We start from the raw sequence: 56,535 nt of genomic DNA on the forward strand, positions 1-56,535 counted from the left end.
CCCCCGCGGGACCCGCCCCCCCCCCCCCCCCGCCCCCCCCCCCGGGCCCCCCCCCCCCCCCCGCGCCCCCCGCCCCCCGCCCCCCCGCCCCGCCCCCCCCCCCCCCCCCCCGGGGGGGGGGGGGGCCGCCCCCCCCCCCCCCCGCCCGTCTCCTGAGCTGGGCCCGGGATGAGACGCCTACGAAACCACCGCGGGATCGGCCGGCTTGGAGACCCGTTCGGCGTTGTCGTCGTCGCCCACGGCGATACCGCGCCGCTTGGAGATGTAGACCGCGCCGACGATCACGGCCAGCGACAGGACCGCGACCACGATCCGTACGCCGAGGCTCTTGTCGCTGCCGTAGGAGAACTTGATGACCGCGGGCGCGATGAGCAGCGACACCAGGTTCATCACCTTCAGCAGCGGGTTGATCGCGGGGCCGGCGGTGTCCTTGAAGGGATCGCCCACCGTGTCCCCGATCACCGTGGCCGCGTGGGCCTCGCTGCCCTTGCCTCCGTGGTTGCCGTCCTCGACCAGCTTCTTGGCGTTGTCCCAGGCGCCACCGGAGTTGGCGAGGAACACCGCCATCAGCGTGCCCGCGCCGATCGCGCCCGCGAGATAGGAGCCGAGCGCACCGACACCGAGCGTGAACCCGATGAAGATGGGCGCCATGACGGCGAGCAGCCCGGGTGTGGCGAGCTCGCGCAGGGCGTCCTTGGTGCAGATGTCGACGACCTTGCCGTACTCCGGCTTCTCGCTGAAGTCCATGATCCCGGGCTTCTCACGGAACTGCCGGCGCACCTCGTAGACCACCGAACCCGCCGACCGGGACACCGCGTTGATCGCCAGCCCCGAGAACAGGAAGACGACCGCCGCGCCGGCGATGAGACCGACCAGGTTGTTGGGCTGCGAGATGTCCATGATCAGGGTCATCGGCGCACCCGAACCGGTCAGCTTCTCCCCGACGTCACGCGCGCCGTTGGTGATGGCGTCCCGGTACGACCCGAAGAGCGCCGAGGCCGCGAGGACGGCGGTGGCGATGGCGATGCCCTTGGTGATGGCCTTGGTGGTGTTGCCCACCGCGTCCAGGTTGGTGAGCACCTGGGCGCCCGCGCCCTCGACGTCGCCGGACATCTCGGCGATGCCCTGGGCGTTGTCGGAGACCGGGCCGAAGGTGTCCATGGCGACGATCACGCCGACCGTGGTGAGCAGCCCGGTGCCGGCCAGCGCCACCGCGAACAGAGCCAGCATGATCGACGTACCGCCGAGCAGGAAGGCCCCGTACACGCCGAGGCCGATCAGCAGGGCGGTGTAGACCGCGGACTCCAGGCCCACGGAGACACCGGCGAGGACGACGGTGGCCGGACCGGTGAGCGAGGTCTTGCCGATGTCTCTGACCGGACGCCGGTTGGTCTCGGTGAAGTAGCCGGTCAGCTGCTGGATCACGGCGGCCAGCAGGATGCCGATCCCCACCGCGACCAGGGCGAGGATCCGCGGGTCGCCGTCCTTGCCCCTGATCGCCGCGTCGGTGACACCGGTGAGTCCGGCGTACGACGACGGCAGATAGACGAAGACGGCGGCCGCGACCAGGGCGAGCGAGATCACCGCGGAGATGAAGAAACCGCGGTTGATCGCGCTCATACCGCTGCGGTCGGCGCGGCGCGGCGCCACCGCGAAGATCCCGATCATGGCGGTGATCACACCGATGGCCGGCACGAGCAGCGGGAAGGCGAGCCCGTCGTTGCCGAAGGCCGCCTTGCCGAGGATGAGCGCCGCGACCAGCGTGACGGCGTACGACTCGAAGAGGTCGGCCGCCATGCCCGCGCAGTCGCCGACGTTGTCGCCCACGTTGTCGGCGATGGTCGCGGCATTGCGAGGATCGTCCTCCGGAATGCCCTGCTCGACCTTGCCGACCAGGTCGGCGCCGACGTCGGCGGCCTTGGTGAAGATGCCGCCGCCCACACGCATGAACATCGCGATCAGCGCGGCACCGAGGCCGAAGCCCTCCAGCACCTTCGGCGCGTCGGCCGCGTACACCAGCACGACACAGGAGGCGCCGAGCAGGCCGAGCCCCACCGTGAACATGCCGACGACGCCGCCGGTGCGAAAAGCGATCTTCATTGCCTTGTGCGAGACGGCGGTGAGATCCTTTTCCGGCTCACCTTCCGCAGGGGTCGCTTCACGGGCCGCCGCGGCGACACGTACATTGCTGCGCACGGCGAGCCACATGCCGATATAGCCGGTGGCCGCCGAGAAGGCGGCCCCGATCAGGAAGAACACCGATCGTCCGGCGCGCTGATTCCAGTCGTCCGCGGGCAGCAGCATGAGCAGGAAGAACACGATCACGGCGAATACGCCGAGCGTGCGCAACTGGCGGCCCAGATAGGCGTTCGCGCCTTCCTGGACCGCTTCAGCGATCTTCTTCATGCTGCTGGTGCCCTCGCCCGCCGCGAGCACCTGGCGCACCAGGACGCCTGCGACCACGAGCGCGGCCAGCGCGACGGCCGCGATGACCGCCACGATGATCCGATTGTCGTTGGTCAGCACTGCAGCTGCGAAGGTTGTGGGGTGGCCCAACTGATGAGGGGTAGAAAGCCCCGCCATTCGTCCTCCTTGACGCTTGGGCTGAGCTCAAGATGTGGACGGATTGTAGGTAGCGGAACCTGATCAAAACAGAGCGCGGCAAACCGAATTGCCCTTCACCTGCTCTTCAGCAAATGATCGACGTCACGCCACGGAACCCGAAAGAGGTAATGGTTCAAAACCATTGACCCTCGATCAATGCTTGATCAAATGATCTGCCGACCGGTCGTGAATTCATTCACGAATTCAATGTACCTGGTGGAAGCGGTCGTGCAACAAGAAGGGCCCTGCCGAAGCAGGGCCCTCGTGTGGTGCGCCGAACGGGTGAGGTGCCGAACGGGTGAGGTGCGCGTCAGGGAAGCGTCGCGACCGGCGATGTGGTCGGCCAGGTCATCTTGATCAACCCGCCGTGCTCCCCTGCCGACACCTTCACGTCGTCGACGAGTCCGCTGATGACCGCGAGGCCCATCTCGTCCTCCTCGGCCTCCGCCTCGTCCACCGCGCCAGGGGCGTCCCCGGCGTGGTACGGCGCGTGCCGGGCCTCGTCGCCGACCTCGATGGAGAACTGCTTCTCCTCCTCGGTCAGCATCACCTTCACCGGTGCCGAGATCCCGCCGTTGCGATGCAGCCCCACAGCCCGGGAACAGGCCTCGCCGACGGCGAGTCTGACCTCGTCGAGGACGGCCTCGTCCACTCCGGCCCTGCGCGCCACCGCTGCCGCCACCAGACGGGCGGTCCTGACGTGCTCGGGCAGCGCGCTGAAGCGGAGTTCGACGGTGGCCATGCATCCCCCTCGGAGCTACGGGCGTGCTGTAGGAGGACCGGGCCGCCGAAATGCCCGGCCCCCCGTTTGGACTCTTACGCCCCGGTCACCGGCCCGGGGCCGGTGGTCAGTCTGTCGCCGCCACCGCTTCGTCCACCGAGGTGTGGATCGGGAACACCTTGGTGAGACCGGTGATACGGAAGATCTTGAGAATGCGCTCCTGGTTGCACACCAGGCGCAGCGAGCCCTCGTGGGCACGCACGCGCTTCAGGCCGCCGACCAGCACGCCGAGCCCGGTGGAGTCGAGGAAGTCCACGCCCTCCATGTCGACGACGAGGTGGAAATTCCCGTCGTTCACCAGCTCGACCAGCTGCTCGCGCAGCTTGGGCGCGGTATATACGTCGATTTCGCCACCGACCTCGACGACCGTACGATCGCCGACGGTACGGGTCGACAGGGACAGGTCCACGGATCCTCCAGCACCTTGCTATCGAGCGGTCGCCCCTCGGGACACCTCGGCTTGAAGCCCCCGGGACGGTTCGCCAGCCGCGATGGCATTCAATCACTTACCGGCAGGCGTGCACGACGCCTTGGTCCCATTGTCCTGCACGCCGGTGACAGACTCGGTGCCGATGGCCAAGAATCACCGATCCGATCGATCCCCGGCTGCCCCCGCAACCCGCCTGGCGCCGGGCGCGGTTCTCGACCGGCTCGCCGCGGGGCAGAGCCGGGCTGCGCGCATCACTCATACGGAGCACTTGCCCCCGCGCGCGGGGCGCCATGCCGTCTGGCCCGACCGGATTCGGCCGGAGGTGATCGCGGCGGTCCAGGCGTGCGGGATCGAGCACCCGTGGGCGCACCAGGCGCGCGCCGCGGAACACGCCCTGGACGGCGACTCCGTCGTCGTCGCCACCGGCACCGCGTCCGGCAAGTCGCTGGCCTACCTCGTCCCGGTGCTCTCGACGTTGCTGGACGGTTCCGAGGCGGCCAACGGCCGCGGCGCCACCGCCCTGTACCTGGCCCCCACCAAGGCCCTCGCGGCCGACCAGTGCCGAGCGGTGAAGGAACTCGCCCGGCCGCTGGGCAAGGCCGTACGCCCCGCGGTGTACGACGGCGACACCCCGCCCGAGGAACGCGAGTGGATCCGCCAGTACGCCAACCACGTCCTGACCAACCCCGACATGCTGCACCGCGGGATCCTGCCCTCCCACCCGCGCTGGTCCTCCTTCCTGCGGGCCCTGAAGTACGTGGTCGTCGACGAGTGCCACACCTACCGGGGCGTCTTCGGCTCCCACGTCGCCCAGGTGCTGCGCCGCCTTCGCCGGCTGTGCGCGCGCTACGGCGCCTCCCCGGTCTTCCTGCTGGCCTCGGCGACCGCCGCGGAGCCCGCCGTGGCCGCCCGCCGCCTCACCGGAGTGCCCGTGGTGGAGGTGGCCGATGACGCCTCGCCCCGCGGTGAACTGGTGTTCGCCCTCTGGGAGCCCCCGCTGACCGAGCTGCGGGGCGAACGGGGCGCGCCCGTCCGGCGCACCGCCACCGCCGAGACGGCGGATCTGCTGACCGACCTCACCCTTCAGGGCGTGCGCTCGGTCGCCTTCGTACGGTCCCGGCGCGGCGCCGAACTGATCTCGGTGATCGCCCAGGAGCGGCTGGCCGAGATCGACCGGCCGCTGTCCCGGCGCGTCGCGGCCTACCGGGGCGGCTACCTGCCCGAGGAGCGCCGCGCCCTGGAACGCGCCCTGCACTCCGGCGAGCTCCTGGGCCTGGCCGCCACGACCGCCCTGGAGCTGGGCGTGGACGTGTCCGGCCTGGACGCCGTGCTGATCGCCGGATACCCGGGCACCCGCGCCTCCCTGTGGCAGCAGGCGGGCCGCGCGGGGCGCTCCGGTCAGGGCGCCCTGGCGGTGCTGGTCGCCCGCGACGACCCGCTGGACACGTTCCTCGTCCACCATCCCGAGGCCCTGTTCGACCAGCCGGTCGAGTCCACGGTCCTCGACCCCGACAACCCCTACGTCCTCGCGCCGCACCTGTGCGCGGCCGCCGCCGAGCTGCCGCTCACCGAGGAGGACACCGAACTGTTCGGCCCGGCCTGCGCGGAGCTGCTGCCGCAGCTGGAGGCCGCGAAGCTGCTGCGCCGCCGGACGAAGGCCTGGCACTGGACCCGCCGGGAGCGGGCCGCGGACCTCACCGACATCCGCGGCGAGGGCGGACGGCCGGTGCAGATCGTCGAGGCCGGCACCGGCCGGCTGCTCGGCACGGTCGACGCGGGCGCCGCACACACGACGGTGCACGAGGGCGCCGTCCATCTGCACCAGGGCCGTACGTACCTGGTGCGCTCCCTCGACCTGGACGACTCGGTCGCCCTCGTCGAGGAGGCCGCCCCGCCGTACACGACGGTCGCCCGCGACACGACGGCGATCTCCGTCCTGGAGACGGACGTCGAGGTGCCCTGGGGCGACGGCCGCCTGTGCTACGGCTCCGTCGAGGTCACCAACCAGGTGGTCTCCTTCCTGCGCAGACGTGTCATCACGGGTGAAGTGCTCGGCGAGACGAAACTCGACCTCCCTCCTCGTACGCTGCGCACCCGCGCGGTGTGGTGGACGGTCACCGACGACCAGCTGGACGCGGCCCGGATCAACCCGGAGATCCTCGGTGGCGCCCTCCACGCCGCGGAGCACGCGTCGATCGGCATGCTGCCCCTGTTCGCGACCTGCGACCGCTGGGACATCGGCGGCGTGTCCGTCCCACTGCACCCCGACACGCTGCTGCCCACGGTCTTCGTCTACGACGGCCATCCGGGCGGCGCGGGCTTCGCCGAACGCGCCTTCCACACCGCGCGCGCCTGGCTCTCCGCCACCCGCGAGGCCATCGCCTCCTGCGAGTGCGACTCCGGCTGCCCGTCCTGCATCCAGTCCCCCAAGTGCGGCAACGGCAACGACCCGCTGCACAAGAGGGGGGCCGTGCGCCTGCTGACGGTGCTGCTGAAGGCTGCCCCGGAGGAGAAGGAGGCGGAGACGGAGAGGGAGGCGAAGGCAGAGGTGCAGGCCGAGACGGAGAGGGAGGCGGAGGCTTAGCCCACGCGAGTGAAAGGCCCGGGGGCCACGGGCCCTGTGTGGGCCGTGGGCCCTGCTGTGGATCCCGCGGACGCCGTAGACCCTGCCGTGCCTGGCGTGGATCCCGCGGGGGCCGTAGACCCTGCCATGGGCCCTCCGGACCCCACGGGCCCAACTGTGGGCTCCCCGGGCCCCACCGCCCCTGCCACGGGCTCCCCGGGCCCCGCCGGTCCCACCGGAGCGTCCGCCGGGGCAGCCGGTCCCGCTCTCGCCCTCACCTCCGCGGTGAAGAGTCCCCGGTCCACCGCCGCCGTGACGTCCGAGGTGTCGCCCACGACGGCGCACCGGACGAGCCGGGTGGCCTGTGCCCGGGCCACCTCGTCCGCCCGGGCGCAGGCGGCGGCACCGCCCTCGGCCCAGTGGCCCGCCGCCGCCAGGGCCGCGAGATCGGCGGCTCCGGCCGCGCGGTGCCGGTCGACCACCGCCTGCCCCAGAACGAGCCCGATACCGAACACCACGCAGAGCAGGGCGATCGCCCCGACGCTCCACACGGTGGCGGAGCCGCGGTCGGACAGACGGCGTCCGCCACGTCCGCCACCGATGAGCCCGCGTAAGCCGCGGAGGGCCGGATTGCGGCACCTCATCTCCCCGTCCTCCGCCTCATGTCCCCGTCCCTCGCCTCATGTCCCCGTCCCCCGCTCTGCGCGCGCCCCGAGCGTGTCCTCCGCCTCCGCCACGGCCTCCTCCCTCAGCCGGAAGGGCAGCACCCCCAGCCCCGGCGGGTCGGCCACGACGACCACGTGCACGCGGTCTCCCCTGCGGGTCACCGTGACCTCCGCCCCGTGCGGTGCCACGTCCCGGGTCACTCGGGTGACCGCGCCGTCCGGGTCCTGGCGGGCGGCGGCCCGGGCCCCTGCCCGGGCCGCGTCCACGCACTGGATCTGCGCGAGCACGACCAGCAGGACCCAGACCAGCGTCGTCACCACCAGCACCAGCACGGGCAGGACCATGGCCGCCTCCGCCGTCACGAACCCCGCGTCGGCGCCATGCCGTTCGGCCCGGTGTGCCCATGCCCGTTCACATCCGCGCACTGAGCGCTCGCTTCACGATGTCCTGCAACTCCGTCTTGACCTGGCCGCTCGTCACCACCTCGTACAGCAGCACCGCGAACGCCACCGCCGCGATGATCCCCATCGCGTACTCGGACGTCACCATTCCCGCGTCCCTGCGCGCCAGGGCACGCAGCCGTGCCAGCGCCTTTCCGTACATTTCAACCCCCGTAAGGTCTCGGCCTGTTGGTCGGCCGCGTCTGTTGGTCGGCCGTGCCTGTTGGTCGGCCGTGCCTGTTGGTCGGCTGTTGCCTGTCGATCGTCGACCCGCTGCTCCCGCATCCGTTCCGTCAGTGCCCTCAGCCACCACCTCCGCTCAGTACTCCGCCCGCGAGGCCGATCAGCACGGGCAGCACGCCCACCGCGACGAAGGCGGGCAGGAAGCACAGCCCCACCGGCGCGGTGACCAGCACGGCCGCGCGGCGTGCCCGGGCCGTCGCGGTGCGCGCCCGGTCGGCGCGGACGTCGGCCGCGAGCCGAGCCACCGGTCCGGCGGCGGGAAGGCCCGACTCGTCGGCCCGCTCCAGCAGCCGCGCCAGGGCCGCGGCCCCCGGTATCGAGGCGAGTCCGTGCCAGGCGTCGGCCGGCTGTCCGCCGAGCCGCACCTGGGCGGCACCCCGGGCCAGTGCGTCCCCGACGGGGCCGCCCAGGGCCTCCCCGACGGCCTGGGCGGCGATCACCGGACCGGCACCGGCCGCGATGCAGGCCGCCAGCAGATCCGACGCGAGCGGGAGTTGACGGGCGGCTTCGGCCGCGTCGGACTCCGCTTCGGGGCGGCCTGCCGTCCGCCGCCGCCACTGCCACATCCCGGCCGCCCCGGCCAGCCCGAGCGCGAGCCCGGTGAGCCCGCCGGCCAGCACCCACCCGGCCCCGGCCACACCCACCGCCGGCAGCCACCGCCGCAGGGCACCGGCAGCCAGGAGCCGTGAGTGCGAGCGCCATGCCTCCACCGCCGAACGCTCCGGCCCCAGCAGCGCGGCCATCCGCCGCCGCGCGCGCCGCTCCCGGCTCACCGCCTCCAGCCATCTCACCGACAGCCACAGGAGCACCGCCGCCCCCGCGGCCATCCCCAACCTGTGGACAACGACACCCGCGCTCACATCGCCTCCGCCCCTCGCACGATCCGCAGGGCCCACCACAGCCCCGCGCCCTCCAGCACGCCACCGATGACCAGGCAGCCCAGTCCCGCTCCCGTGTGCAGCAGCACGCGCAAGGGATCGGCTCCCATGGCCGTGCCCAGCAGGAGTCCGAGGGCCGGCAGGCCGGCGAGCATCACGGCCGTGGCCCTGGCCCCGGACAACTGGGCCCGTAGATCGGCGCGTTGGTCGCGCTCCACCCGCAGTGCGCTTTCGAGCCGGTCCAGTCCGGCCGCCAGGCCCGCGCCCTGGTCCACCGCCACCCGCCAGCAGGCCGCGAGGCCGCGCAGGCCCTCGGCGCCCGGCTGCCGGGCCGCCCCGGCGAGCGCCGCGGACACGTCCCCGCCGAACCGGGCCGCCGCCAGCACCGCCGCCTGGGCGTCGCCGAGCCCACCCGAGTCCCGCGCGGCGCACAACAGCGCCTCGCCCGGCTGCCGCCCGGCCCGCACCTCTCCGGCGAGTGCCCCGCACAGGGCGATCACGGCGTCCGCCCGCTGCTCCTGCCGTCGGCGCGCCGCCCGGGCCAGCCGGGTGCGTCGCAGCAGCGGCACCCCCACCGCCCCCGCGACGACCGGCAGCACCGAGGCACCCAGCACCGCGAGCACCATCCCGGCGGCCGGCGCCCACCACTCGGCGCGCAACCCCCCTCGAACCTGGGCCAGTCCGCGAAGGACCCGGCCCGAGAGCGGCGGCCCCGTGCCTTGCGGCCCGCCGCCGGCGAGCAGCGACCGCGCCCGCCGTGCCGCGGAGTACCGGCCGCCCAGCAGCCACACGGCCGCCCCGGCACACACCGCGCCCGCGACCACGCAGGCCGGGCCCGAGAACCCGTCATCCATCGCGGTCGTCGCCCCCTCTCCCGCTCTCCGTCCGGAGCAGCCCCCGCAGCCGCTCCCACCCCCGTTCCGCCACGAACGCCTCCTCGCCCCAGCGCAGCGCCGGCACGGTCCGCACCAGTCCCGACGCGTCCCGCTCCAGCACCCGCACCTCGGCGATCCGCCGCCGTCCGGAGCGGTCCCGCACGAGGTGCAGCACGACCGACAGCGCGGCCGCCAACTGGCTGTGCAGCGCCGCCCGGTCGAGCCCGCCGGCGGTGCCCAGCGCCTCCAGCCGGGCGGGGACGTCCGCCGCCGCGTTGGCGTGGACCGTGCCGCATCCGCCCTCGTGGCCGGTGTTCAGCGCGGCCAGCAGATGGACCACCTCGCCGCCGCGCACCTCGCCCACGACCAGCCGGTCCGGCCGCATCCGCAGCGCCTGCCGCACCAGGTCCTCGAGGGTGACCAGGCCCGCGCCCTCCTGGTTGGCGGGCCTGGTCTCCAGGCGGACGACGTGCGGATGGTCGGGTCGCAGCTCCGCGGAGTCCTCGGCGAGGACGATCCGCTCGCCGGGCCCGGCCAGCCCGAGCAGCGCGCTGAGCAGCGTGGTCTTGCCGGTTCCGGTCCCCCCGCTGATGAGGAAGGACAGCCGGGACTCGATCAGTGCCCGCAGCACGCGGTCCCCGCCGGGCGGCACCGTGCCCGCCGCGACCAGTTCCTCCAGCGTGAACGCGCGCGGTCGTACGACCCGCAGAGACAGGCAGGTGCAGCCGACGGCGACGGGAGGCAGCACCGCGTGCAGCCGGGTGCCGTCGGGCAGCCGGGCGTCGACCCACGGCCGGGCGTCGTCCAGCCGGCGGCCGGCCACGGCGGCCAGGCGCTGCGCGAGGCGCCGTACGGCCGCCGCGTCGGGGAAGGCGACGGCGGCCCGCTCCAGTCCGCCGCCCCGGTCCACCCACACCCGGTCCGGGGCCGACACGAGGACGTCGGTCACCGACGGATCGGCCAGCAACGGCTCCAGCGGACCGCTGCCGATCAGCTCGGAACGCAACTGCTCGGCCGCGCCCAGCACTTCGGCGTCCCCGAGCACACGGCCCTGTTCGCGCAGGGCCTGCGCGACCCGCGCGGGTGTCGGCTCGGCCCCGCTCTCGGCGAGCCACCGCCGTACGCCGTCCAGCAACTCCGCCGGCATCCGGGACCCGTTGGCAGGCGCGGGCTCGCGGAGCACATCCGCCGGGGCCGTCCGCGGGTCCGTTCGCAGGTGTTCGGCAACCGTCCTCATGCGGCGGCCGCCTCGATCAGCGCCCGCTCCCAGAAGGCGGTGCAGAAACGGGCGAGCGGTCCGCGCGCCGTCGCGCCGGGCGGGGTCCGGCCCTCGCAGGAGCGCCGCAGCGCGGACTCCACGGGCACCTCGCCCGCCAGCGGCAGACCGAGCAGCCGGGCGACCTCGCGGTCGTCGAGCCCGGGCGCGTACGGCCCCCGGACCGCCACCCGCAGATCGCGCAGGACCATGCCGACCGCGGACGCCACCCGTGCCGCGGCCGCCACGGCTCGCAGCTCGGCGGGGACCACGAGCAGGCCGAGGTCGATCTGGGCGAGGGCCTCGGCGACCCCCTCGTCGACCCGGCGGGGCAGGTCGACCACCACGGCGCCGCCGCGTCGCCGGGCGGCGGCCAGCACCGCCCGGACGGCCTGCGGCGGTACGGCCACGCAGTCGCCGCGGTCCCAGCTGAGCACGCGCAGCGAGTGCAGTTCGGGCAGCGACTCCTCCAGGGCGCCGCCGCCGACTCTCCCGCGCGAGGCGGCGAACGCCGGCCAGCGCAGCCCCTCGGCCGTCTCCCCGCCCAGCAGGACGTCGAGGCCGCCACCCAGCGGATCGGCGTCCACGAGCAGGGTGCGCAGGCTCTCCCGCGCGGCGGTGACGGCGAGCGCGCAGGCCAGCGTGGACGCGCCAGCCCCGCCGCGGCCGCCGATGACGCCCACGGTGAGCGCGGGACGGCCGACGCCCTCGGCGACGTCGGCGATGCGGTCGACGAGCCACTGCTCGCCGTCGGGCAGCACCAGCACGTGATCGGCGCCGATCTCGATGGCGCGCCGCCAGATCCCGGAGTCGTCCTGGTCGCAGCCGACCAGCACCACTCCGCGCCGGCGCGCCGCTCCGCGCACCCGCCGGGCGGCGTCGTCACCGACCAGCACCAGCGGCGCCGCCTCCCAGCCGCCTCTGCGCTCGGGAAGGCCGTGGTGGACCTCGGGTGTGGCGCCGGCCGCGGCGCACAGGCGCAGCAGGTCGTCGAGGAGCCCGGCGTCCTCGGTGACGATCAGCGGTCTGCCCTGGAGCCCTCCGGCATCGGGCGGTGGATCGTGTGTGACGGTTCCGGCCACGGGTCGAACCCCCTTCGCTGCTTCTTGCGCGCGGCCCGTGCGGCCCCGCGAATCCCGAACATGAGAAGAACCGGCGACCGGCCTTCCTATGGGCGGCCGATACGAACCGGCCGCACGCGCCCGGACAATCGGAACCGGCCATGAACTCGCCGGAAGCGGTGCGCGTCGGAATCACGGTGCAGTGATCCGGGAAATCGTGTGGATCTTGGTCAAAAACTGTGGACAACTCGATGGCTGTGAATATCGCCATCACCCGTACCGGTGACCCCTGTACTGGTTCCCGTACGACTTCCACAGAGCAGCGTTGCGACTACACAACGTGACGGATCATGGAAATCCCTTGAACCCGCGCGATGCGGCCGATCCGGCTCGGCAATCGCGGACAGAAGGGGAGAAACCCACCCGGACATGCGACGACCCCCGCCGGGGGGGAGAGCGGGGGTCGTCTCCACGGCCGACTCGGGGGGGGAGGAGTCGGACCGGGTTGGCACGGTCGCGAACGATCCGTGACTTCCATGGTGTACCCGAGAGCCCTCTCAGGCAAACCCACGCGCCCACCTTACGCCGAATGGGCTGCCCCTATGCTCAGGGGCGTGGAAAACCACTCCTTGCCCCGCACGGCGGCCTTCTTCGATCTGGACAAGACGGTCATTGCGAAGTCGAGCACGCTCACCTTCAGCAAGTCCTTCTACCAAGGCGGACTGATCAACCGCAGGGCCGTCTTGCGAACGGCGTACGCCCAGTTCGTCTTCCTCGCCGGCGGCGCCGACCACGACCAGATGGAGCGCATGCGCGAGTATCTGTCCGCACTGTGCCGCGGCTGGAACGTGCGGCAGGTCAAGGAGATCGTCGCCGAGACGCTGCACGACCTGATCGACCCGATCATCTACGACGAGGCCGCGTCCCTCATCGAGGAGCACCACACCGCCGGCCGCGACGTGGTCATCGTGTCCACGTCGGGCGCGGAGGTGGTCGAGCCGATCGGCGAACTGCTCGGCGCGGACCGCGTGGTGGCCACCCGGATGGTGGTGGGGGAGGACGGCTGCTTCACCGGCGAGGTGGAGTACTACGCCTACGGCCCGACCAAGGCTGAGGCGATCCGCGAGCTGGCCGAGTCCGAGGGGTACGACCTCAGCCGCTGCTACGCCTACAGCGACTCGGTGACCGACCTGCCGATGCTGGAGTCGGTCGGGCATCCGCACGCCGTGAACCCGGACCGGGCACTGCGCCGGGAGGCCGTCGCGCGCGCGTGGCCGATCCTCGACTTCCACCGGCCGGTGCGGCTCAAGCAACGGCTGCCCGCGTTCTCCGTACCGCCGCGGCCGGCCCTGGTCGCGGCGGCGGCCATAGGCGCGGCGGCGGCCACCGCGGGGCTCGTCTGGTACACGAGCCGGCGCCGGAACTCGCTCGCCTGATCCGCCGCCCGGCCGCCGGAAAATCCCGCGCGGCACTCGCGTGCCCGTTTAGTTCCTGTTTGAACCCGAAAGTAAAGAAGTGCAACCAGGGGTTCCGCTTGCCCCTCGCTTGCAGTACAAAGGATTCGACGGCCCGAGAGACCAAAGGACATCCGAAAGGATCACCTTTAAAGCTCAATTGGCCCCACGGACCGAGCATGAACACCGAGCACCCACGCGACGTCGACCCGTCGATTACGGGCCAGCCGCACCAGGTGACGGGCAAAGATCCCGACCTGATGGGCGACATATCGAGGACGCTTGGTAACTCGGCGGTCATGCCAGCGGCGGTACGAGTTCTCGTACCGCCGCAACCCTGTTTCCGAGTCCGTCACGCCGCCCCGCGCTGGAGCGCCTCGCACACCGCCGTGGACTCGCGCGCACCCAGCTCAACCGCCCTTGCGCAGTGGGCGATCCAGGCCGCCATGCCCTCCGGGGTGCCGGAGACATAGCCGTCGAGGGCGGCCAGGTAGGCCGCGCGGCCCAGTTCGGCGTGGCCGACCTCGGCAGGGCAGACCGACTTGGGGTCGAGACCGCTGCCGATCAGGACGATGCGCTCGGCCGTCCGGGCGACCAGCCCGTTGTGGGAGACGAAGGGGCGCAGCGCCAGGAGTTCGCCGTGCACCACGGCCGCCGTCACCAGGGCGGGCGCGGAGCTGCCGGCGATGATCAGTTCCGACAGACCCTCCAGGCGTCCGGAGACCTCTGCGGCGCTCGGCGGCGGCAGCTCGATCAGCGGCTCACCGACGTCCTCGCCCTCCTGACGCGGCCGTCCGACCGCCCCCTCCTGGCTAGCAGCGGCCACGAGATGCAGCCGGGCCAGCACCCGCAGGGGCGACTGCCGCCAGATGGACAGCAGTTGGCCGGCCTCGGCCGTCAGCCTCAGGGCGGCGCCCACCACCCGCGCCTCGTCGTCGCCGCTGAAGTCGGAGCGCCGGCGCACCTCCTCCAGGGCCCAGTCCGCACCGGACAGCGCCGCGGAGCCGCGCGCGCCGCGCAGCGCCGCCTCGGAGGTGACCTCGTTGCTCCTGCGCCGCATGACCCGGTGCCCGTACACGCGGTCCACGGCCTTGCGTACGGACTCCACGGACCCGGCCACACCGGGCAGCGCGCCCAGGGCCGCAAGGGGGTCCTCCCTGCTCGCGCTCGTTCGAGAGCTTGGGGGAGGATCGGCGGCCGCTCCTGTCGTACTCATGAGTACGACCCTACGGGCCCGAACACCCCGCCCCACGAAGGAGTGGTCTTCTTCACGCACATCACCACCCTGGGCAACCATGCCGCTACGCTTCGTGAACATGAAAATTGCTTTCGTCGGGAAGGGCGGGAGCGGCAAGACCACTCTGTCCTCCCTGTTCATCCGCCATCTCGCGGCCACCGGCGCGCCCGTCGTCGCGATCGACGCCGACATCAACCAGCACCTGGGGGCCGCGCTCGGCCTGGAGGAGCCGCAGGCCGCCGCGCTGCCCGCGATGGGCGACCGGCTGCCGCTGATCAAGGACTACCTGCGCGGCACCAACCCGCGCATCACCTCCACCGAGACGATGATCAAGACGACCCCGCCGGGCGAGGGCTCGCGTCTGCTGCGCCTGTGCGAGGACAACCCGCTCTACGACGCCTGCGCGCACCCGGTGGAACTCGACGGCGGTGCCGCGCGTCTGATGGTCACCGGCCCCTTCACGGACGCCGACCTGGGGGTCGCCTGCTACCACTCCAAGACCGGGGCGGTGGAGCTGTTCCTGAACCACCTGGTGGACAGCCGCGACGAGTACGCCGTGGTCGACATGACGGCGGGCTCGGACTCCTTCGCCTCCGGGATGTTCACCCGCTTCGACATCACGTTCCTCGTCGCCGAGCCGACCCGGAAGGGGGTCTCCGTCTACCGCCAGTACAAGGAGTACGCCCGCGACTACGGGGTCGTCCTGCGCGTCGTCGGCAACAAGGTGCAGGGACAGGACGACCTCGACTTCCTGCGCGCCGAGGTCGGGGACGACCTGCTCGTGACGGTCGGGCACTCCGACTGGGTGCGCGCCATGGAGAAGGGCCGGCCGCCCCGGTTCGAGTTCCTGGAGGACGCCGACCGCCGCGCGCTGCGCCTGCTCCAGGTCGCCGCCGACGCCACGTACGAGCTGCGCGACTGGGATCGCTACACCCGCCAGATGGTGCACTTCCACCTGAAGAACGCCGCCTCGTGGGGAAACGAGCGGACCGGGACCGACCTCGCGGCGCAGATCGACCCCGGCTTCGTCCTCGGCGAGGGCGTCACCGCCCCGGCGTGAGCACCGCTACGGCTCGGGCGCCCCGGGCACGCCCTTGGGGGCCGGGGCCGGGCGGCTCGGCAGGAAGGACGCCCAGCCCCGCGCCGGAGCCTCGCCGACCTTGAGGGTCCGCAGCTCGGCGAGGGCCCGCGGGTCCTGGGCGTCCAGCCAGTCGGCCAGCTGATGGAAGGAGACACAGCGCACGTCGGGCTTGTTGCACACCTCCTTCACGACGTCCTCGACGGCGCGCATGTAGGTGCCGCCGTTCCAGGACTCGAAGTGGTTGCCGATCACCAGCGGGGCGCGGTTGCCGTCGTATGCCCGGTAGAAGCCCTTGAGCAGGCCGTCGCGCATCTGTTTGCCCCAGTAGTCGAACTTGGCGGGGTCGCCCTGGGTCTGCGTGCCGGACTGGTTGACCATGAAGTCGTAGTCCATGGCCAGTTGCTCGAAAGGCTGCCCGGGAAAGGGCACCAGCTGCATCGACAGGTCCCACAGGCCGTCCCTCTTCCTGGGCCACACCTGGTTGTTGACACCGCTGCTGTCGTAGCGGAAGCCCAGTTGGCTCGCCGCCTTGACGAAGTTCTTCTGGCCCTCCAGGCACGGGGTGCGGCCGCCGATGAGTTCCTTTTCGTAGTCGAAGGGCAGCGAAGCCGCGTTCTTCATGCCGGTGTTGGACTTCCAGGTCTTCACGAACTGCTTGGCCTGGGCGATCTCGCTCTTCCACTCGTCGACCGACCACGTTCCGACTCCGCCGTCGGGGCCGCAGAAGTGACCGTTGAAATGCGTGCCGATCTCATTGCCCTCCAGCCACGCCAGACGCGCCTGCCCGACCGTGTCGGCGACGCCCTGCGCGTCACTGAAGCCGATCTCGGAGCTGCCCGGGGCGTGCTGCGGCGGGCGGTACAGGTCCCGCTTCCCCCGCGGGAGCAGGTGCACGCCGCTGAGGAAGTAGGTCATGGTCGCGTTGTTGGCCTTGGCGACCTCGCGGAAGCGGGAGAACAGCTTCTGGCTGTCCTCCCCCGCCCCGTCCCAGGAGAACACGACGAACTGCGGTGGCCTCTCACCGGCCTTGAGCCGCTCCGGCCTGGGCAGGTGCGGCTGCGCCCCGGTGTACGCGGTGGACCCGTCGCCGATCAGGCGGACGATGCCCCCGGGCAGTTGCGGGCCCTTCCGAGGGGCGCCGGGCGCACCCCGCCTCGGCGCCTCGGGGCCGCTCGCGCAACCGGCGAGCGACGAGGCGCAGACCGTGGCGACGGCGATGCCCACGGCGATCCTCTGATTGGTGGCCATGTTCCGCGCACCTTCTTCCTTCTCTCGTCCGACGCCGAGACGGCGTGTGCTGGTGACGTGCCGGACGGGCCGACAGCGCCGTCAAGATCGCATGGACCGGAAAAGGAATTAGTATGACAAGCCGATAAAAAGCCCACTTCACTCAACGAGGTGATTTGCTGCCCCATTCGAGTTGACAATCGAGGTGTGGCCTTTACGTGGCATTACGATCGCTTTACTCAGCATTGATCCGCCGTTCCCATCAAGTCCCGCTGAGTCAGCCGAAAGTCGAGTCAGCCGAGAGTTCCGCGACCGTGCCACCCCGAGGAGACGGGAAACATGCCGGCCTGCGTCCCCGCCCACACCGCGAAGTCCGCCCGCACAGAGCGTTCCCACCCACCCCACAGCCCGCCCCGGCGACCGCGCCGCTTCCACCTCGCGGGCGCCGACCTGTCGGCCTCCGTCGCGGTCTTCCTGATCGCCCTGCCCCTCTCCCTCGGTATCGCCCTGGCCACCGGCGCCCCGCTGCGGGCCGGCCTCGTGGCCGCCGCGGTGGGCGGACTCGTCGCCGGACGGCTCGGCGGCTCACCGCTTCAGGTAAGCGGCCCGGCCGCCGGACTCACCGTCGTCACCGCCGATCTGATCCAGCGCTACGGATGGCGTACGACCTGCGCCGTCACCGTTCTCGCCGGTCTCGCCCAACTCGCCCTCGGCTGCCTGCGCGTGGCCCGCGGCGCGCTCGCCGTCAGCCCCGCCGTCGTGCACGGCATGCTCGCCGGGATCGGGGTGACCATCGCCGTCGCCCAGGTGCACATCGTCCTCGGCGGCAGCCCGCAGAGCTCCGTGCTCGACAATCTCCGTGCCCTGCCCGCCCAGTTGGCCGGCCTCGACCCGGCGGCCCTCGCCGTGAGCGCGCTGACCCTGACGGTGCTGCTGACCTGGCCGCGCCTGCCCGGGCGGGCGGGGCGCCTGCTGGGCAAGGTGCCGGCCGCGCTCGTCGCCGTCGCCGGGGCCACCGCCGTCGCCTCCCTCACCGGGCTGGTGCTGCCCAGGGTCGATCTGCCGTCCTGGCGCAGCCACGCCCTGGCCGGACTGCCCGAGGGTCCGGTGCTCGGGCTCGTCGCCGCGGTGCTCGGCACCACGCTGGTGTGCAGTGTGCAGTCGCTGCTCGGCGCGGTCGCCGTGGACAAACTGGTCGCGGGCCGCGCCGGAACGGCCACCCGGGTCGGCCGCTCGGACCTGGACCGGGAACTGCTCGGCCAGGGCGCCGCCAACGTCGTCTCCGGCGCGCTCGGCGGCCTGCCGGTCGCCGGGGTGGCCGTGCGCAGTACGGCGAATGTGCGCGCGGGCGCCGTGAGCCGGAACTCCACGATGCTGCACGGCGTTCTCGTGGTGATCGCCGCGCTGCTGATGGTCCCGGTGCTGGAGTTCGTCCCGCTCGCCTCGCTCGCCGCCCTGGTGATGGCCGTCGGCATCCAGATGGTGTCCCCGCACCACATCCGCACGGTGACCCGCCACCAGGAGGTGCCGGTGTACGCCGCCACCGCCCTCGGCGTGGCGGCCCTCGGCGTCCTCCAGGGCGTGGCGCTCGGCATCGCCGTGGCCGTCGCCGTCGCCCTGCGCCGCCTCACCCGCACCCGCATCACGCACGAAGAGCGGAAGGGAGTCCATCACGTACATGTACGAGGGCAGTTGACGTTCCTCGCGGTGCCACGGCTCAGCCGGGCCCTGCACCTCGTGCCGCCGGGAGCCGACGTGGTCGTCCGGCTGGACGGCTCGTTCATGGATCACGCGGCGTACGAGTCACTTCAGGACTGGCAGCGGACGCACACCGCGCAGGGCGGCTCGGTCGAACTCACCGGCCGTCGTGCCGGGGCCCGCATCGCCGAGCCCGCCGCGCCGGACGGCGTCCGGTGCCGCTGCCGACCCTGGACGCCCTGGCGCAACCACCAGTGCGGGAGCGCGGCACCGGCACCCGGCGACCGCGGTCACCGGCTGGCGCACGGCATCCGCGCGTTCCAGCACAGCACCGCGCCCCGGCTGCGCGAGGAACTGGCGCGGCTGGCGCGGGAGGGGCAGCGCCCGTCCCAACTCTTCCTCACCTGCGCCGACTCGCGGCTGGTCACGTCGATGATCACTTCCAGTGGTCCCGGCGACCTCTTCGTCGTGCGGAACGTGGGCAACCTCGTGCCGCCGCCCGGCCAGGGCGAGGACGACTCGGTGGCGGCGGCCGTGGAGTACGCGGTGGACGTGCTCGGGGTCCGCTCCATCACGGTGTGCGGCCACTCCGGCTGCGGGGCCATGCAGGCACTCCTCGCCTCGGGCCCTGACCTCGCCTCAGACTCCGGCTCCGGCTCCGGCTCCGGCTCCGGCTCCGGACAGATCCGTACGCCGCTCGGACGGTGGCTGCGGCACGGGTTGCCCAGTCTGGAGCGGATGGCGGACGACGGCCGCCGCGACCCCCGGCCGGCCGGCCGGCCGCCCGCCGACGCGGTCGAGCGGCTCTGCCTCACCAACGTGGTACAGCAGTTGGAGCACCTGCGCGCCCACGACTCGGTAGCCCGCGCCCTGCGGGAGGGGACGCTGGAACTGCACGGGATGTACTTTCATGTGGGCGAGGCCGAGGCGTACCTGCTCACGGGGGCGGACGGCAAGGAGACCTTCACCCGGGTCTCAACGACGGAGACTCCGCAGGCGGCGGCGCCACCCCTCACATTGAGCGACACATCGGACACTACGAGCGAGAAAGCGTTCCAGGAGTGAACCTCCAGGGATCGTCGTGCGTGACCCGTGGATGAGCGGGTGTCAGGATGGGAGGGGTTGACCGACACCCCGGGGCCCTCGGAGAATCGGGCGTATTGATTGGTCTAAACCACTGGGACGGTGTGCGACGATGGCAGACAACGAGCGTTCTTCACTCTCCAACCTCCTGAAGGAGGAGCGACGTTTCGCGCCGCCCGCCGACCTGGCTGCGAACGCCAACGTCACGGCGGACGCGTACGAGCAGGCCAAGGCCGACAGGCTGGGATTCTGGGCCGAGCAGGCCCGCCGGCTGACCTGGGCCGTGGAGCCGACCGAGACGCTCGACTGGTCGAACCCGCCGTTCGCCAAGTGGTTCAAGGACGGCACGCTCAACGTGGCGTACAACTGCGTCGACCGGCACGTGGAGGCCGGGCACGGCGACCGCGTCGCGATCCACTTCGAGGGTGAGCCCGGCGACCACCGTGCCCTCACCTACGCCGAGCTCAAGGACGAGGTGTCCAGGGCCGCGAACGCACTGCTCGAACTCGGCGTCCGGAAGGGCGACCGGGTCGCGATCTACATGCCGATGATCCCGGAGACCGCGGTCGCGATGCTGGCCTGCGCCAGGATCGGTGCCACGCACTCGGTGGTCTTCGGCGGCTTCTCCGCGGACGCGCTCGCCACCCGTATCCAGGACGCCGACGCCAGGGTCGTCATCACCTCCGACGGCGGTTACCGGCGCGGCAAGCCGTCCGCGCTCAAGCCGGCCGTCGACGAGGCGGTCGAGCGCGTGGACAACGTCGACCACGTGGTCGTGGTCCGCCGCACCGGCCAGGAGGTCGCCTGGACCGAGGGCCGGGACCTGTGGTGGCACGAGATCGTCGACGGGCAGTCCGCCGAGCACACGCCGGAGGCGTTCGAGGCGGAGCACCCGCTGTTCATCCTCTACACCTCGGGCACGACGGGGAAGCCGAAGGGCATCCTGCACACCTCCGGCGGCTACCTCACGCAGGTGGCGTACACACACTGGGCGGTCTTCGACCTCAAGCCGGAGACCGACGTGTTCTGGTGCACCGCCGACGTCGGCTGGGTCACCGGGCATTCGTACATCGTGTACGGGCCGCTGGCCAACGGCGCGACGCAGGTGATGTACGAGGGCACGCCGGACACCCCGCACCAGGGCCGCTTCTGGGAGATCGTGCAGAAGTACGGCGTGACGATCCTCTACACGGCGCCGACCGCGATCCGTACGTTCATGAAGTGGGGCGACGACATCCCCGCGAAGTTCGACCTGTCCTCCCTGCGGATCCTCGGCTCGGTCGGTGAGCCGATCAACCCGGAGGCGTGGATCTGGTACCGCAAGAACATCGGCGGCGACCGCACCCCGGTCGTCGACACCTGGTGGCAGACCGAGACCGGCGGAATCATGATCTCCCCGCTGCCGGGTGTGACCGCCGCCAAGCCCGGCTCGGCCCAGCGGCCGCTGCCCGGCATCTCCGCCACCGTGGTGGACGACGAGGCGAACGAGGTGTCCAACGGCGGCGGTGGCTACCTGGTGCTCACCGAGCCGTGGCCGTCGATGCTGCGCACCATCTGGGGCGACGACCAGCGCTTCATCGACACCTACTGGTCGCGTTTCGAGGGCCGGTACTTCGCCGGTGACGGCGCCAAGAAGGACGACGACGGCGACATCTGGCTGCTCGGCCGCGTCGACGACGTGATGCTCGTGTCCGGCCACAACATCTCCACCACCGAGGTCGAGTCCGCCCTCGTCTCCCACCCGTCGGTCGCCGAGGCGGCCGTGGTCGGCGCCGCGGACGAGACGACCGGACAGGCGATCGTCGCGTTCGTGATCCTGCGCGGCGCGGTCACCGAGACCGAGACCCTGGTCGGCGAGTTGCGCAACCACGTCGGCTCGACGCTCGGCCCGATCGCCAAGCCCAAGCGGATCCTGCCGGTGGCGGAGCTGCCGAAGACCCGCTCCGGGAAGATCATGCGGCGCCTGCTGCGCGACGTGGCGGAGAACCGGCAGCTCGGAGACGTCACGACGCTGACCGACTCCACCGTCATGGACCTCATCCAGGCCAAGCTCCCCACGTCGCCCGGCGAGGACTGAGCGGGGAACGCCCAGAAGACGGGCGAGGACTGAGTACGGCGTCAAGGGGCACCCGACGGGACAGCCGGGTGCCCCTTTCGCATCCCCGCATCCCCGGGAAGGCGCCGGACCCACTCGGCCGCCTTGGGTAAAGTAGGCGGACACCACAACAGAAAAAGACCCTCAGGTGCGCCGGGAAGTCTGGTCGGCATGTGTTCCGTCATGCCCACCGACCGGAGGTTCCCGTGGCCGCGCCCCGCACCGACACCCCAGCCCGCAAGTTCCTGGGACGCCTGTCCCTGCCCGAGCGGAACTTCGTGGCGGACGCGCTGCGCACCGAGACCGTCGGTGGTGTGATCCTCCTCCTCGCCGCGGTCGCCGCCCTGCTCTGGGCGAACATCCCCGGCCTGCGCGGCAGCTACGAGAGCGTCGGGCACTTCCACCTCGGCCCCGCCTCCCTCGGCCTGAACCTCTCCGTGGAGCACTGGGCCGCCGACGGACTGCTCGCCGTCTTCTTCTTCGTCGCCGGGATCGAGCTCAAGCGCGAACTCGTCGCCGGAGACCTCAAGGACGGCAGAGCCGCGATCCTGCCGGTGATCGCCGCGCTGTGCGGCATGGCGGCACCGGCCGTCGTCTACGCCCTGACCAACCTCGTCTCGGACGGCTCGCTCGGCGGCTGGGCGGTGCCGACCGCGACGGACATCGCCTTCGCGCTCGCCGTGCTCGCGGTCATCGGCACCTCGCTGCCCAGCGCCCTGCGCGCCTTCCTGCTGACGCTCGCCGTCGTCGACGACCTGTTCGCGATCCTGATCATCGCCGTCTTCTTCACCGGAAACCTGAACTTCGCCGCTCTCGGCGGCGCGGCGGCCGGTCTCGTCGTCTTCTGGCTGCTGCTGCGCAAGGGCGTGCGCGGCTGGTACGTGTACATGCCGCTCGCCCTGGTCATCTGGGCGCTGATGTACAACAGCGGCGTCCACGCCACCATCGCGGGCGTCGCGATGGGCCTGATGCTGCGCTGCGCCCCCCACGAGGGCGAGAGGACCTCCCCCGGCGAACGCGTCGAACACCTCGTACGGCCCCTTTCCGCCGGCCTGGCGGTGCCGCTGTTCGCCCTGTTCAGCGCGGGCGTCTCCATCTCGGGCGGGGCGCTGGCCAACGTGTTCACCCGGCCCGAGACACTCGGCGTCGTCCTCGGACTGGTCGTCGGCAAGGCGGTCGGCATCTTCGGCGGGACCTGGCTCACCGCCCGCTTCACCAAGGCGTCGCTCAGCGAGGACCTCGCCTGGGCCGACCTGTTCGCCGTGGCGACGCTCGCCGGGATCGGCTTCACCGTCTCCCTGCTCATCGGCGAACTGGCCTTCACCGGCGACGCGGCGCTCACCGACGAGGTCAAGGCCTCCGTCCTCGTCGGCTCCCTGATCGCGACGATTCTGGCGACCGTCCTGCTGAAGATCCGCAACGCCCGCTACCGGAGGCTGTGCGATTCCGAGGAGCGGGACGACGACCTCGACGGCATCCCGGACGTCTACGAGCAGGACGACCCCGCCTACCACCTGCGCATGGCCGAGATTCACGAGCGGAAGGCCGCCGAGCACCGACGGCTCGCCGAGGCGAAGACCGCCGAACAGGACGGGCTTGCCGAAGTGCCGGGCAGGGCAGGCGAGCAGGACGGCGGTCCGGCATGATCTGACGGGACGGTACAAATGACAGGAGCGTTCCCAGTCGGGCAGAAGTCAGGCAGTGACAGCAGCCGGACAGAGGCCGAACGGAACGCAGTCCGAAGTCAGGCAGGAGAGGAAGACCGCGATGAGCGCACCCGACGGCAGCCCGGTCGGCACCGAACGCAGCATCGGCCAGCTGTTCGCCTCGGCGACCACCGAGATGTCGGCGCTGGTGCACGACGAGATCGCACTGGCCAAGGCCCAGCTGAAGCGGGACTTCAGGCGCGGCGCGACCAGCGGCGGCGTGTTCAGCCTGGCCGGTGCGCTGCTGCTGTTCTCCCTGCCGATGCTCAACTTCGCGCTGGCGTACGGCATTCGCACCTGGAGCAACTGGAACCTCGCCCTCTGCTTCCTGCTGTCCTTCGCAGCCAATTTCCTGATCGCCGGCGTACTGGCGCTGATCGGTGTGCTCCTCGCGAAGAAGGCGAAGAAGAGCCAGGGCCCGCAGAAGGTCGCCGCGTCCATGAAGGCGACGGCCGGGGTCCTCCAGAAGGCCAAGCCGCACCCGCGCCCGGAGCCCGCCGCCCTGGAGGACCGCTCCCCCGCGGCCATCGAGGCTGTGGCACGCTCGACCTCATGACGGAGCCCGCCACCCCTTCGACGCAATCGACCCCGGTCGTCCGGATCGACCTGCCCGGCGGCAGGAAGGTGACGCACCGGGACGTCGCGGCCAACGGCGCCCGTTTCCACATCGCCGAGCTCGGCGACGGACCGCTGGTCCTGCTGCTGCACGGCTTCCCGCAGTTCTGGTGGACGTGGCGGCACCAGCTGGTCGCCCTCGCCGACGCGGGCTTCCGGGCCGTCGCGATGGACCTGCGCGGTGTGGGCGGCAGCGACCGTACGCCCCGCGGTTACGACCCGGCCAACCTCGCCCTCGACATCACCGGCGTGGTCCGCTCGCTCGGCGAGCCGGACGCCGCGCTGGTCGGCCACGACCTCGGCGGCTACCTGGCGTGGACGGCGGCCGCGATGCGCCCCAAGCTGGTACGGCGGCTCGCGGTCGCCTCGATGCCGCACCCCAGGCGCTGGCGTTCGGCGATGCTCGGGGACGTCCGGCAGACGGCGGCGAGTTCGTACATCTGGGGGTTCCAGCGGCCCTGGATCCCCGAGCGGCAGCTCACCGCCGACAACGGCGCCCTGGTGGCCCGGCTCGTACGGGACTGGTCGGGGCCGCGGCTGCCGGACGACGAGGCGGTGGAGACGTACCGCCGCGCCATGTGCATCCCCTCGACGGCGCACTGCTCCGTCGAGCCGTACCGCTGGCTGGTGCGCTCCCTGGCCCGGCCCGACGGCATCCAGTTCTACCGGCGGATGAAGCGGCCCGTGCGCGTGCCGACGCTGCATCTGCACGGCTCCCTCGACCCCGTCCAGCGCACCCGCAGCGCGGCCGGCTCGGGCGAGTACGTCGAAGCCCCCTACCGCTGGCGCCTCTTCGACGGCCTCGGCCACTTCCCGCATGAAGAGGACCCGGTGGCGTTCTCGACGGAGCTGGTCAACTGGCTGAAAGACCCCGAGCCGGATCGGTGACCCGGCCGATGCGCCCGGTATCCGAACGTGAACAGCTGTCCTGCGAACTGCCAATTGCCCGGCGCATAGGCCAATTGGGGAGTCCGCGGGCGGTTATCGACCTTGGGGCGGGGGCAGACGTCCCGGTATGGGCTGGACGCACGACTACAACGACGTAGCACGCACCCGCCGTTCGGTGAGCGGTCCCAACTCCCATCAGCGCGGAACTCCGCAGCTGACGGACACGGACCCACGGGTGGGCATTCCCCGCATCCTGCGCCGCCGAGCGCGCTGGGTCTCAGTACGCCTGCGTCACAGCCGCGGCTGACCCGGCACCGGCGGGCGCGCCCTACAACGCACAGTTGTCGCTGCCCACCTGCTGGTTCGCGGTACGACCCTGTGCGATGTCCTGCTGGATCTCGTCGACCGTGAGCGCGTAGCCGGTGTCGGCGTCGTCGAGGGACTTGGCGAACACCACGCCGTACACCCTGCCGTCGGTCGTGAGCAGCGGCCCGCCGGAGTTGCCCTGACGCACGGTCGTGTACAGCGAGTAGACGTCACGGCGCACGGTGCCGCGGTGGTAGATGTCCGGGCCGCTGGCCGTGATGCGCCCGCGTACACGCGCGGCACGGACGTCGTACGACCCGTTCTCCGGGAAGCCGGCGACGATCGCGCCGTCGCCGCTGCGCGCGTCCGTGCCGGTGAACTTCAGGACCGGCGCCTTCAGGTCCGGCACGTCCAGCACGGCGATGTCGCGGTGCCAGTCGTACAGGACGACCTTGGCGTCGTACTTCCTTCCCTCGCCGCCTATCTGGACGGTGGGTTCGTCGACCCCGCCCACGACGTGCGCGTTGGTCATGACGCGGCGGTTCCCGAAGACGAAGCCGCTGCCCTCCAGCACCTTGCCGCAACTGCGCGCGGTGCCCATGACCTTGACGACGGACTGCTTGGCGCGCAGGGCCACGGCGCTGTTCGCCAGCGCCGGATCCGGGGGCTGTACGTCGGTGATGGGCTCGTTGGCGAACGGGCTGAAGACCTGAGGGAAGCCGTTCTGCGCGAGGACGGAGGTGAAGTCCGCGAACCAGGTGTCGGCCTGGGCGGGCAGCACCTCGGAGACCCCGAGCAGCACCCGGGAGTTGCGCACCTCCTTGCCCAGCGTCGGTATCGTCGTGCCGCCGAGGGCCGAGCCGATCAGCCAGGCGACCAGCAGCATGGCGGCGACGTTGACCAGGGCGCCGCCGGTCGCGTCCAGGGCGCGGGCCGGGGACCAGGTGATGTAGACGCGCAGCTTGCTGCCGAGGTGGGTGGTCAGGGCCTGGCCGACCGAGGCGCAGACGATCACGACGATGACCGCGACGACGGCCGCGGTGGTGCTGACCGGTGTGTTGTCCGTCATCGCGTCCCAGATGACCGGGAGCGTGTACACGGCGAGGAGTCCGCCGCCGAGGAAGCCGATCACCGACAGGATGCCGACGACGAATCCCTGGCGGTAGCCCACGACCGCGAACCACGCGGCGGCGATCAGCAGCAAAATGTCCAGCACGTTCACCGCGTCGAGCCTCGCCTCATCATGTTCCGATCACCCCAGGTCGGCCTGTGTCCTCCTGGAGTTCCGCCCCCCGGCAGCACCGACGCGGTGCCCACCCTGTCACGACCGCCAGTCGAGCGGGACCTGCTTGCCGCGGTCCCAGGGCCGCTCCCAGCCCGCGTAGTGGAGCAGGCGGTCGATGATCCCGGCGGTGAAGCCCCACACGAGGGCCGATTCGACCAGGAATGCCGGACCCTGGTGGCCGCTGGGGTGGACGGTCGTGGCCCGGTTGTCGGGGTTCGTGAGATCCGCCACGGGCACGGTGAACACGCGTGCGGTCTCCGCCGGGTCGACGACACCGACCGGGCTGGGCTCGCGCCACCAGCCGAGTACGGGTGTGACGACGAAGCCGCTGACCGGGATGTACAGCCGGGGCAGCGCGCCGAACAGCTGGACGCCGCCCGGCTCGAGCCCGGTCTCCTCCTCGGCCTCGCGCAGCGCGGCCCGCAGCGGGCCCTCGCCCTGCGGGTCGCCGTCCTCGGGGTCGAGCGCCCCGCCGGGGAACGCCGGCTGGCCGGCGTGCGAGCGCAGGGACCCGGCCCGCTCCATGAGCAGCAGCTCGGGTCCGCGCTCGGCCTCGCCGAAGAGGATCAGGACGGCGGACTGGCGCCCCGCGCCGTCCTCCGGCGGCAGGAAGCGGCTCAGCTGGATTGGCCGGACCGTCTCGGCCACGCGCACGACCGGCCCGAGCCAGCCGGGCAGCCCCTCCGTGCTGAGCGCCACCGAGCCGCCCTGCGTCCCGCTCGCCTCACTCGCCCGCGTCATCGCCACCCCCGTTCCCCTCGCCGTCCTGCCGTGTCCAACGCCCGATGGCACCGAGATCGTTCCGCCGGTGTCATCCGGCCCCCAGCGGCGGTGCCGGCTTACCGCCCGCGTCCAGGTAGGACTTCGGCGGCTTGAGGCGCTGGCCCGGGAAGCCGCCCTTCTCGTACTTCAGCAGCTTCCCCGCCTTCTCCGGGTCCGTCTCGCCCTCGCCGTAGGCCGGGCAGAGCGGGGCGATCGGGCAGGCACCGCACGCGGGCTTGCGGGCGTGGCAGATACGGCGGCCGTGGAAGATCACGTGGTGCGAGAGCATCGTCCAGTCGCTCTTGGGGAAGAGCGCGGCGACGGCGGCCTCGATCTTGTCGGGGTCGGTCTCCTCGGTCCACTGCCAGCGCCGAACCAGCCGCTGGAAGTGCGTGTCCACGGTCAGTCCGGGCCGTCCGAAGGCGTTGCCGAGGACCACGAAGGCGGTCTTGCGGCCGACGCCGGGGAGCTTGACGAGATCCTCCAGCCGCCCGGGGACCTCGCCTCCGAACTCCTCCGCCAGCGCCTTGGACAGGCCTATCACCGACTTGGTCTTGGCCCGGAAGAAGCCGGTGGGCCGCAGGATCTCCTCGACCTCCTCGGGGTTCGCCGCGGCGAGGTCCTCGGGGGTGGGGTACCTGGCGAACAGCGCGGGCGTGGTCTGGTTGACCCTCAGGTCCGTCGTCTGGGCCGACAGGACCGTGGCGACCAGGAGCTGGAAGGGGTTCTCGAAGTCCAGCTCGGGGTGGGCGTAGGGGTACACCTCGGCGAGCTCGCGGTTGATACGGCGGGCCCGGCGGACCAGGGCCGTGCGCGACTCGTTCTTCGGCGGTTTCGGGGCGAGCGTCTTCGCCGGCGCGACCTTCTTGACGGCGGCGCCGGCCTTCTTCGGCGCGACCGTCACCTTCTTCGGGGCCACGGCCTTCTTGGCGGGGGCCGTCTTCTTCTGAGGCGCTGCCTTCTTCACGGGTGCCTTTTTCGCCGTTTTTGCCATGTTCGTTCCATCGTCGGGCCCTTGTTCGCCCACAGCGGAATCCTCACGTACAACCACCCGCCCAGCCCCCTCGGCCTGCGCTCTCACCGGCGATTTGGACACCCGGCCAGCCTAAAGCCCAGCACCGACATCCGCTCCGGACCCCGGAGATCGGACCCCGATTGGCCCCCTGCCGCGTAAACGGGCACACCTGTGCGGCATCCTTGTGACAGATCACACTGTTTGGACCGTCCGGCAAAATGGGGAACACGGACCCCTGGCACACGGGGGAGCAAGATCCTCTGAGCAGGTCGACAAGGAGAGAACTCGTGGACGACGTTCTGCGGCGCAATCCGCTCTTCGCGGCGCTCGACGACGAGCAGGCCGCGGAGCTCCGCGCCTCCATGACGGAGGTGACACTCGCACGAGGCGACTCGTTGTTCCACGAGGGCGACCCGGGCGACCGGCTCTACGTGGTCACCGAGGGCAAGGTCAAGCTGCACCGCACGTCCCCGGACGGCCGCGAGAACATGCTGGCCGTCGTGGGCCCCGGCGAGCTCATCGGCGAGCTGTCGCTGTTCGACCCGGGCCCGCGCACCGCGACCGCGACCGCGCTGACCGAGGTCAAGATGCTGGCGCTCGGCCACGGCGACCTCCAGCCCTGGCTGAACGTGCGGCCCGAGGTGGCCGGCGCCCTGCTGCGCGCCGTGGCCCGGCGCCTGCGCAAGACCAACGACCAGATGTCGGACCTGGTCTTCTCCGACGTCCCGGGCCGTGTCGCCCGTGCGCTGCTGGACCTCTCCCGCCGCTTCGGCGTGCAGTCCGAGGAGGGCATCCACGTGGTGCACGACCTCACCCAGGAGGAGCTGGCCCAGCTGGTCGGCGCCTCCCGCGAGACCGTGAACAAGGCCCTGGCCGACTTCGCCCAGCGCGGCTGGCTCCGCCTGGAGGCCCGCGCGGTGATCCTGCTGGACGTGGAGCGCCTGGCGAAGCGCTCGCGCTGACCCGTCCGCGGTCCTGTGGGCCCCGTTCCCGGCCGGGACGGGGCCCTCGTCGTCGGCGGCGGGACGGGGCTCGTCGTCGGCCGTCAGATGAGGCCGTGCTCCCGGAGGTACTCCAGCTGGGCGCGCACCGAGAGCTCGGCCGCGGGCCACAGGGAGCGGTCCACGTCGGCGTACACGTGCGCGACGACCTGGGACGGGGTCCGGTGGCCGGACTCGACGGCCGTCTCGACCTGGGCGAGCCGGTGGGCCCGGTGGGCGAGGTAGAACTCGACGGCGCCCTGGGCGTCCTCCAGGACCGGTCCGTGGCCGGGCAGGACCGTGTGGACGCCGTCGTCGACCGTGAGGGACCTGAGCCGCCGCAGCGAGTCCAGGTAGTCGCCCAGACGGCCGTCGGGATGCGCGACGACGGTCGTGCCCCGGCCCAGGATCGTGTCGCCGGTGAGCACGGCGCGGTCGGCCGGCAGGTGGAAGCAGAGGGAGTCGGCGGTGTGCCCGGGGGTCGGTACGACCCTCAGCTCCAGCCCGCCCACCTTGATCACGTCACCCGCGCCCAGGCCCTCGTCGCCCAGCCGCAGGGCCGGATCGAGCGCACGCACGCGCGTGCGGGTCAGCTCGGCGAAGCGGGCGGCGCCCTCGGCGTGGTCGGGGTGGCCGTGCGTCAGCAGGGTCAGCGCGATCCGCTTGCCCGCCTCCTCGGCGGTGGCGACCACCCGGGCCAGGTGACCCGCGTCCAGCGGCCCGGGGTCGACCACCACGGCCAGGTCGGAGTCGGGCTCCGAGACGATCCAGGTGTTGGTGCCGTCCAGGGTCATGGGGGACGCGTTGGGCGCGAGGACGTTGACGGCCCGCGCGGTGGCGGGGCCGGCCAGTACACCGCCCCGGGGCTGACCGGGGAGCGCTGCTGCGTCCGTCATGCGAGAGGGCCTTCCTCGACGTCGGCCGGGCGGGAGCGGCGGCTCACGCGCGGGCCGTGCCGCTCGGGATGTGCTTGGTGAACTCGTCGTGCCCCGGCCAGGTCAGGACCACCTCGTCGTCCACCAGGCGCGCCCGCGCGAGCACGGGGGTCAGATCGCGGGACCGTGCGGCGGTGAGCGCCTCGGCGGGGCTGCCGCAGGGCGCCAGCTGGCGCAGGGTGGCGATGGTGGGCGGCATCATCAGCAGCTCGCCCCGGTCGTACGCGGCCGCCGCCTCCGCGGGCGCGATCCACACCGTGCGGTCGGCCTCCGTGGAGGCGTTCCGGGTGCGCTGGCCCTCGGGCAGCGCGGCCACGAAGAACCAGGTGTCGTAGCGGCGGGACTCGAACTCGGGGGTGATCCAGCGGGTCCAGGCCCCCAGCAGGTCCGAGCGCAGGACCAGGCCCCGGCGGTCCAGGAACTCCGCGAACGACAGCTCACGGGCGACCAGGGCGGCGCGGTCGGCCTCCCAGTCGGCGCCCGTGGTGTCGCCGACGACACTGTCCGCGCCGGGTCCGGCGAGCAGGACGCCGGCCTCCTCGTACGTCTCGCGGACGGCCGCGCAGACGATCGCCTGGGCCGCCTTCTCGTCGACGCCGAGCCGGTCGGCCCACCACGCGCGCGTGGGCCCCGCCCAGCGGACGTGGTGGTCGTCGTCACGGGGATCGACGCCGCCGCCCGGGTACGCGTACGCGCCTCCGGCGAAGGCCATGGAGGCGCGTCTGCGCAGCATGTGCACCGCGGGGCCGGAACCGGTCTCCTTCAGGAGCATGACGGTGGCCGCGCGCTTCGGCGTGACCGGTGTGAGGCTGCCGTCCGCGAGCGCGCGGATACGGTCCGGCCATTCCGGGGGAAACCACTGCCCATTCGCCATGGGCGGAGGCTATCCCGTGGTGAGCGAATGTTCGAGAGGTGGCCGAGGTCAGAGCCGGTTCCGGGCCCGGACTACGGCTCCAGCTCGACCTGGATCTCCACCTCCACGGGCGCGTCCAGCGGCAGCACCGCCACGCCGACCGCGCTGCGCGCGTGCACGCCCTTGTCGCCGAGGACCTCGGCCAGCAGCTCGCTGGCGCCGTTGACGACGCCCGGCTGCCCGGTGAAGTCCGCCGCCGAGGCGACGAAGCCCACGACCTTCACCACGCGCGCGACACGGTCCAGGTCGCCCGCGACGGACTTGACGGCCGCCAGGGCGTTCAGCGCACAGGTGCGCGCGAGCTCCTTGGCCTCCTCCGGCGTGACCTCCAGGCCCACCTTGCCGGTGACCGGGAGCTTGCCGTCCACCATCGGCAGCTGGCCGGCGGTGTAGACGTACACGCCGGACCGCACCGCGGGCTGGTAGGCGGCCAGCGGCGGCACGACCTCCGGCAGCCTCAGACCCAGCTCCGCCAGCCTCGCCTCGACCGCGCTCATGCCTGCTTCTCCCGCTTCAGGTAGGCCACCAGCTGCTCGGGGTTCGGTCCGGGCACGACCTGGACGAGCTCCCAGCCGTCCTCGCCCCAGGTGTCCAGAATCTGCTTCGTGGCATGGACGAGCAGCGGCACGGTTGCGTATTCCCACTTGGTCATGTGGCCGACTGTATCCGCTGCCGCCGGCGGGCCACGGGCCGACCACGACGCCGGTTGTCCACAGCCTCCCGCGTGACCCGAGCGCGGACTGGTTAGTCTCGAATACGTGAGCAGGCTCCAGGTCGTCAGCGGCAAGGGCGGGACCGGAAAGACGACGGTCGCCGCCGCTCTCGCGCTGGCCCTGGCCACGGCGGGGAAGCGGACGCTCCTCGTCGAGGTCGAGGGCCGGCAGGGCATCGCACAGCTCTTCGAGACGGAAGCGCTGCCCTACGAGGAACGGAAGATCGCCGTCGCTCCCGGGGGCGGGGAGGTGTACGCGCTGGCCATCGACCCCGAACTGGCCCTGCTGGACTACCTCCAGATGTTCTACAAACTGGGCGGTGCCGGCCGGGCCCTGAAGAAGCTCGGCGCCATCGACTTCGCCACCACCATCGCGCCCGGACTCAGAGACGTCCTGCTGACCGGCAAGGCGTGCGAGGCGGTGCGGCGCAAGGATCGCGGCGGACAGTTCATCTACGACTACGTCATCATGGACGCACCGCCCACCGGGCGCATCACCCGCTTCCTCAACGTCAACGACGAGGTGGCGGGCCTGGCGAAGATCGGCCCGATACACAATCAGGCCCAGGCGGTGATGCGGGTGCTGAAGTCGCCCGAGACCGCCGTGCACCTGGTGACGCTGCTGGAGGAGATGCCGGTCCAGGAGACCGTCGACGGCATCGCCGAACTGCGCACCGCCCGGCTGCCGGTGGGGCGCATCATCGTGAACATGGAGCGCCCGCAGGTGCTGGACGCGGGCGACCTGGAACTCGTACGGACCGCTTCGCGCACCGCGCTCGCCCGGTCGCTGTCCTCCGCCGGGCTCGGCGGGGCGCGGCGCGGCCAGAACGCCGAGCGGCTGGTGGGTCCGCTGCTGGAACAGGCCGAGGAGTACGCCGAGCGTTACACGCTGGAGGAGGAGCAGCGGTCCGTGCTGAGCGAGCTGGGTCTGCCCCTGCACGAACTGCCGCTGCTCGCCGAGGGCATGGACCTGGCGGGCCTGTACGAACTGGCGACCGAGCTGCGGAAGCAGGGGATGTCATGAGCCCGGACCCGGCACCCGCGCGGGAGACCTCGCGCTCCTCCGCCCCCGCGCACGACGGTGTCCGTCACCTGGCGCCCACGCGCGCGCTCGAGGTCGACCCGTTGCTCGACGACCCGACGACGCGGATCGTGGTGTGCTGCGGCTCGGGCGGGGTCGGCAAGACCACCACCGCGGCGGCTCTCGGCCTGCGCGCCGCCGAGCGCGGCCGCAAGGTGGTCGTCCTGACCATCGACCCGGCCCGCCGGCTCGCCCAGTCCATGGGCATCGACTCCCTGGACAACGTCCCGCGCCGGGTGAAGGGCACCGAGGGCGAGGGCGAGCTGCACGCCATGATGCTCGACATGAAGCGCACCTTCGACGAGGTCGTCGAGGCGCACGCGGACCCCGAGCGGGCGGCCGCGATCCTGGCCAACCCCTTCTACCAGTCGCTCTCCGCCGGCTTCGCGGGCACGCAGGAGTACATGGCGATGGAGAAGCTGGGCCAGCTGCGGGCCCGGGACGAGTGGGACCTCATCGTCGTCGACACCCCGCCGTCCCGCTCGGCCCTCGACTTCCTGGACGCGCCCAAGCGGCTCGGCTCCTTCCTCGACGGCCGCCTGATCCGGCTGCTGACGGCCCCGGCGAAGCTGGGCGGGCGCGCGGGGATGAAGTTCCTGAACGTCGGGATGTCGATGATGACCGGCACGCTCGGCAAGCTGCTGGGCGGTCAACTGCTCAAGGACGTCCAGACGTTCGTGGCCGCGATGGACACGACCTTCGGCGGCTTCCGTACCCGCGCGGACGCGACGTACAAGCTGCTCCAGGCGCCGGGAACCGCGTTCCTGGTGGTCGCGGCCCCGGAGCGGGACGCGCTGCGCGAGGCCGCGTACTTCGTGGAGCGGCTGGCCGCGGAGAAGATGCCGCTGGCCGGTCTGGTGCTCAACCGGGTGCACGGCAGCGGCGCCGGTGAACTGTCGGCCGAGCGGGCGCTCGCCGCCGCGGAAAATCTTGAGGAGTCCCGCATTGTGGATCAGCCGGACGGGAAAGCTGGACTTCGTAACTCTCCCGCAACGTACGGCAGTTCAGACTCTCTCGCTGCTCATCCCGATTCCGGTGCGCCTCCCGCGGACTCCGAGGCGCCCGCCGGCGACGACTTCGAACCGGAGCCGTCCGTCGACCAGGTCACCGCGGGCCTGCTGAGGCTGCATGCCGAGCGCATGCAGCTGCTCTCCCGTGAGCAGCGCACGCGTGACCGCTTCACCGCTCTGCATCCCGAGGTGGCGGTGGCCGAAGTGGCCGCGCTGCCCGGGGATGTGCACGACCTCGTGGGGCTGCGGGACATCGGAAACCGGCTCGCGGAACACCGCCACGAGCTGCCCGAGCCGGGCGCCTGACGCGCGCCCGCCGGGGGCTTCCGCGGTCCCTTCCCGCGGCGGGACAACCGCGGGCACACGGACTCACGAACACACGGACTTACGAACAAGCGGACTCACGAACACACGGACGACCGCGGCCCGCCCAGGAAGGACGACGCCTCAGCCCCGCCGCTCAGCCGACCGCCGCGTAGTCCTCGTACACCTGGTCGTCGGCGAGGGACACCAGTCCCGCGCCCCGCTCGTACTCCATGCGCGCGGTCTCCAGCAGCCGGCGCCAGGAGGTCACGGTCGGCCGCCGGCGCAGCAGTGCGCGGCGCTCACGCTCCGTCATTCCCCCCCAGACGCCGAACTCGACGCGGTTGTCGAGCGCGTCGGCGAGACATTCGGTGCGAACCGGGCATCCGGTGCACACCGCCTTGGCCCTGTTCTGCGCTGCTCCCTGAACGAACAGTTCATCCGGATCGGTAGTGCGACAGGCCGCCTGCGCACTCCAGTCGGTAACCCAGCCCATACCGGCGCCGTCCTCTCCCGAATCGAGGCTCCCCCACGGCGGCAGCGGCATATTCACCGCCGCCAGTTGAGGACGTTACGGAAGGTGGGCACGGCGCAACACCCCCAGCGGGCCCAATCTTGAATGGCCCGATCGGACTATGGGTAAGCGGCAGATCACCCGGGGGAGTGAGCTGGCGACATGCGCGACATTCCCGGCACAGTAGGGCAGTTACGGTGCGCGGCAACGGACACCGGATGACACACAGGGTGAATTCGGGCAGGTATCCCACACGCCTCGACCGCGCGCCCCGACACCATCCGGACCACCCGACCAGAAAAGTCGAACGGAGTCGGAACGTTTCGGAGCCGCCGGACGTATGGATGCGTGGCCGCACCGCTGTGACAGTCGAGAGCAGCTTAGGCCAAGGCATATACGCGTGTCCGGCGAATGAGAACGTAGACCCCTCACGTTGCCGTGCCTCACGCCGCACCAGGGGCCCATGTTCGACAGCCGGGGCGGCGTGCCGCGTCCGGGAGGTCACCCTGTGCGTTGCGGTGTCGCCTGCACGAACGCCCCCGGATGTCACGATCCTGCATTCGAACATTCCGAGGAGCCCCGCTCCGTCGGATCGCACATCACTACGGATTAGGCTGCCCCCATGCCAAAGAAGCGCTCGGGCGGTGGTCTGTCGCCAACGCAGCAGGCCGCCAAGTTCCTCGGTGTCAGTGTGCTCGCGGGAGCCGTGATGGCGGGCATCGCACTGCCCGCGGCCGGTGCGCTGGGCCTGGCCGCCAAGGGGTCGGCCACGGGGTTCGACGACATCCCGGCCAATCTCAAGCGTCCGCCGCTCAGTCAGCGGACCACGATCCTGGACAACAAGGGCGAGCAGATCGCCCAGGTCTACTCCCGCGACCGTACGGTGGTCCAGCTGAAGGACATCTCGCCGTACATGCAGAAGGCGCTCGTCGCGATCGAGGACTCGCGCTTCTACGAGCACGGCGCGATCGACCTGAAGGGCGTACTGCGCGCGCTCAACAAGAACGCGCAGAGCGGCGGGGTCTCCGAGGGCGCCTCCACACTCACTCAGCAGTACGTGAAGAACGTCTTCGTCGAGGAGGCCGGCGACGACCCGACGAAGGTCGCGGAGGCCACGCAGCAGACCATCGGCCGCAAGATCAAGGAACTGAAGTTCGCGATCCAGGTCGAGCAGGACCTGGGCAAGAAGAAGATCCTCGAGAACTACCTGAACATCACGTTCTTCGGCCAGCAGGCCTACGGCGTCGAGGCCGCATCCCAGCGCTACTTCTCCAAGCACGCCAAGGACCTGACCCTGCCCGAGGCGGCACTCCTCGCCGGCATCGTCCAGTCCCCGAGCCGCTACGACCCGGTCAACGACGAGGCCGAGGCCACCAAGCGGCGCAACGTCGTCCTGCAGCGCATGGCCAGTGTCGGCGACATCTCGCAGGCGGAGGCCGACAAGGCCAAGAAGGAGCCGCTGGGCCTGAAGGTCACCCAGCCGCGCAACGGCTGCATCACGGCGGTCAGGGGCGCGGGCTTCTTCTGCGACTACGTGCGCGAAGTGTTCATGAACGACCCGGTGTTCGGTAAGACCCGGACGGACCGGGCGAAGATCTGGAACCGCGGTGGTCTGACGATCCGCACGACGCTCGACCCCCAGGCGCAGGATTCCCTGGAGAAGTCCGTCCACGACCACGTCAACGCAAGCGACGCCGTGGCCACGGCCGCAACCATCGTCGAGCCCGGCACCGGCAAGATCCTCGCCATGGGCCAGTCCCGTCCGTACGGCTTCGGCAAGAACGAGACCCAGATCAACCTCTCGGTGGACAAGGCCATGGGCGGTGGCGCGGGCTACCAGCCCGGTTCCACGTTCAAGCCGATCGTGGCCGCGGCGGCCATCGAGGGCGGCAAGCCCGCGACTCAGGAGTACTCCTCCCCTTACAAGATGCCGTACCCGAGCCCGGTCGCCGCCTGCGACGGCAAGAACTGGGTGAACACGAAGGGCTACGATCTCACCAACGAGAACGAGTCGGAGGTCGGCCCGTACGGCATGAAGGAGGCGACCGCCAAGTCGGTCAACACCTACTACGTGCAGCTGATCAGCGACATCGGCATCTGCCCGGTGAAGAACATGGCCAACAAGATGGGCGTGCAACGCGCGGACGGCACGCCGATCGAGCAGAACCCGTCGATCGCGCTCGGCACCCAGGAGGTGTCGCCGCTGACCATGGCGAGCGGGTACGCCACGTTCGCCTCCCGCGGCACGTACTGCACCCCGATCGCCATCGAGTCGATCACTCAGACCACCGGCAACCAGAAGAAGTCCCTGGCCGTCCCGAAGTCGACCTGCTCTCGGGCGATGTCGGAGACCACCGCCGACACGATCAACACGCTCCTGAAGGGTGTGGTCGAGGACGGTACGGGCACACAGGCCGGCCTCGGCGACCGGGCCAGCGCGGGCAAGACCGGTACGACGGACTTCCGCTTCGCGGCCTGGTTCGTCGGCTACACGCCGAACATGGCGGGCGCGGTCTGGGTCGGCGACCCGGCGCACCAGCGGCGCATGGTCGACATCACCATCGGCGGCACCACCTATGCGAAGGTCTTCGGTGGCCAGGTCCCCGGCCCGATCTGGCGCGACATGATGTCGGGTGCGCTGGCGGGCAAGGACGCCCCGTCCTTCAACCTCGTGAACATCCCGGACCCCGTGAAGGAGCAGGACAAGCACAAGGGCAGGGACCGGGGAGACGAGCACGGGAACGGCGGCGACAACGGGGGGAACAACGGCCGTGGCCCCTTCCCGAACCCGTCCATCACCCTCCCGGAGGGCTTCTTCCAGGGCCAGAACGGCGGACCGCGAGGCAACGGCAACGGAGGAGGCCACGGCTGACGGGCAGGTGGCCTGACGGGAGGGCGGCGGGAGCGCCGTCCTCCGCCTCGGACACAGCGAAGGGGCGCCGGCTGATGGCCGGCGCCCCTTCGTCGTACGTACCCGGGTCCGTCCCCGAGGACCGGCCGGGTCAGCCGGCCAGCAGCTTCTTGACCGCGGCGGCGACACGGCCGCCCTCGGCCTGGCCCGCGACCTTGGGGTTCACGATCTTCATGACCGCGCCCATGGCCCGCGGCCCCTCCGCGCCGGCGGTCTTCGCCTCCTCCACGGCCTGGGCGACGATCCGGTCCAGCTCCTCGTCGGACATCTGCTTGGGCAGGTACGCGGCGAGCAGCTCGCCCTCCGCCTTCTCCCGCTCGGCCGACTCGGGGCGACCACCCTGCGCGAAGGCCTCGGCCGCCTCCCGGCGCTTCTTGGCCTCCTTGGTGATCACCTTGAGGACCTCGTCGTCGGAGAGCTCACGCTTCTCCTTGCCCGCGACCTCCTCCTTGGTGATCGCGGCGAGCGTCAGCCGGAGCGTCGAGGAGCGGAGCTCGTCACGCTCCTTGATCGCGGCGTTGAGGTCATCGTGCAGCTTCGACTTGAGCGTGGTCATGAGTTTGATTGTCGCAGGTACGGCAAGGCTCCCGCGCGCCGATTACGGAGCCAGGCGGTACGCCGACCCCCGGACGGGGCCCGCGCGTTGGCGCCGTGGCGGCCCACGGGCGATTTCCGCCGCACGGCATGGGCCTGAGACGATGGACACATGCGCGCGCGATACGGAGTACCCCTGGGCATCACGGCGGTCGCGGCCGCCGGTCTCCTCTACTCGGCGGGGTTCGAAGCCCGCTCCTTCCGCCTGAGGCGGGTGACGGTCCCGGCCCTGCCCTCCGGCATGCGCCCCCTGCGCGTCCTTCAGGTCTCCGACATCCACATGGTCGGCGGCCAGCGCAAGAAGCAGCGCTGGCTGCGCTCGCTCGCCGGGCTGCGCCCCGACTTCGTGATCAACACGGGCGACAACCTGTCCGACCCGGAAGGCGTGCCGGAGGTCCTCGACGCCCTCGGCCCGCTGATGGAGTTCCCGGGGGCGTACGTCTTCGGCTCCAACGACTACTACGGTCCCAAGCTGCGCAACCCCGCCCGCTACCTGCTGGAGAAGACCAGCGGCCGGCACGGCCTGAACGGCAACGCACCCGCCGTCGGGGTGATCCACAACCCGTGGGAGGACCTGCGGGACGGCTTCGACGCGGCCGGCTGGCTCAACCTAACGAACACGCGCGGCACCCTGAAGCTCGAGGGCCTCTCGGTGGAGCTGACGGGCCTGGACGACCCGCACATCAAGCGGGACCGCTACGCCAGGGTGGCGGGCGGCCCGTCCACCGCGGCGGACTTCTCGATGGGCGTGGTGCACGCCCCGTACCTGCGCGTCCTGGACGCCTTCACGGCCGACGACTACCCCCTGGTCCTGGCCGGCCACACCCACGGCGGCCAGCTCTGCATCCCCTTCTACGGCGCCCTGGTCACCAACTGCGACCTGGACACCGACCGGGTGAAGGGCCTGTCCACCCACACCTCCGAGGGCCGCACGTCCTACCTGCACGTCTCCGCCGGCTGCGGCACCAACCGCTACACCCCGGTCCGCTTCGCCTGCCCGCCGGAGGCGACGCTGCTGACGCTGGTGGGGCGGGAGTGACGCGGTAGCGGTACGGGCCCGGGGCGACGGCGGGCGGCGGCCAGCGACGGCTTCTCACCGCACGGCGATCCGTAACCCATTCGGACTACCCGAATCGCCCCCTATGTCCACCCTCCCTACCGTGAGGGCATGGCCGCCGAGACCCCCGAAATACCCGAGGTGCCGGAGATACCTCCTCCGACGCCTTTCATGCCTCGGGACATACCGGAGCTTCCCGCGATCCCGGGCATCGTCAAGCTGATGCCCCCCTCCTTCGTCCCCCCGACCGCCGTCGTGCCGCCCGCCCGCCGCCTCGGGGCGGCGACCTACCGTCTCCTCACGGCCGCGGCGATCATGGCCGCGGTGGCCGTGGAACTGCACCTCGGCTCCCCGGCCCGCGTCCTGAGCGTGTTCGCGATCCAGAGCAACATCCTCCTGGCCCTGGTCCTCTTCCTCTCGGCCCGCAGGGCCCGGACGGCCCGCCAGCCCCTGCCGGCCTCGCTGACCGGAGCGACCGTGCTCTACGCCCTGATCACGGCGCTCGTGCACCACGCGCTCCTGGCCCGCACATCGCCGGCGTTCTCGATCACGGGCGAGCCCGGCACCCACCCGCTCTGGCAGAAGGCCGCCACCGTGATCCTGCTGACGGCCGCCCCCATCGCCGCCCTCCTGGACTGGCTCCTGCTCACCGCGCCCGACCACCTCCACCTGCGCCAGGCCGCACCGTGGCTGCTCTACCCGCTGGCCTACCTGGCGTTCTCCCTCACCCGCGGCGAACTGCTCCCCGCCGACTCCCCCGACCGCTATCTCCACCCCTTCCTGGACGTCTCCCAGCACGGCTACAAGCACGTCCTCGCCAACGCCCTCCTCCTGGGCCTCGCCTCCTACGCCCTGGCCCTCCTCCTCGTAGCCGTCGACCACACCCGCCCGAACCCGATCCGCCGCCGCGCCAAAACCGGATTTCGCCTCTGGCCACCAGTGGGCTAAAGTAAACGTCGTCGCCGCGACAAGCAGCGACATCGGGGTGTGGCGCAGCTTGGCAGCGCGCTTCGTTCGGGACGAAGAGGTCGTGGGTTCAAATCCCGCCACCCCGACACAGGTCAGAGGCCCATTCACGTGATCGTGAATGGGCCTCTGGGCGTTTGTACAGCAGTGGACGGCCGCAGCGTGCGTATGGTCACGCGTCGGGGGATGACACGGTCGGAGGACGGCACGAGCTGCACCGGGAACAGGGGGACGGTGGGCAGGAGACGCTACGTTGCGAGGGGCGTGCCAGGTGGCTACCGGATCTGGGACAACCGAGGACGTCGATGGTGGGGCGATCTCTACGAGTTGTGCCCTGACGATCTCCTTGCCGAGCTCAACGGTCAGGCGGACCAGGCCCGGATCACTGCGCTGATGAAGCGCTACAGGGCGCAGAAGCGGTAGGAGGCGCCGGAGCGTGGACGACGAATGCGCGCACCGCAGCCGCACCATAATCGAGTGGCGGGCGGGCGGCTGGCCGTACCGAGGGGGCCGCTACGAGAGCGGATGAGCTCCCGGGCTCATGAGCGCGATACGCCTGTGGGCGCAGGCACGGCCAGCGGACAGAGCGGTCTCCGTGGCTGTCGGGGGCTGCGATCTGCTGATGTGCGGCGTGCTGCTCCTGATGGCTGTTGGAGTAGTCGGCGCTGAGCCGACTACCCGTGAAGAGGAAACGGCCGCCTGGCACTCTGCCTGCGTACTGTACGCCGGGTGGCTGGCGGTCGGGCTGGTGCTCTTCGCCCTGTTGGGTATGACGCGGTCTCTGCTCACGCATGTGGCGATGATGCTGATCTCGCCCGTCCTCCTGGTCGCGTTGATGATTCTCCCGTCCCTCTGGTGATGCGCGTGCCGTTCCCGTCGCGGCGGGGACCACACTCATCGTTTGAGCTGGGACTCCGCGTTCAGCGGACGCGGCGAAGGCCCGCACCTCGACGTCGGCCGGGTTGCACGCTTCGTGACGGACTGCCACGGAGGTGCGGCTGGGCCCGGGAACAGGGTTCACCTGGCGTGCTCGTGCGGGCCGAGCACGCTGTGCCGGCTCGGCCCGCGAGAGAAATCAGTTCCGGCCGCTGCCGTCCACGATGACCGGGGTGCCGTTGCCCGAGCCGCAGGGCACGGCGTAGACCGGGTTCTCCTTGGCCGCTTCCCGGTACGCGTCGATGCACTGGTTCGTCAGAACCTTGTCGGTCAGGGAGTCGTTGAGGATCCTGTTGGCGCGGGCGATGCCCTCGGCCTCGATCTTGCGGCGCTTGGCCTCCTCCTCCGCCGTGCGGGTTGCCTCAGCGGCCCGCTCGGTGGCCTCCTTCTGCTGGATCTTGCGGTCGATCTGCTTCTGGAGGGCGTCCGAAGGCCTGACGTTGCGCAGGTTCACGGCGGTGATGTCGATACCGCGGGGCGCGAGCCGCTCCTTGATCAACTTGTCGATCTCCGCATTGATCTTTTCTCGGGCCGAGGCGTACCCCTGCTCGCTGGTGTAGCGGGCGAAGACGTTCCGGACGATCTCGCGGCTGTCCGGGAAGACCAGTCGCTGCTGAATGGCGTCCTCGCTCCCCGCCAGCCGGTACAGCTCCCCCGCCTTGTCCGGTATGACCGCCCACTTCACGGTCACCTCCGCGTACATCACACCCCCCTGGGAGGACCGCACCTCGACGACGTCCTTGTCGGAGAGGTTGAGGTCGACCGGACGAGTCGAGAAGGGCGTGACATCGGTGAACGGCCCCTTCAGATGCATCCCGGACGTCATCGGCGCACCCACTCTGCCGAACGTCACCGGCACGCCGACCTCGTAGGCGCTGACGACGTACACAGTGCTGGCGATGCCGCAGAGCACGCTGCCGAGCAGTGCGGCGCCGGCACCCAGCCGAAGCCGGAGCGAGTCTTGGGCACGGGCGACGAAGTACATCACCACGGCGGCGAGAACAAGCAGGCATGACAGTACGAGCACGGTGACTCCCCCCTGAGAGACCTCGAGCGGTACCCCCCGGCACCGCTCGCCAATGGAGGATATGGCATCCGAAGTGCAGGAAGATCAGCGGGCGTTCGCAAGCGGTCGTCGCCTGCCCCCGCCAACGCGGGAAAGGCCCGCCTGCCGGCGGATGCAGGGTGGGCGGCTTGCGACCGAGCCAGTCGGGGCCGAAGCTTGCTGATGTCGGTGATCCGTGGCCGAAGCTAGCAACTGCACGACACCTCGGCCCAGACCGTCTTGCCCACGGGGTCCCTCGGTGTCCAGCCCCAGCGCATGGCCAGGGCGTCCACCAGGAGCAGACCGCGCCCCGACTCTCCGTCGGGGTGGGCCGAAGGGGCGGTCGCCGGTGGGCGTTTGGCCGAGGCGGCGTCCGCCACTTCGACGCGGATCACGTCGGTCTTCGTGCCGAGGGCGAGACTCAGGGCGAAGCCGTGGCCGGGGACCCGGCCGTGTCGTACGGCGTTCGCCGCGAGTTCGCCGACGACGAGCGCGACCGTGCACGACGCGTCCGACGCCGGCGGGTACCCCCACTCCTCCATGCGCTGCCCGGCAAGCCGCCGGGCCAGCCGCGCGCCCCGGGGCGTGGAGGCGAACTGCGCCGTGAAGTGGTGATAGTCGGGCGCTACGCCCTCTCCCGGTGTGGTCGTTCCTGTCAGCACGGCCTGTCCGCCTTCCCGCCAAGTGCACGAGTCATTACGTTCCGTGCCCAAGAGTCGTCCGGCGGCCCTACGCTCGAAAGGTGGCGCAGCCTTACCTTTCGACTCGTAAGGAACGGAAGTAACGCCTTGGCCAACGGAATTGACCCCAGTACGTCCATGGCTGCGCTGTTCGGTTCACGGGTACGCAGACTCCGTACGGCGGCCGGACTGACCCAGGCCGAACTCGGCGCCAGAACGCATGTGGTGAGCTCCCGGATCACGCAGATCGAGCGCCCGTCCGGGGCGAAACCGACGCTGGGGCTGGCCCGCGCGCTCGACGCCGCGCTCGGGGCGGACAACCTGTTGGTCGAGCTGTGGCCGTACGTGTATCGGGAGGCGTTTCCGGACTGGTCCCGGGCGTTCATGACGCACTCGGAGCGGGCGGTGTCCATCAAGGAGTACGCGGCCCACGTGGTGCCCGGCTTGTTGCAGACCGAGGCGTACGCGCGAGCGGTGCTGAGCGTCGGCCGGACGCTGAACAATCAGGAACAGTTGGAAGAGCGGATCACCGCCCGCCTGGAACGGCAGGAACGCCTCAGCGCTCCCGGTCGGCCCGAGTTGTGGGTCATCCTCGACGAAGCGGTACTGAGGCGTCCCGTCGGTGGCCAGGCCGTCATGCGCGAGCAGTTGGAGCGGCTGCTTGAGGTCGCATCGGAATCCCATGTCACCGTGCAGGTATTGCCGTTCGACCAAGGTGAGCACGATGCGATGGGTGGCTCACTGACGGTACTGACCATGCCGGACGAGTCCGAAGTCGCCTACACCGAAGGCGCGCACTACGGCCAGCTCATCGAGGATTCGGCCGAGGTCAGGAGTTTTGCGCTGACCTACGATCGGCTACGGGCAGCAGCTCTGCCCCCGCTCATGTCGCTCGGCATGATCCGATCCGTGATGGAGGGCAACCACCGTGGAGCGAAGGTCCCGTCCCGATCTGAACGGCGCCGCGTGGCGCAAGAGCAGCTACAGCAATCAGGAGGGCGGCAACTGCGTGGAGGTGGCGGACGGGTTCCCCGGCGTCGTGCCCGTCCGTGACAGCAAGGTCCCGCACGGTGCCGCTCTGACCTTCGCGGCCGGCTCCTGGGCCGCCTTCATAGGCCAGTTGAAGGCCGGCCGTCACCGCGTCTGAGCCGACCGGGCCCTGGTCAGTGGCCGTCTTCCGGGTCCGCCGGATCCTTGTCCGCGAGGGTCCGGTGGGCCGCTGACCTCCTTGAAGAACCAGGGAAAGAACTACCCGCCCACCCACCCTCCCGGCCCACGTCACCCGTCCGGGTGACCAGCTTGCGAGGGCGGGATACGGACGGTTACGTTCGCCGCAACAACCGCACACAGACGACGGCCCCCGGCCGGGACGGCAATCCCGATCGAGGGCCTGACCGATCAGGAAGTGAACGCCTTCCCGATGGCTGACCCGCAGTCTAACGCGCGCCTGCGCGCCGACGCCGGTACTCCGACCTCCGGTGTGATCCACGTCCGCACCCGGCTCACGGCCGACTTCACCGTGATCTCCAACGCCCTCGTGCAGCAACGCGGGAGCGCGGTCACGATCGGCGTGGCGGTCTACATCCTCTCCCTGCCCGACGGCTCACCCGTGACCATCGCCGCCCTGTGCGAGCACTTCACCGAGGGCGAGATCCTGATCTCGCGGGCCTTGCGGGAGCTTGAGCGGCTCGGCTACCTGGAGCGCCGCCGCGAGCGCGGACCCGGTGGTCACGTCCGTACGCGGACGTACTTCTACGACGTTCCGTGCGGCGGTCCGGACGGCGACCCGGACGGTCAGCCGCCCCAGCCGCCGAAGCCCCGTCACCCCCGGCCGCAGCCCCCCACGACGGCGGCCGAAGCCGCGCCCGCTTCCGCGGCCACGGAAACCACGGCGCCCCCCGCACCCGCACCGGCCAGGGCGAAGCCACAGGACCAGCCCCGGCTCGCCGACGCCGACCCGCAGGCAGTCGCCGTACTCACCGCACTGCGCCGGGCCGATCCGCGCCTGGTCCTGTCCGAGCAGGAAGCCGCCCGCCTGGCACCGGCCGTCGCCCAGTGGCTCGCAGCGGGCGTCGGGGCGCGCCAGATCATCGAACTGCTGACCACACGACTGCCCGACCGTTTCCTCACTCGTCCCGCAGGCATCCTCGCCTTCCGCCTGCGGCAGACCCCTCTGCCCGCCCCGCCCCCGCTCACGCCGCCCGCGGAGCGTCTCCCGGCCGTCCTGCCCTTCCAGACCTGTGACGGCTGCGAGCGGGCGTTCCGCGCACCGGAGCCCGGACGCTGCCGGGGCTGCCGACCCGCGAACCGCCTCCGCGCGGCCGGCTGAAACCGGGCGGTCATGAGCGGCGGTGGCGGGCCTGCGGGAGTGGCAGGTGTTCGTCAAGTGACGCGGGAGGGAATTGGTGTCCATGGGGCACTGGTGGAGCGGGAGAATTCGGTGGTCAGGAAAGTGCCGCGGGTGTCGAATTCTCCCGTCCGGGGCTTCGGCCGGATTCAGGTGAAGGGTTCGGAAGGGGTACGCATTCGGTAAGCGGTGATGATCTCCGCGTTGCCGCACGGCGGGCTGATCTGCAATATTCACGCTCTCACCACAACCCGGTCGAACATTCGCACCCTCTCCACAAACGACCGGCTCAGGCCCGTACTGGACGGGATCATGAGACCTAATCGCGATCAAAGACCCCGCTGTCGGCCGGCAAATATCCGGACATCACGGGTAGGCGAACAGATCTTTCACGTGGCGCAGCTCACTGAGCAATGTCAAGCGGTTCGACCGGAAAACTCGGTCGGGTTGCCCGGGGCACCGGGAAAGTGGTTCCATCACGGCTGAGCGCGGTGACTGGCAGTCACAATACGGCCCTGTGCCGATATTCCCCCGACGTATTGAGATCGTCGCGCGGGCGCGGCAAGGACAAGAACCAGGAAACGGCGACCGCCCCCTTGTGAACGGGCGGTCCGCGCCGGTCAGGAGGGAGCAACGTGGGTTGCTCGCACGCCGTGGGATGCCCGCTTTTCCCCCTGCTCAGGGCGAGCTTGCAGGGTTGGCGCGACTACTACTGCGACAGTGCGGACCAGTGGCACGACTGTGCCCGCTACCAGTTGTCGCTCACCGGCGAGCGCGTGCCGATCAGCCTGCTGCCCAACGGAGCGATCGCGCGGCACCTCGAAGGCACGTCCGGGGCGAACCGGTCCAGCGCGACCAACCCCACGCAGGCACCCCGGCAGGCTCCGCAGCCGCAGCCCGACGCGTGGTCCCGTCCGGTACCCGCCGGACCGCCTGAGCCGGCGTCACCTGGTCCCGAACAACCGGGGAGCACGGCCTGGTTCGGAGCGGCGCCGCCCCCGGCACCGCACCCGGCACCGGTCCCGTCTCACCAACCGTCACCTCACACACCGACTCCCCACTCCTCGCACCGCGCCGCTCGGCACACGGCGCGGTCGTCCGGCGCGAAGCGCGGTTTGCTGGGTCGGATCGCAGACTGGATGAGAGGTCCGGCATGAACTACTGGCCCTGGTGGGCGGGCGCGGTCGGGCTCGCTCTGGTCACCGTCAACTACACCCTCACCACCGATCGTTCCTTCGGGGTGTCGTCGGCCTGGGACCGTGTGCTGCACTGGCGCAGCGAACGCCGTCTCGAGCAGATGGACGACGAGTTCGCCGACGATCAGGCACTCGCCGAAGCGCTCGCCGCGGCCACCGCTGAGCACTTCGGAACCCTGCCCGGAGCACCGACCTCGTACGCGGAGCCCCAGCCCCCGTACGCGAGCCCTCAGATCTCGCACGCGGACCCGTACGCGGACCCGTACGCGCCGCCGGTGCCGCAGCCGCCGGTGCCGGACGTCGAACCCGCGGCGACAGAGGGTTCCTCCGTCACGAGTCAGCGCCCCGCCCCCCTGGTCACCCAGGCCGCCCTGCTGGTGTCGATCTTCCTGGGCGGGCTGATCGCCTCGCTCGCGTCCGGGCGGTTCGAGCTCCGCTACGACATGGGTCCGGGCTTCCGGGACCTGGTCACCGCCGATCCGATCACCATGGTCGTCCTGTTGTTCCTGGGCGGCGTGCTGGTCGGCTTCGGCACCCGGCTGGCCGGCGGGTGCAGCTCCGGCCACGGACTGAACGGCTGCGGCCGGCTGCGGCCGGTCAGCATCGTCGCGACCGCCGTGTTCTTCGGCACCGCCGTCGGGGTGTCGTTCCTCCTGTGGAAGGTGATCTGATGCGTACCCGGGGCGCGATTCTGCTGGCCAACATCATCACCGGGCTGGCCCTCGGCTTCACCGTCTCCAACATCGGCTTCGGCGACTACGCCGAGCTGAACCGCATGTTCACCTTCCAGGACCTGCGGATGTTCCTGTCCTTCGCGGGCGCCGTCGTGATCATCGTGCTCGCGTTCGCCCTGCTGCGGGTGCGCCGGACCCCCGGGCGCATCCACGCCGGTGTGGTCCCCGGCGCGGTGCTGTTCGGCACGGGGTGGGCGATCTCCGGCGGATGCCCGGCGATCCCGATCACCCAGGTCGCCGGCGGCTATCTGCCCGCCCTGGTGACCATCGCCGGCGTCGCCGTCGGCATCTGGCTGTGCCGCTGGGCCAACGCCCGGTTCTTCCACCTGGACCGCGGCTCCTGCGGGCTGTGACCAGGCCGACCGGCCTGTGCTCATGTCCTGCCGCACCGCGCACCGCGAGGTCCCGCCGTCACTGGGAACGGCGGGACCTCGCGCGGTCTCCGGCGGACGCGAGGATGTTTGCTGCGTTTTGACCTAAATCGCCATCCAATTCCCGCTCCTGGACGTAACCACTGAGAGACAAGTTCCAGCAGGAGGAATTATGGCGATCTTCAACGCACTCTTCCCCACGCTGAACCGGGACTACGGTGAACGCGGCGGTGGCGGCGGACGCGGCGGACGCGGCGGACGCGGCGGACGCGGCGGACGCGGCGGACGCGGCGGACGCGGCGGCGGCTACGGACGTGGCGGCGGCTACGGACGCGGTGGCGGCTACGGACGTGGCGGACGTGGCGGAGGCTACGGACGCGGTGGGCGCTACTAACAGCGACACGGAGCGGAGCGGACCGGTGCCCGAAGGAGCCGGTCCGCTCCGTCGGCATGTCCTGAGGCGTCTGCTGTCCGTGGGCACGGACGCCGACGACGTGGTGGCTGCCGCCCCGCCGCTGCGGCCGCGCGAGATCTTCCGGCGCTTCTGGCCCTACACCAGCGGGCGCCGACGCTGGCTCCTGCCGCTCGTCCTGCTCAGTCTGACGGGGCCCGTCATCGACGCGGCCGAACTGTGGCTCTTCAAGGTCATGGTGGACGAGGTACTCGTCCCGCGGGACCTCCACCCCTTCGTCTGGATCGCGCCGACGTACGTCGGACTCATCGTCGTCGGCGGCATCCTGGGCTTCGCCGACGAAGTGACCTCCGCGTACGTCAGTGAACGCTTCCTGCTCGCCCTGCGCTCCGACGTCTTCCGGCACCTCCAGGGGCTGTCGCTCAGGTTCTTCGAACGGCGGCGGCTGGGGGACGTGCTGTCGCGGATCACGGGGGACGTGGACGCCGTCGAAACGTTCCTGCTCTCGGGTGTGGTGGACGTGCTCTACGACGTGGTCCGGCTGGGCATCTTCCTCGGCCTGCTCTTCTACCTGAGCTGGGACCTCACGCTCATCGCGATCGTCATCGTGCCGCTGTTCCTGGGCGCCGCCGTCCACTTCTCCCGGCTGATCAAGCAGGCGTCGCGCGAGCGCAGGCGCCGCAGCGGCACGCTCAGCGCGGTCGCCGAGGAGTCGCTGGGCAACATGACCCTGGTGCAGGCGTACAACCGGCAGGACTGGGAGCAGCGCCGCTTCGAACGGGAGAACCTGGGCCGTTTCCACGCCGCGATGGCCTCGACGCGGATCGGGGCGGTCTACGAGCCGCTCGTGGAGCTCATCGAGGTGTGCGGCGGCGTCGCCGTCATGGCGCTCGGCACCTGGCAGCTCGCGCAGGGGCACCTCACGCTGGGCGGGCTGCTGGTCTTCCTGGCGCTGATCGGCAAGCTCTACAGCCCGGTCCGTGACCTGTCCCATCTCGGCGCCACCTTCTACTCCGCCTCCGCCTCCGCCGAGCGCATTGCGGAGCTGTTCGACCAGCGGTCCGAGGTCCGGGAGGCCGCGGATGCCCGGCGGATCGGCCGGGCGCGCGGCGAGGTCGAGTTCGACGGCGTGTCCTTCCGCTATCCGGACACGTCCCGCTGGGCGCTGTCCGACGTGTCGTTCCACGTCCACCCCGGCGAGACCCTGGCCCTGGTGGGCGTGAGCGGGGCCGGGAAGTCCACGGTGGCCAAGTTGCAACTGCGGTTCTACGACCCCGACCAGGGCGCTGTCCGCCTCGACGGCACCGATCTGCGGGAACTGGTCGTGTCCGACGTGCGCGACAACGTCGCGGTGGTGCTCCAGGAGACGCTCGTCCTGCACGGCACGGTGCGGGAGAACATCGCCTACGGCCGGCCCGACGCGACCGACGCCGAGATCGTGGAGGCGGCCCGCGCCGCGGACGCCGACGAGTTCATCCGGCTGCTCCCGGAGGGTTACGACACCGTGGTCGGCCAGCGCGGCCAGGCACTGTCCGGCGGGCAGCGCCAGCGGCTGGCCATCGCCCGCGCGATGATCAGGGACGCGCCGGTACTGCTCCTGGACGAGCCCACCACCGGCCTGGACATGCAGTCGAGCCGCCGGATCATGGACCCGCTGCGCCGGCTCATGGCCGGCCGGACGACCGTCGTCATCTCCCACAACCTGCTCACGGTCCGCGACGCCACCCGGATCGTGGTGCTCGATCACGGCCAGGTCGCCGAGTCCGGGACCCACGACGAGCTGTTCGTGCGCGGCGGCACGTACGCCCGGCTGCACAAATTGCACAGCATGGCCTCGTCCGCCGGGCCCCCGTCACAGGGCACGGTCCTGTCATGACCGCCGTCACGCGGACGGCCGTGGAGCCGCCGCTGCCCGCGGGCACCCGCCCGGTCCCCGGCCACCGGATCCTCGGGCACGTGGCCCGCACGGGCCGGCTCGACCCGTACGGCTCCTGGAGCGAGGAACGGGCCTGCCGGTGCGTCATCGAGGTGCCGCGCCCCGACCTCCGGTGTCCGCAGATGGAGGATGCCGCCCGCCGGCCGCGGCGCGCCGGCGCCTGCCGCGCGCGCTCGCCGAGGCTGTCGACGGCTGCCTGAGCCTGGATCCGGCGGACCGGCCCACACTCACTCCCCGAACCGGTCACGGCTCCGGGCACGGTTCCCAGCCGCGGCCCGCCGGGTTGGCCGGCAGTGGCCCGGCCTGACCGGCGCCCCTCAGGAGTTCTCCTCGCCCGTGGCGAAGTGGGCCCTGGCCAGGACGGTCCCGTCGGGGGCGATCACCCGCGCGCCGGCCAGCTTCGCGGGGTCGACGGGGGCCTGGCCGCCCCAGGCGCCGCGGCCGCGGTGCAGGGTGAACTCACCGACGGGGACGGTGGTGCCGTCCTTGCGCACCAGCCGGCAGGTGACCTTGCCCTCGTGGGGAGCGCCGGTCTTGGTGAGGTCGATGTTCATGTAGATCCAGCCCGGGGAGCCGGGGTGGGCGTAGACCTCGCCGGCCGGCTTTCCGGCCGCGTCGGCGGAGGTGAACCCGCCCCACAACATGCCCGACCCGACGGCGGCGGTCGAGGCGGGCCCGGCCACGGTGGACTCGATCGCCGTGCCGACCGCCCAGCCGCCGAAGCCGACGGCGAGGAGTACCGCGCCCGCGGCGGCGGCGACCCGTGGCCGTATCCGGCCGAGCACGCCCGGACGCGGGATGCCCGGCGCCCTGGCGTGCGCACGTCCGTCGTGCGCCGCCCGCTGCGTCAGTGCCTGCGCCACCCGGCTCTCGAACCCGACCGGTGGCTCGCTGCCCGGCAGGAGCCCGATCAGCCGGTCGCCCAGCAGAGTCAGCTGTCCGATGTACTCGCGGCAGTCCGCGCACCTCTCCAGGTGCGCGACGGCACCGGCCCGCTCGCGGCCGGGCAGCACGCCCAGCGCGAGCTCGGCGCCGATCTCGCGAAGCTTCTCGCAGCTGATCTCACTGGCCATGGTCGCCTCACTGGAAGGAGGCGAGGGTGGTGCGCAGCTTCCCCATCGCCGTCCTGACCCGTGTCTTGGCGGTGCCCAGCGGAATGTGCTCCCAGTCGGCGATCTGCTGGGCGGTCATGCCGTAGATGCCGGCCATCACCAGGGCACGGCCCTGTTCGCGCGGCAGCTCGGCCACGGCGGCGCGCAGCCGGGACGACGCCTCGTCGGCCAGCGCGTGCCGCTCGGGGGTGTCGCTGACGACGTCCAGGATCGCGTCGAGGTCCTCCGGCGCCACCGGCTCCTGACGCCGTGACCGTACGGCGTCGATGGCGAGGTTGTGGGCGATGGTGGTCAGCCAGGTGGTGACCGACCCGCGGCGCGAGTCGTAGATCTGCGCGTGCCGCCACGCCCGCTCGAATGTCTGCTGAGAGATGTCCTCCGCCAGTTGGGGGTCACCGGTGACCGCGACGGCGACACCGAAGACCCGGTGCTGAAACCTGCGTACGAAACTGACCGCGAGTTCCGGATCACCGGTCGCCAGCCCGGACAGCAGAGCCTCATCCGGGAGCCGGCCCACTGGGAACCAGATTCTCGACACATCCGTATATACGGACCATCCCCGCGCAGGGATTGCCCGACCGAAACGGAATCCCATGCTCCGATTCTCCCGCGGGACCGCTCTCCGCGCGCTCTGTCGCGGAACGATCTCCGGTAGGAGGACCGCGGTGACCGTGCGCGAGCCGGGGTGGATGGTGGAACCACGCGTCCCGGTACGGCAGTCTCTTCCCTCGTGGGGAGCAGCGTTCCGTATCAGGGTGGTGTGCCGGACGGCACGGGCGCGCACATGGTGGTGTGCGGGGACGACGGGCTCGCGCACCGGTTGGTCGCCGAGTTGCGGGGGGTGTACGGCGAGCACGTGACGCTGATCGTGCCGCCCTCCGAGCGCACGGTGCGGCCGCCGGTGGTGGGCCGCAGCCGTACGGCGTCGGCGCTGCTGGACCGGGTGGTGAGCGCGGCCGTGAACCGGGCGGGAGTCGGGACCGGCGGCGCGGGCAACGGCACAGGCGGCGGCTCGGGCGGCAGCTCGGGCGGTGGCGCGGGCGGCCAACCGGCCGGTGCGAACCGGCTGCTGGAGGCCGCCGAACTGACCGAGGCCGTGCTCGCGGACGCGGGCGTGGAGCGGGCGGCGGCGCTGGCCCTCGTGTACGACGACGACGAGACCAACATCCGCGCGGCCCTGACCGCCCGCCGCCTCAACCCGCGGCTGCGGCTCGTGGTGCGCCTGTACAACCGGCGGCTGGGCCAGCACATCGAGGAGCTTCTCGACCAGACCGCCGCGCTGGCGGTCGGCGGCGACCACGCGGCGGGCACCGACGCGTCCACGACCGTGCTGTCCGACGCCGACACCGCCGCGCCCGCGCTGGCCGCCAGCGCCGTCGTCGGCACCAGCAAGGTCGTCCAGACCGACGGGCTGCTGCTGCGCGCGGTGGAACGGCCGCCGCCCGCGCCGGGACAGGTCGCCGACCCCGGGCTGTGCACACTGGCGCTGCTGTCCGCGACGACCAGCGACCCGGCCGGCGCGGACGGTTCCGAGGACAGCGGCGACCAGCGGCCGCAGCTGCTCCCGGACGAGGCGGCGGTACGGGCGGCCACCGGGCGGGCGACCGTGGTGCTGGAGCAGGTCTCGTACGCCGCCGGTGCGCCGCTGTCCGCCAGGCGCGTGGTGGCGGCGGCCGTGCCGCCGCTGACGTCGCTGTTCTCGCGGCGGCTGCGGTGGACGGTGGCGGGTCTGCTGGCGTGCGTGTTCGCGCTCGCGGTGGCGTTGTGGACGGTGGCCGGCATCCATCCGCTGGGCGCGGTGTACCTGACGCTGCTCGACCTGTTCGCCATCGACGACCCCGCGCTCGGCGAACCGGTCGGACGGCAGCTCCTGCAACTGCTGACCGGGCTGGTGGGTGTGCTGCTGCTGCCCGTGGTGCTGGCCGCGGTGCTCGAGGCGCTGGGCACGTTCCGGTCGGCGTCCGCGCTGCGCAGGCCGCCGCGGGGGCTCGGCGGACACGTCGTCCTGCTGGGACTCGGCAAGATCGGCACCCGGGTGCTGACGCGGCTGCGGGAGCTGCGCATTCCCGTGGTGTGCGTGGAGTCGGACCCGGAGGCGCGCGGAGTGGCCACGGCGCGGCGGCTGCGGGTGCCGGTGGTGCTCGGGGACGTCACGCAGGAGGGCGTGCTGGAGGCCGCGAAGATCCACCGCGCGCACGCGCTGCTCGCCGTGACCAGCGCGGACACGACGAACCTGGAGGCCGTGCTGTACGCGCGGTCCGTGCGCCCCGACCTGCGGGTGGTGCTGCGGCTGTACGACGACGACTTCGCCACCGCGGTGTACCGCACCCTGCGGGCCGCGCACCCGAACGCCCTGACGCGCAGCCGGAGCGTGACGCACCTGGCGGCGCCCGCGTTCGCCGGCGCGATGTTCGGCCGGCAGATCCTGGGGGCGATCCCGGTGGAGCGGCGGGTGCTGCTGTTCGCGTCCGTGGACGTGGGCGGGCATCCGCAGCTGGAGGGCAGGACGCTCGCGGAGGCCTTCCGGCCGGGGTACTGGCGGGTGCTGGCGCTGGACGTGGGGACGACCGCGGACGAACGGCGGGATCCGGCCGCACCGGAGGCGGCGGCCGAGCGCCCGGACCGGGCCTCGGGTCTGGTGTGGAACCTGCCCGGCACCTATGTCCTGCGGAAGGAGGACCGGGTGGTGCTCGCGGCGACCCGGCGCGGTCTGGCGGAGCTGCTGGGCCGCAGGTCACGGGGGCGGACGGGGACGCCGGAACCGTAGGAACCGGGGGCGCCGGGACCGCAGGAGGTGCGCGGGGCGGGCGGCTCGGGATGCGCGGTCCTGGGCCACCCGCGCCCCACGCCTTCCTTACTTCGGCAGATGCCGCTCCGCGAAGTCCAGCTCCAGGCGGATCTGCTTGATGCGTTCGTCGACGACCAGGGATCCGTGGCCGGCGTCGTAGCGGTACACCTCGTGGACGGCTTCGCGTGCCTCGAGGCGCTTGACGTAGTTCTCGATCTGGCGGATCGGGCAGCGCGGGTCGTTGACCCCGGCGGAGATGTAGACGGGCGCCTCGACCTGGTCGACGTAGGTCAGCGGCGAGGATGCCTCGAAGCGCTCGGGCACCTCCTCCGGGGTGCCGCCGAGCAGGGTGCGGTCCATGGCCTTCAGCGCTTCCATCTCGTCGTGGTACGCCGTGACGTAGTCGGCGACCGGGACCACCGCGATGCCCAGCGCCCACAGGCCGGGCTGGGTGCCGAGACCGAGCAGGGTGAGGTAGCCGCCCCAGGATCCGCCGGTGAGGATCAGGCGGGCCGGGTCGGCCAGCCCCGAGCCGACGGCCCACTCGCGGACCGCCGCGATGTCCTCCAGCTCGATCAGGCCCACCCGGTGCTTCAGCGCGTCCGTCCACGCCCGGCCGTAGCCCGTCGAGCCGCGGTAGTTGACCCGGACCACCGCGTAGCCGTGGTCGACCCAGGCGGCCGGGCCCGCGGCGAAGGAGTCGCTGTCGTGCCAGGTGGGGCCGCCGTGGATCTCGAAGACCGTGGGGAGCGGCCCGGTCGCGCCCGCGGGCCTCTGCACCAGGGCGTGGATACGGCCGCCGGGGCCCTCCACCCACACGTCCTCCACCGGCACCGAACCCGGGGACTTCATTCCGGGCGGGTCGAGGACCACCCCGCCGTGCGTCGAGCGGACCGCGGAGGGCTCGGCCGCCGAGGACCACAGGTACTCCACGCTTCCGTCCGGGCGGGCGGTCGCGCCGGAGACCGTGCCGGGCGGGGTCGGGATCGTCGTCAGCTCGCAGGTGGCCAGGTCGTAGCGGAACAGCTCGCTGCGGGCCTCGAAGCCGTGCACCACGAGCAGTCCGCCGCCGTCCGGGCACCACTCGGCGCTCACGTCGCCGGGCAGGTCGAGCGCCAGGTCGTGCTCCTCGCCCGTCGCCACGTCCCACACCAGCGGCTCCCACCGGCCGCGTCTTTGGTGGCCGACGAGCAGCCGCGTGTCGCCGTCGACCGGGGCGAAGCCCAGCACCTCCAGGCCCAGCTCGACCGTCCCGCCCTTGGTGTCGTCCAGCTCGGCGACCGTCGTGCCGTCCGGGCGCAGCACGCGCAGCGCCGAGTGCATCGCGTCGCCGTGCTCGGTGTGCTCCAGGGCGATCAGCGAGCCGTCGTGGGAGAGGTCGCCCACGCCCGCCGACTCGCGGTGCCGGTAGATCTCCGTCACCCGGCCGTCGCGGGCCAGGTGCAGGGTCGTGCCGTCCTCGTCCGTCGAGCGTCCCACGACCGCCGTGCGGCCGTCGCGGCCGAGCGCGAGGCCCGCCGGATACGACGCCCCGAGGCCGGGTACGGCCGCATCGTCGGCCCCGCCCTCGAAGGGCTGCCGCCGCCAGACGCCGAACTCGTCGCCGTCCTTGTCGTCGAACCACCAGATCCAGCGCCCGTCCGGCGAGAGCAGACCGTCCGTCGTGCCGTTCGGCCGGTCGGTGACCTGCCGCTGCCCGCCCGTCGCCCGGTCCCAGGCGTAGAGCTCGTACGTCCCGGTCGCGTTCGACACGAACAGGGAGCGCTCCGGCGCGTCCTCCGCCCAGTCGGGCAGGGACACCCGGGGCGCTCGGAAGCGCTTCTCCCAGTCCGGCATCTCCTCGATGAGTGCCCGCCGGTCGAGCTGCTGCGGCGAGTCGGACCCGTTGCTCTCAGTCATGACCCCATACTGCCCGGTCCCGCCGTCAAATCGGCGACCGGTATCCCCAGCCTGTGGACAACTCCGCCCGGATCCTTCGCATCCTCTCGCGGTTTCCACACCTTTCCCGCCCGCCGGGCGCCCCGGGTCACGACCACCCGGCGCCTCTCCGGGCCGACCCCGCGACCGGGGCGGAGCGTGCGGCACCGTACCGTTGAGGCGTGTACCGGTTTCTGCTGACACCTCGCTGGTGGGGCATCAACGTCTTCGTGCTGCTCGCCATCCCCTTCTGCGTGTTCATGGGGTCCTGGCAGCTGAGCCGGTTCGAGGCGCGGGTGCAGGACCACCGGACCGCGACCGAGCAGGCCGCCTCCTACCGGGAGGAGGCGCCGCGCCCGCTGGACCGGCTGCTGCCCGTGGACAAGCGCACGTCCGGCATGCCGACCACCGCGACCGGCCGGTACGCCGATCAGCTGCTGGTCCCGGACCGCGAGCTGGACGGCGAGCAGGGGTACTACGTGCTGACGCTGCTGCGCACCGACTCCGGCAAGGCGCTGCCGGTCGTACGCGGCTGGCTGCCGGGGACCCCTGACCCGGCCCGGGTCCCGGCGCCGCCCGCGGGCGAGGTCACGGTCACCGGAGCCCTCCAGGCGTCGGAGACGCCGGGTGACAACGGGGTCAGCGCCCGGGGCGGACTCCCGTCCGGGCAGACCGCGGCGATCAGCGCGGCCTCGCTGGTGAACCTCGTGCCGTACGGCGTCTACGACGCCTGGGTCACCCTCGACCACGCCGACCCCGGGATGAAGGCGGTGCCGGCGAAGGCCCCCGGCAACACCGGGCTGGACCTGAAGGCGTTCCAGAACCTCGGCTACACCG

50 protein-coding genes, 1 tRNA gene and 1 pseudogene (1 of these 52 only partly in view) are annotated in these 56,535 nt (G+C 71.5%); 26 read left to right on the forward strand and 26 right to left on the reverse strand.

Features of this window, described 5'->3' with window-relative positions:
* Positions 1-177: 177 nt before the first annotated feature.
* From ACWC91_RS29205 to bldG, 3 genes are all read right to left on the reverse strand, one after another.
* Entirely contained in the window at positions 178-2,583 is a 2,406-nt protein-coding gene (locus tag ACWC91_RS29205) for a sodium-translocating pyrophosphatase (RefSeq protein ID WP_376503318.1), read from the reverse strand.
* A 331-nt stretch (positions 2,584-2,914) separates the two neighbouring features.
* Positions 2,915-3,346, reverse strand: coding sequence for an ATP-binding protein (locus ACWC91_RS29210; RefSeq protein ID WP_225076944.1), 432 nt, complete (start codon positions 3,344-3,346; stop codon positions 2,915-2,917).
* Between the two features lie 106 nt (positions 3,347-3,452).
* Positions 3,453-3,794: an anti-sigma factor antagonist BldG gene (gene bldG / locus ACWC91_RS29215; protein ID WP_009189842.1), complete on the reverse strand. Its 342-nt coding sequence runs from the start codon at positions 3,792-3,794 to the stop codon at positions 3,453-3,455.
* Positions 3,795-3,876: 82 nt separating this feature from the next.
* Between bldG and ACWC91_RS29220 the strand changes: the two genes are divergently transcribed.
* Positions 3,877-6,399 carry a DEAD/DEAH box helicase gene (locus tag ACWC91_RS29220; RefSeq protein ID WP_450644525.1) on the forward strand — a complete coding sequence of 841 codons (2,523 nt, stop codon included), beginning with the start codon at positions 3,877-3,879 and terminating at the stop codon, positions 6,397-6,399.
* A gap of 197 nt (positions 6,400-6,596) precedes the next feature.
* On the opposite strand, the pseudogene ACWC91_RS29225 reads toward ACWC91_RS29220, so the two are convergent.
* From ACWC91_RS29225 to ssd, 7 genes and pseudogenes are all read right to left on the reverse strand, one after another.
* Positions 6,597-7,022: pseudogene (locus tag ACWC91_RS29225) on the reverse strand (Rv3654c family TadE-like protein); the annotation flags it as partial.
* 36 nt (positions 7,023-7,058) lie between these two features.
* The gene (locus ACWC91_RS29230; RefSeq protein ID WP_374113949.1) at positions 7,059-7,469 is read right to left on the reverse strand and encodes a TadE family type IV pilus minor pilin; all 411 of its coding nucleotides are present in this window, start codon (positions 7,467-7,469) and stop codon (positions 7,059-7,061) included.
* The gene (locus ACWC91_RS29235; RefSeq protein ID WP_225076947.1) at positions 7,456-7,647 is read right to left on the reverse strand and encodes a DUF4244 domain-containing protein; all 192 of its coding nucleotides are present in this window, start codon (positions 7,645-7,647) and stop codon (positions 7,456-7,458) included. The genes ACWC91_RS29230 and ACWC91_RS29235 overlap by 14 nt, the downstream gene beginning before the upstream one ends.
* A gap of 139 nt (positions 7,648-7,786) precedes the next feature.
* A complete protein-coding gene (locus ACWC91_RS29240) occupies positions 7,787-8,554 on the reverse strand; it encodes a type II secretion system F family protein (RefSeq protein WP_450644527.1) in 768 nt (255 codons plus the stop codon).
* Positions 8,555-8,583: 29 nt separating this feature from the next.
* Entirely contained in the window at positions 8,584-9,459 is an 876-nt protein-coding gene (locus ACWC91_RS29245) for a type II secretion system F family protein (RefSeq protein ID WP_225076949.1), read from the reverse strand.
* Entirely contained in the window at positions 9,452-10,627 is a 1,176-nt protein-coding gene (locus ACWC91_RS29250) for a TadA family conjugal transfer-associated ATPase (RefSeq protein ID WP_225076950.1), read from the reverse strand. The genes ACWC91_RS29245 and ACWC91_RS29250 overlap by 8 nt, the downstream gene beginning before the upstream one ends.
* 86 nt (positions 10,628-10,713) lie before the next feature.
* Complete coding sequence (gene ssd, locus ACWC91_RS29255; RefSeq protein ID WP_450643878.1) at positions 10,714-11,817, reverse strand: septum site-determining protein Ssd; 1,104 nt, start codon at positions 11,815-11,817, stop codon at positions 10,714-10,716.
* Between the two features lie 581 nt (positions 11,818-12,398).
* Here ssd and ACWC91_RS29260 point away from each other — a divergent pair.
* Positions 12,399-13,232 (forward strand): HAD family hydrolase, encoded by an 834-nt coding sequence (locus tag ACWC91_RS29260; protein WP_225076952.1) that lies wholly within the window; start codon positions 12,399-12,401, stop codon positions 13,230-13,232.
* 370 nt (positions 13,233-13,602) lie between these two features.
* Here the strand turns inward: ACWC91_RS29260 and ACWC91_RS29265 are convergent, their stop codons facing one another.
* A complete protein-coding gene (locus ACWC91_RS29265; RefSeq protein ID WP_225076953.1) occupies positions 13,603-14,466 on the reverse strand; it encodes a Fic family protein in 864 nt (287 codons plus the stop codon).
* A gap of 100 nt (positions 14,467-14,566) precedes the next feature.
* Here ACWC91_RS29265 and ACWC91_RS29270 point away from each other — a divergent pair, with 100 nt between their 5' ends.
* Complete coding sequence (locus ACWC91_RS29270; protein ID WP_450643879.1) at positions 14,567-15,547, forward strand: ATP-binding protein; 981 nt, start codon at positions 14,567-14,569, stop codon at positions 15,545-15,547.
* Positions 15,548-15,553: 6 nt separating this feature from the next.
* Here the strand turns inward: ACWC91_RS29270 and ACWC91_RS29275 are convergent, their stop codons facing one another.
* A complete protein-coding gene (locus ACWC91_RS29275; protein WP_450643880.1) occupies positions 15,554-16,816 on the reverse strand; it encodes a hypothetical protein in 1,263 nt (420 codons plus the stop codon).
* A 318-nt stretch (positions 16,817-17,134) separates the two neighbouring features.
* Here ACWC91_RS29275 and ACWC91_RS29280 point away from each other — a divergent pair, with 318 nt between their 5' ends.
* The 6 genes from ACWC91_RS29280 to ACWC91_RS29305 all read left to right on the forward strand — a co-directional run bounded on the left by ACWC91_RS29280 (position 17,135) and on the right by ACWC91_RS29305 (position 25,187).
* Positions 17,135-19,558 carry a bifunctional SulP family inorganic anion transporter/carbonic anhydrase gene (locus tag ACWC91_RS29280; RefSeq protein WP_376506175.1) on the forward strand — a complete coding sequence of 808 codons (2,424 nt, stop codon included), beginning with the start codon at positions 17,135-17,137 and terminating at the stop codon, positions 19,556-19,558.
* Between the two features lie 130 nt (positions 19,559-19,688).
* The gene (acs, locus tag ACWC91_RS29285; protein ID WP_225076957.1) at positions 19,689-21,653 is read left to right on the forward strand and encodes an acetate--CoA ligase; all 1,965 of its coding nucleotides are present in this window, start codon (positions 19,689-19,691) and stop codon (positions 21,651-21,653) included.
* Between the two features lie 224 nt (positions 21,654-21,877).
* Positions 21,878-23,317, forward strand: coding sequence for a Na+/H+ antiporter NhaA (gene nhaA / locus ACWC91_RS29290; RefSeq protein WP_225076958.1), 1,440 nt, complete (start codon positions 21,878-21,880; stop codon positions 23,315-23,317).
* Positions 23,318-23,438: 121 nt separating this feature from the next.
* Complete coding sequence (locus ACWC91_RS29295; protein ID WP_225076959.1) at positions 23,439-23,933, forward strand: phage holin family protein; 495 nt, start codon at positions 23,439-23,441, stop codon at positions 23,931-23,933.
* Positions 23,930-24,880: an alpha/beta fold hydrolase gene (locus ACWC91_RS29300; RefSeq protein WP_225076960.1), complete on the forward strand. Its 951-nt coding sequence runs from the start codon at positions 23,930-23,932 to the stop codon at positions 24,878-24,880. The genes ACWC91_RS29295 and ACWC91_RS29300 overlap by 4 nt, the downstream gene beginning before the upstream one ends.
* 127 nt (positions 24,881-25,007) lie before the next feature.
* Positions 25,008-25,187, forward strand: coding sequence for a hypothetical protein (locus ACWC91_RS29305; protein WP_225076961.1), 180 nt, complete (start codon positions 25,008-25,010; stop codon positions 25,185-25,187).
* A gap of 21 nt (positions 25,188-25,208) precedes the next feature.
* Here the strand turns inward: ACWC91_RS29305 and ACWC91_RS29310 are convergent, their stop codons facing one another.
* From ACWC91_RS29310 to nth, 3 genes are all read right to left on the reverse strand, one after another.
* Positions 25,209-26,408 carry a MarP family serine protease gene (locus tag ACWC91_RS29310; protein WP_225076962.1) on the reverse strand — a complete coding sequence of 400 codons (1,200 nt, stop codon included), beginning with the start codon at positions 26,406-26,408 and terminating at the stop codon, positions 25,209-25,211.
* A 99-nt stretch (positions 26,409-26,507) separates the two neighbouring features.
* Positions 26,508-27,212 (reverse strand): NUDIX hydrolase, encoded by a 705-nt coding sequence (locus ACWC91_RS29315; RefSeq protein ID WP_450726101.1) that lies wholly within the window; start codon positions 27,210-27,212, stop codon positions 26,508-26,510.
* A gap of 70 nt (positions 27,213-27,282) precedes the next feature.
* Positions 27,283-28,227 (reverse strand): endonuclease III, encoded by a 945-nt coding sequence (gene nth, locus ACWC91_RS29320; RefSeq protein WP_450644431.1) that lies wholly within the window; start codon positions 28,225-28,227, stop codon positions 27,283-27,285.
* 308 nt (positions 28,228-28,535) lie between these two features.
* Here nth and ACWC91_RS29325 point away from each other — a divergent pair, with 308 nt between their 5' ends.
* Positions 28,536-29,210, forward strand: coding sequence for a Crp/Fnr family transcriptional regulator (locus ACWC91_RS29325; protein ID WP_100568471.1), 675 nt, complete (start codon positions 28,536-28,538; stop codon positions 29,208-29,210).
* A gap of 83 nt (positions 29,211-29,293) precedes the next feature.
* On the opposite strand, the gene ACWC91_RS29330 is transcribed toward ACWC91_RS29325, so the two are convergent.
* From ACWC91_RS29330 to ACWC91_RS29345, 4 genes are all read right to left on the reverse strand, one after another.
* Positions 29,294-30,124 carry an MBL fold metallo-hydrolase gene (locus ACWC91_RS29330; protein WP_376504605.1) on the reverse strand — a complete coding sequence of 277 codons (831 nt, stop codon included), beginning with the start codon at positions 30,122-30,124 and terminating at the stop codon, positions 29,294-29,296.
* Between the two features lie 43 nt (positions 30,125-30,167).
* The gene (locus ACWC91_RS29335) at positions 30,168-31,037 is read right to left on the reverse strand and encodes an NUDIX hydrolase (protein ID WP_225076966.1); all 870 of its coding nucleotides are present in this window, start codon (positions 31,035-31,037) and stop codon (positions 30,168-30,170) included.
* 71 nt (positions 31,038-31,108) lie between these two features.
* The gene (locus tag ACWC91_RS29340) at positions 31,109-31,573 is read right to left on the reverse strand and encodes a RidA family protein (protein WP_225076967.1); all 465 of its coding nucleotides are present in this window, start codon (positions 31,571-31,573) and stop codon (positions 31,109-31,111) included.
* A complete protein-coding gene (locus ACWC91_RS29345) occupies positions 31,570-31,728 on the reverse strand; it encodes a DUF4177 domain-containing protein (protein ID WP_009189813.1) in 159 nt (52 codons plus the stop codon). Before ACWC91_RS29345 ends, ACWC91_RS29340 begins: the two co-directional genes overlap by 4 nt.
* Positions 31,729-31,834: 106 nt before the next feature.
* On the opposite strand from ACWC91_RS29345, the gene ACWC91_RS29350 reads away from it, so the two are divergent.
* Together ACWC91_RS29350 and ACWC91_RS29355 are read left to right on the forward strand one after the other, a co-directional pair.
* Positions 31,835-32,812 (forward strand): ArsA-related P-loop ATPase, encoded by a 978-nt coding sequence (locus ACWC91_RS29350; RefSeq protein ID WP_376504602.1) that lies wholly within the window; start codon positions 31,835-31,837, stop codon positions 32,810-32,812.
* A complete protein-coding gene (locus tag ACWC91_RS29355; RefSeq protein WP_376504600.1) occupies positions 32,809-34,185 on the forward strand; it encodes an ArsA family ATPase in 1,377 nt (458 codons plus the stop codon). The genes ACWC91_RS29350 and ACWC91_RS29355 overlap by 4 nt, the downstream gene beginning before the upstream one ends.
* Positions 34,186-34,339: 154 nt before the next feature.
* Here ACWC91_RS29355 and ACWC91_RS29360 read toward each other — a convergent pair whose 3' ends face one another.
* Entirely contained in the window at positions 34,340-34,678 is a 339-nt protein-coding gene (locus ACWC91_RS29360; protein WP_172632898.1) for a WhiB family transcriptional regulator, read from the reverse strand.
* A gap of 640 nt (positions 34,679-35,318) precedes the next feature.
* Here ACWC91_RS29360 and ACWC91_RS29365 point away from each other — a divergent pair.
* Positions 35,319-37,568: a transglycosylase domain-containing protein gene (locus tag ACWC91_RS29365; RefSeq protein ID WP_450644434.1), complete on the forward strand. Its 2,250-nt coding sequence runs from the start codon at positions 35,319-35,321 to the stop codon at positions 37,566-37,568.
* Positions 37,569-37,698: 130 nt separating this feature from the next.
* On the opposite strand, the gene ACWC91_RS29370 is transcribed toward ACWC91_RS29365, so the two are convergent.
* The gene (locus tag ACWC91_RS29370) at positions 37,699-38,163 is read right to left on the reverse strand and encodes a GatB/YqeY domain-containing protein (RefSeq protein WP_225076971.1); all 465 of its coding nucleotides are present in this window, start codon (positions 38,161-38,163) and stop codon (positions 37,699-37,701) included.
* A 150-nt stretch (positions 38,164-38,313) separates the two neighbouring features.
* Between ACWC91_RS29370 and ACWC91_RS29375 the strand changes: the two genes are divergently transcribed.
* The 4 genes from ACWC91_RS29375 to ACWC91_RS29390 all read left to right on the forward strand — a co-directional run bounded on the left by ACWC91_RS29375 (position 38,314) and on the right by ACWC91_RS29390 (position 41,083).
* The gene (locus ACWC91_RS29375) at positions 38,314-39,240 is read left to right on the forward strand and encodes a metallophosphoesterase (RefSeq protein WP_450642617.1); all 927 of its coding nucleotides are present in this window, start codon (positions 38,314-38,316) and stop codon (positions 39,238-39,240) included.
* 129 nt (positions 39,241-39,369) lie between these two features.
* On the forward strand, positions 39,370-40,206 hold the full coding sequence (locus ACWC91_RS29380; protein WP_376504596.1) for a Pr6Pr family membrane protein: 837 nt from the start codon (positions 39,370-39,372) through the stop codon (positions 40,204-40,206).
* A gap of 33 nt (positions 40,207-40,239) precedes the next feature.
* Positions 40,240-40,313: transfer RNA gene (locus ACWC91_RS29385), tRNA-Pro, on the forward strand.
* Positions 40,314-40,765: 452 nt separating this feature from the next.
* Positions 40,766-41,083, forward strand: coding sequence for a hypothetical protein (locus tag ACWC91_RS29390; protein WP_376504593.1), 318 nt, complete (start codon positions 40,766-40,768; stop codon positions 41,081-41,083).
* A 216-nt stretch (positions 41,084-41,299) separates the two neighbouring features.
* Here the strand turns inward: ACWC91_RS29390 and ACWC91_RS29395 are convergent, their stop codons facing one another.
* Entirely contained in the window at positions 41,300-42,187 is an 888-nt protein-coding gene (locus ACWC91_RS29395; protein ID WP_450642619.1) for a prohibitin family protein, read from the reverse strand.
* 224 nt (positions 42,188-42,411) lie between these two features.
* Positions 42,412-42,867 carry an ATP-binding protein gene (locus tag ACWC91_RS29400; protein WP_376504592.1) on the reverse strand — a complete coding sequence of 152 codons (456 nt, stop codon included), beginning with the start codon at positions 42,865-42,867 and terminating at the stop codon, positions 42,412-42,414.
* Positions 42,868-43,023: 156 nt separating this feature from the next.
* Between ACWC91_RS29400 and ACWC91_RS29405 the strand changes: the two genes are divergently transcribed.
* The 7 genes from ACWC91_RS29405 to ACWC91_RS29435 all read left to right on the forward strand — a co-directional run bounded on the left by ACWC91_RS29405 (position 43,024) and on the right by ACWC91_RS29435 (position 50,081).
* Positions 43,024-43,938: a helix-turn-helix domain-containing protein gene (locus ACWC91_RS29405; RefSeq protein ID WP_450642621.1), complete on the forward strand. Its 915-nt coding sequence runs from the start codon at positions 43,024-43,026 to the stop codon at positions 43,936-43,938.
* Complete coding sequence (locus ACWC91_RS29410) at positions 43,901-44,032, forward strand: DUF397 domain-containing protein (RefSeq protein ID WP_450642629.1); 132 nt, start codon at positions 43,901-43,903, stop codon at positions 44,030-44,032. The genes ACWC91_RS29405 and ACWC91_RS29410 overlap by 38 nt, the downstream gene beginning before the upstream one ends.
* Before the next feature lie 273 nt (positions 44,033-44,305).
* A complete protein-coding gene (locus ACWC91_RS29415) occupies positions 44,306-45,214 on the forward strand; it encodes a hypothetical protein (RefSeq protein ID WP_225076998.1) in 909 nt (302 codons plus the stop codon).
* 1,171 nt (positions 45,215-46,385) lie between these two features.
* The gene (locus ACWC91_RS29420; RefSeq protein ID WP_450642622.1) at positions 46,386-47,099 is read left to right on the forward strand and encodes a YeeE/YedE family protein; all 714 of its coding nucleotides are present in this window, start codon (positions 46,386-46,388) and stop codon (positions 47,097-47,099) included.
* Entirely contained in the window at positions 47,099-47,515 is a 417-nt protein-coding gene (locus ACWC91_RS29425) for a YeeE/YedE thiosulfate transporter family protein (RefSeq protein WP_225077000.1), read from the forward strand. Before ACWC91_RS29420 ends, ACWC91_RS29425 begins: the two co-directional genes overlap by 1 nt.
* A gap of 236 nt (positions 47,516-47,751) precedes the next feature.
* Positions 47,752-49,821, forward strand: a complete 2,070-nt coding sequence (locus ACWC91_RS29430; protein ID WP_450642623.1) for an ABC transporter ATP-binding protein — start codon at positions 47,752-47,754, stop codon at positions 49,819-49,821.
* Entirely contained in the window at positions 49,818-50,081 is a 264-nt protein-coding gene (locus ACWC91_RS29435; protein WP_225077001.1) for a hypothetical protein, read from the forward strand. Before ACWC91_RS29430 ends, ACWC91_RS29435 begins: the two co-directional genes overlap by 4 nt.
* Before the next feature lie 117 nt (positions 50,082-50,198).
* Here ACWC91_RS29435 and ACWC91_RS29440 read toward each other — a convergent pair whose 3' ends face one another.
* Both ACWC91_RS29440 and ACWC91_RS29445 read right to left on the reverse strand, forming a co-directional pair.
* On the reverse strand, positions 50,199-50,954 hold the full coding sequence (locus ACWC91_RS29440) for a hypothetical protein (protein ID WP_225077002.1): 756 nt from the start codon (positions 50,952-50,954) through the stop codon (positions 50,199-50,201).
* A 7-nt stretch (positions 50,955-50,961) separates the two neighbouring features.
* Positions 50,962-51,531, reverse strand: a complete 570-nt coding sequence (locus tag ACWC91_RS29445; RefSeq protein ID WP_141359684.1) for an RNA polymerase sigma factor — start codon at positions 51,529-51,531, stop codon at positions 50,962-50,964.
* A 246-nt stretch (positions 51,532-51,777) separates the two neighbouring features.
* Here ACWC91_RS29445 and ACWC91_RS29450 point away from each other — a divergent pair, with 246 nt between their 5' ends.
* A complete protein-coding gene (locus tag ACWC91_RS29450; RefSeq protein ID WP_225077082.1) occupies positions 51,778-53,760 on the forward strand; it encodes an NAD-binding protein in 1,983 nt (660 codons plus the stop codon).
* A gap of 87 nt (positions 53,761-53,847) precedes the next feature.
* Here the strand turns inward: ACWC91_RS29450 and ACWC91_RS29455 are convergent, their stop codons facing one another.
* On the reverse strand, positions 53,848-55,680 hold the full coding sequence (locus ACWC91_RS29455; protein WP_225077003.1) for a S9 family peptidase: 1,833 nt from the start codon (positions 55,678-55,680) through the stop codon (positions 53,848-53,850).
* A gap of 200 nt (positions 55,681-55,880) precedes the next feature.
* Here ACWC91_RS29455 and ACWC91_RS29460 point away from each other — a divergent pair, with 200 nt between their 5' ends.
* On the forward strand, positions 55,881-56,535 hold the 5' portion of the coding sequence (locus tag ACWC91_RS29460; protein ID WP_225077004.1) for an SURF1 family protein. 161 nt of this gene lie beyond the right edge of the window; the window shows 655 of its 816 coding nt (coding positions 1-655); its start codon is at positions 55,881-55,883; its stop codon lies beyond the right edge, outside the window.

The sequence above is a fragment of the Streptomyces sp. NPDC001204 genome, assembly GCF_053598035.1.

What these genes read in the sequence shown, in the direction of transcription:
- ACWC91_RS29375 (WP_450642617.1), top strand. Translation starts at nt 38,314, where the DNA reads ATGCGCGCGCGATACGGAGTACCCCTGGGCATCACGGCGGTCGCGGCC.
- ACWC91_RS29370 (WP_225076971.1), bottom strand. Translation starts at nt 38,163, where the DNA reads ATGACCACGCTCAAGTCGAAGCTGCACGATGACCTCAACGCCGCGATC.
- ACWC91_RS29415 (WP_225076998.1), top strand. Translation starts at nt 44,306, where the DNA reads ATGGCTGACCCGCAGTCTAACGCGCGCCTGCGCGCCGACGCCGGTACT.
- ACWC91_RS29315 (WP_450726101.1), bottom strand. Translation starts at nt 27,212, where the DNA reads ATGACGCGGGCGAGTGAGGCGAGCGGGACGCAGGGCGGCTCGGTGGCG.
- ACWC91_RS29360 (WP_172632898.1), bottom strand. Translation starts at nt 34,678, where the DNA reads ATGGGCTGGGTTACCGACTGGAGTGCGCAGGCGGCCTGTCGCACTACC.
- ACWC91_RS29365 (WP_450644434.1), top strand. Translation starts at nt 35,319, where the DNA reads ATGCCAAAGAAGCGCTCGGGCGGTGGTCTGTCGCCAACGCAGCAGGCC.
- ACWC91_RS29335 (WP_225076966.1), bottom strand. Translation starts at nt 31,037, where the DNA reads ATGGCGAATGGGCAGTGGTTTCCCCCGGAATGGCCGGACCGTATCCGC.
- ACWC91_RS29245 (WP_225076949.1), bottom strand. Translation starts at nt 9,459, where the DNA reads ATGGATGACGGGTTCTCGGGCCCGGCCTGCGTGGTCGCGGGCGCGGTG.
- ACWC91_RS29260 (WP_225076952.1), top strand. Translation starts at nt 12,399, where the DNA reads ATGCTCAGGGGCGTGGAAAACCACTCCTTGCCCCGCACGGCGGCCTTC.
- ACWC91_RS29380 (WP_376504596.1), top strand. Translation starts at nt 39,370, where the DNA reads ATGGCCGCCGAGACCCCCGAAATACCCGAGGTGCCGGAGATACCTCCT.
- ACWC91_RS29265 (WP_225076953.1), bottom strand. Translation starts at nt 14,466, where the DNA reads ATGAGTACGACAGGAGCGGCCGCCGATCCTCCCCCAAGCTCTCGAACG.
- ACWC91_RS29435 (WP_225077001.1), top strand. Translation starts at nt 49,818, where the DNA reads ATGACCGCCGTCACGCGGACGGCCGTGGAGCCGCCGCTGCCCGCGGGC.
- ACWC91_RS29280 (WP_376506175.1), top strand. Translation starts at nt 17,135, where the DNA reads ATGCCGGCCTGCGTCCCCGCCCACACCGCGAAGTCCGCCCGCACAGAG.
- ACWC91_RS29455 (WP_225077003.1), bottom strand. Translation starts at nt 55,680, where the DNA reads ATGACTGAGAGCAACGGGTCCGACTCGCCGCAGCAGCTCGACCGGCGG.
- ACWC91_RS29240 (WP_450644527.1), bottom strand. Translation starts at nt 8,554, where the DNA reads ATGGCCGCGGGGGCGGCGGTGCTCCTGTGGCTGTCGGTGAGATGGCTG.
- ACWC91_RS29425 (WP_225077000.1), top strand. Translation starts at nt 47,099, where the DNA reads ATGCGTACCCGGGGCGCGATTCTGCTGGCCAACATCATCACCGGGCTG.
- acs (WP_225076957.1), top strand. Translation starts at nt 19,689, where the DNA reads ATGGCAGACAACGAGCGTTCTTCACTCTCCAACCTCCTGAAGGAGGAG.
- ACWC91_RS29345 (WP_009189813.1), bottom strand. Translation starts at nt 31,728, where the DNA reads ATGACCAAGTGGGAATACGCAACCGTGCCGCTGCTCGTCCATGCCACG.
- ACWC91_RS29405 (WP_450642621.1), top strand. Translation starts at nt 43,024, where the DNA reads ATGGCTGCGCTGTTCGGTTCACGGGTACGCAGACTCCGTACGGCGGCC.
- ACWC91_RS29330 (WP_376504605.1), bottom strand. Translation starts at nt 30,124, where the DNA reads ATGACGGACGCAGCAGCGCTCCCCGGTCAGCCCCGGGGCGGTGTACTG.
- ACWC91_RS29205 (WP_376503318.1), bottom strand. Translation starts at nt 2,583, where the DNA reads ATGGCGGGGCTTTCTACCCCTCATCAGTTGGGCCACCCCACAACCTTC.
- ACWC91_RS29450 (WP_225077082.1), top strand. Translation starts at nt 51,778, where the DNA reads ATGGTGGTGTGCGGGGACGACGGGCTCGCGCACCGGTTGGTCGCCGAG.
- ACWC91_RS29305 (WP_225076961.1), top strand. Translation starts at nt 25,008, where the DNA reads ATGGGCTGGACGCACGACTACAACGACGTAGCACGCACCCGCCGTTCG.
- ACWC91_RS29300 (WP_225076960.1), top strand. Translation starts at nt 23,930, where the DNA reads ATGACGGAGCCCGCCACCCCTTCGACGCAATCGACCCCGGTCGTCCGG.
- ACWC91_RS29355 (WP_376504600.1), top strand. Translation starts at nt 32,809, where the DNA reads ATGAGCCCGGACCCGGCACCCGCGCGGGAGACCTCGCGCTCCTCCGCC.
- ACWC91_RS29220 (WP_450644525.1), top strand. Translation starts at nt 3,877, where the DNA reads ATGGCATTCAATCACTTACCGGCAGGCGTGCACGACGCCTTGGTCCCA.
- ACWC91_RS29235 (WP_225076947.1), bottom strand. Translation starts at nt 7,647, where the DNA reads ATGTACGGAAAGGCGCTGGCACGGCTGCGTGCCCTGGCGCGCAGGGAC.
- ACWC91_RS29270 (WP_450643879.1), top strand. Translation starts at nt 14,567, where the DNA reads ATGAAAATTGCTTTCGTCGGGAAGGGCGGGAGCGGCAAGACCACTCTG.
- ACWC91_RS29420 (WP_450642622.1), top strand. Translation starts at nt 46,386, where the DNA reads ATGAACTACTGGCCCTGGTGGGCGGGCGCGGTCGGGCTCGCTCTGGTC.
- ACWC91_RS29295 (WP_225076959.1), top strand. Translation starts at nt 23,439, where the DNA reads ATGAGCGCACCCGACGGCAGCCCGGTCGGCACCGAACGCAGCATCGGC.
- ACWC91_RS29390 (WP_376504593.1), top strand. Translation starts at nt 40,766, where the DNA reads ATGAGCGCGATACGCCTGTGGGCGCAGGCACGGCCAGCGGACAGAGCG.
- ACWC91_RS29440 (WP_225077002.1), bottom strand. Translation starts at nt 50,954, where the DNA reads ATGGCCAGTGAGATCAGCTGCGAGAAGCTTCGCGAGATCGGCGCCGAG.
- ACWC91_RS29275 (WP_450643880.1), bottom strand. Translation starts at nt 16,816, where the DNA reads ATGGCCACCAATCAGAGGATCGCCGTGGGCATCGCCGTCGCCACGGTC.
- ACWC91_RS29250 (WP_225076950.1), bottom strand. Translation starts at nt 10,627, where the DNA reads ATGCCGGCGGAGTTGCTGGACGGCGTACGGCGGTGGCTCGCCGAGAGC.
- ACWC91_RS29210 (WP_225076944.1), bottom strand. Translation starts at nt 3,346, where the DNA reads ATGGCCACCGTCGAACTCCGCTTCAGCGCGCTGCCCGAGCACGTCAGG.
- nth (WP_450644431.1), bottom strand. Translation starts at nt 28,227, where the DNA reads ATGGCAAAAACGGCGAAAAAGGCACCCGTGAAGAAGGCAGCGCCTCAG.
- ACWC91_RS29340 (WP_225076967.1), bottom strand. Translation starts at nt 31,573, where the DNA reads ATGAGCGCGGTCGAGGCGAGGCTGGCGGAGCTGGGTCTGAGGCTGCCG.